We start from the raw sequence: 57,671 nt of genomic DNA, 5'->3' as shown, positions 1-57,671 counted from the left end.
GCGGCAATTCAGGCCTTTACTTCGCTCTATGTCGCTTTACTATCATCGCCCCTAGATTTTAGGGAGACTTGATTGTATCAGGTTCAGATTTTACATTGGCTTGGCCTTTAAGCGGTGAGTGACCTTTAGAAAGTATCTGTATTTTTATGACTGTCATCATCGATCTTTCGGTGGAAGAAGGGATACTTACTGTCAGGGGTAACACATTGCAAATGTCTCCCAAATAGGAGTGATGACTTGATCTCCTAGTCTGGTTAAATTCTCTCAAGCGTCTTCGCTGTACTGGCAGCTTATATAAGTCTGAGCCGCTATATTCATCCTCTCTGGTTACGTCGAAAATTAAGTATGGTTCATCAGTGGCGATACAAGGATGAAACAAACCTGTCAGGTCATAGTGATCCGCTGTGACAATATCGGGGGCAAATGTCTGTAGTGTAAGTACCAGAGAAAGCAGGCTTAAATAGGGAGCTCCTTAGCTAATAGTTTCGTGCTGATTGAGATACTTAGTAGTGTACTGACAAAGCTGTGAAGTACATAGGCAAGAGGGTTAGATTTCATAAAGTCACCTTACTTTTTCAGTTACCAAACTATTTGGCAGTTGGTATGAATAAAAATAAAGTGCAGGCACGAAAGTGACTGGTCGTTCAACTGATTTTGCTATGATTTAGGGGGGATCCGTAACAGTTACTTCGTATATTAACTCTAATACATTCATTTGGTTACTCATATTTTTAGGCTTTAATATTGAGTTTACCTTGAAAGTTTTTCCACCCAGGTGGGAATTTACCACGGAGCACGTAAGAAAACGCAATCAATTCAGCGATGACATAATAAAGCTCTTTGGGGATTTCTTCATGTAAATCTAGCTGCCCCAGTGTTTTAACCAGTGCAGGGTCTTCGTGGATCATGATGTCTTTTTCTTTGGCTAAGGCAATAATTTCTTCTGCCAGTTCACCAAAACCTTTGCAGACGACTTCTGGTGACTTTCCTGCTTCGTATAAAAGCCCAACGGCTGTTTTTTGTTCCATAAGTTATACCTTTATGTTTACGATAGCGTGCTTATCGTAAAACTGTTTTACCTGTACTGCATCTTCACGCAGTGCGATGTCTCCTACTTGCAAGCCGTGGGCAGCCAGCTTACTTCTCAACGCGTCTAAGTGCGGTTCAGCAAGTTGGCACACACTCGGGCTATCGCCGACAATTTCGCAATCGATGGCTTTATCCATCAACTCAGCTTGGACACTGAGCTGACCAAGTGCCTCATAATCAAAGTTTAGCCTGACAAACCATACTTGCTTTTCTGGCAACCCAGCCTTAGCCGGTTTTTTATATTTTCCAATTTGTAGCTCGCTTTGTCTGCACTCTGGCGGCGTTTTCATTGGTAAAAACAAGTTGATCAGCAGTTGACTTTCACTGTCAAACTTTTGACCTAGCGCCTGAGCTTGATTATTGACTGACATTGCGTTTTGAATAAAACCGAGTTCTTCCACTAAGTTTTGTTGTGCTGATAAATTCACCGCTTGAATAAACTGTTTTGGTTGTTGCAACTTATTACCTGGAAATAAGGTTTCTACCATGCTTGCGACTCGTTGTTCTTGAGTGATATTTTTGGGAAGTTGGCTCTCATGTTGGCTACTTAATTGGGTCCCCAGTAAGGCCACAAGTAACTTATCTAGCGCCTGAGTAAAACTGGTCATCGGTACACTGGTATTAAGTGGTGTTGCTATGCTTGGTAGGCGACTAAACAAGTCTTGACTAACCGCTTCAGGCGTTGCTTTTCCTTCATCCATTAAGCGTGAAAAAGCTTGGTTTACAAGCCGTGTGAGATCAACAGAATCGCCATTTTTAAAGGTCATCTTTTCTGAAATTTTCTCACTGAGCAATGCGGGATCTTTGGGATCTGGTAATTGATTTTGTAATAAAGAGGCTGCTCGTAGCGGTTTATTCAGAATGTGCGCCAAAGGCAGTGACGCGGATACCGTACTTTGAGACTTCTGTGCATGACGCGAAGGTATTACATCAGCTAATTGTGCTTGCGCTGCTAATTTTGTTTGGGTTACCGCCAATAGCTTAGAAGCAATTGGGGCGTCGTTTTTTGGCAGCGCAGCCGCGAGTACTTGTTGGATCAATTGTAAACGCATCTCAAAAGGCATTTTTGCACCGCTGTTTTGATTTGCTGATACAGAATTTGGCGACATGGGCTGTGCTTGATGGCTTGGCATTTTTTTGATCGATACACCGTCATGGATAGGGGGAGCAGCAGGTGGCTTTGGTACGTCTACAGCGGGTGTTACTACTCCTTTTGCAGCTGCACTACTTTGCGGTGATTGGGAGGCAAGTTGACTGACTGGCTTATCAAGCCCTGCGAAATTTTGCTTAATGCCATCAGAGAGCGCCATCAAGGCTTGATTATTTGGTCGCACTGCGGCTGGCGTAATGAGAGGTTGATGTAAATAATTTTTAATAGTCGCGGCGATAGAGGGGATTTGTTGATTAAGTTGAATGTGAGTCTGGGTTGTTGCCTGTGACGCCATACGATTAAAAAATGGGGTCTGTGTTATGGCTTGCAATGCTTGTTTTACGGTTTGTTTTATATCTGCCAAAGAGACATTAAAGAGCGGCTTATCATATTTTAAGGTTTGCTCTTGATATGACTGAGATGCTTCTTTTAGATGAGTTTGGAATGCATGGGTGTCTAACTTTGGAAGGATATTTTTGAGCGATGTGGCCAGTTTTACCTTAGTCGATTTCGAGGCGATGGCGACTTCTATACCATCTTGTTGTGGGCTGAGTTTAGCACCGTGCCATACCTGCTTTTGTAATTGATTTAACTCAGTGGGGGTCGATGTTTGGATGTGTGCAATATCATGTTGATAACGGCCCAGTTTCAATGTGCCTTTACTCTGGGCGAGCTGCACAAAATTGGGTGCTTGCTGGCTGAGTTGGCTCACTAATTGCGCGATGGCTTTTTTTGCAACCGGCATTTGATGTAGCTTATCACCAAACATATTGAATACCTGCATCAATATTTTATCACTTTTTGTACTTAAGCTTGCAACCAATTTGGACTCTTGCTGCAGTAAGCCACCAATACTAGGTGGGATAGGGACATTGACCCCAAGTTTTGGTAAGACAAGCTGTGATTTAGGTGCCAGTTTGATGTGCGCATCGGTTTGTATGGCGCTGTGGTCGCCAAAGCCTTTTAAAACACCGAGTAAGCTGAGTAATGATTGTGCTGATTTTAATGATAATTTAGCTTCGGGGGTCGCGAGTGTTAGCACTGTGCCTGTTGCATCGAGCTTTAATTGGGCTTCAGGTAACTTTAATACTTGATCAACATTGGCTTCACTACTTAAGCGCACAGGCTGCCAACGGCCTTCCAGCGCAACTTCCATTTGAATCGAGTCGGGCTTAATGACAATGTTGCGTGCCAAAAACGTCTTATCAGCTTCTAATTGCGGCTGATTGTTGCTACCTTGTGAAGATATTGTTGTTGGTGACACATTTGCCGGATGTTGTACAGGAATTGTTTGCTTATTCATTATTCTAAATCAAATTTTCGGTAATCGGTCACAAGGTATTATTCGTATTACAATATCACTATGATAGACTTACGCCCACATTTAGGGTCGTGAGAATAACAAATTTTGCTAGAGATTAAGGCTTTAACTTGTATCAAACAAGACCGCTGTTTGTTCGAATCACTTAACTTTTCATTGTTATCTGGTCAAATCATGCAAATAGAAGGCCCAAATGGTGCAGGAAAAACATCGTTGCTTAGAATTATTGCCGGTTTTTCTCAGCCAGATGAAGGTAGAGTTCTGTTTAATAAGAAAAATATCAATGAAGATTATGATGATTTTGCGCAGTCATTGCTCTTCATAGGGCACAAAACTGGTGTTAATCAGCAGCTCACTGCCTATGAAAATGTCATGCACTGGCTCACTGTACACGGTTATAAAAGTACTGAACCGGAAATTTATACCCTCCTTGGTAAGCTAGGTCTTGTCGGCTTAGAAGACGTCCCCGTAAGAACTTTGTCTGCTGGACAGCAACGTCGCGTTGCTTTGGTCCGTTTATGGCTAAATGATGCAAACCTTTGGATTTTAGATGAGCCTTTTACTGCGCTCGATAAGAAGGGCGTAGCCATGTTACAAGCACAGTTTCAGCGACACTTAGAGCTGGGTGGCGCGATTTTGTTAACAACTCACCAAGATCTCACCAACTCGTTTAGTTCTTTGCAAACATTGGTTTTGGAGTATCGCCACTGATGCAAGCAAGCAATTCATACTGGACGCTATTTTGCTCCGTTTATAAAAAAGATGTCACATTGGCATTTCGCCAGCGTGCTGAAATAGTGAATCCACTGCTGTTTTTTCTAATTGTGATCACCTTGTTCCCGCTTGCGATTGGCCCAGAACCAGGGCTATTAGCACGTATAGCTCCGGGGATTATTTGGGTCGCTGCGCTTTTATCAACTATGTTAGGGTTAGATAAGATTTTTCGTGACGACTACATGGATGGCTCATTAGAGCAGTTGATTGCTTCTCCATATCCATTGCCACTGGCCGTATTGGCTAAAGTTGCCGCACATTGGACAACAGCTGGACTGCCAATGGTAGTCATGGCACCTGTGTTCTCGATGTTGATGAATTTAGAGTCACAAGCGCTGGGTGCCACCATATTAACGTTATTAATTGGCACCCCATTATTGAGTTTTATTGGTGCCATTGGGGCGGGCTTGACTGTAGGCTTGCAAAAAGGCGGTATTTTGATGAGTTTGCTCGTTTTACCGCTTTATATCCCAGTACTTATTTTTGCAACGTCCGCTATTGATACTAGCATCATGTCTTTAGCATATAGTGGGCAGCTTGCAATCCTTGGTGCGATGCTAGCCGTCGCTTTAGTCGCCGCACCAATTGCTATATCGTCAGCTTTAAGAGTGAGTGTAAGTTAAAATGTGGAAGTGGTTACATCCTTATGCCAAAGCGGAGCGTGCTTACCAATTGTGTAACACTTTGCTTCCGTACTTTGTTGTGGTGTCCGTGCTATGTATTGTGGTTGGATGGGTGTGGGGGCTTGCGTACGCCCCAGCAGACTACCAACAAAAGGATAGTTACCGGATCATCTTTATTCATGTGCCTTCGGCGATTTTGTCGATGGGGGCATACTCTTCTATGGCCATTGCTGCCATCATCGCATTGGTTTGGCAGTTACGAAATGCCGAGTTGGCTGTCATTGCAATTGCGCCAGTAGGGGCGGCGATGACTGCGATTGCGCTTATTACCGGATCTGCATGGGGCAAGCCAATGTGGGGCGCTTGGTGGGTGTGGGACGCCAGACTTACTTCAGAGCTCATCTTATTATTTTTGTATCTTGGTGTGCTTTCGCTATTCCATGCTTTTGAAGATAAAAAAGCAGGCGGTAAAGCAGCATGTATTTTAGCGATTGTAGGGGTGGTCAATCTACCGATTATTCATTTTTCTGTAGAGTGGTGGAATACGCTTCATCAAGGAGGCGCAATTACTAAATTTAATACATCAGCAATCGATCCCTCTATGTTGTGGCCCTTGCTAATTAATATACTTGGGTTTGCGGCTTTAGTCGGAACTCTTACATTAATCCGCCTCAAGAATGAAATCATGCAGGTCGAGCAACATCGTCCTTGGGTCCGTCAATTAGTTAGTCGAGGTTGATTATGCAGTTTGAATCATTAAGCGACTTTATCGCCATGGGTGGTTATGGATTTTATGTTTGGCTCTCTTTTGGTAGCTGTGCCGTCATCATATTGGGCCTGTTATTTGGCTCGCTGTACGAAGGCAAACAACTAAAACAACAAGTAAAGTCTCAAATGGCCAGAGAAGAACGTATTAAAAAGGCCAAAGAAATGGAGGCACAGGTATGAACCCAAGACGTAAAAAGCGTTTGTTTACTGTCCTAGCCGTGATTTTCGGTATTGGTTCAGCGGTTGGTTTGACTTTGTATGCGTTGCAAGAAAATATCAACTTATTCTACACACCGAGCGAGTTAGTGAACGGTAAAGGGCCAGAATTAGAGAAACCAACAATAGGGCAAAAGCTGCGTATTGGTGGAATGGTTGTACCTGGATCTGTAGTACGCAATGAGACTTCGCTTGATGTGGAGTTTCAGCTCATAGATACGGGACCATTGGTCACTATCCGTTATCAGGGCATTTTGCCGGATTTGTTCCGTGAAGGGCAGGGGATCGTCGCTCAGGGGACATTAATTGAGCCAAACGTGATAGAGGCTTTTGAAGTCTTGGCAAAACACGATGAAGAATATATGCCTTCTGAAGTGGCTGAGGCCGTTAAGGGGATCAAGCACGAAAAACCAAAATACAACTTAAATAGCGAGAACTAGTATGATCCCAGAAATAGGCTATTTCGCGCTAGTTTTAGCTATGGCGCTTAGTTTACTCCTGTGTATTTTCCCATTATGGGGGGCTTATACCGGTAATTTGAGATTGATGCGTGCCGCTCCTTCTCTAGCGTTAGGACAGTGTTTATTTGTTTTATTTTCATTTGGAATTCTTATTTATATTACGTTGACAGATGATTTTACTGTTGCGTATGTGGCACACCATTCAAGTAGTACCTTACCTTGGTACTATAAAGTGACGTCTACTTGGGGCGGCCATGAAGGTGCAATTTTACTCTGGCTGGTCATGCAATCTAGCTGGACTGCTCTGGTTGCTTTAATGTCAAAATCATTGCCTTGGGTGCTCAGAGCACGTGTACTTGGGGTACTTGGATTTCTTGGCGTTGGCTTTATGCTATATACCTTGTGGATGTCGAGTCCGTTTGAGCGCTTGCTACCATACTTCCCAGTTGAAGGGCGTGATTTAAATCCACTGTTGCAAGATCCGGGGATGATCATACATCCACCCTTGCTGTATATGGGCTATGTCGGGTTGTCGGTGTCATTTTCTTTTGCCATTGCGGCACTTTTAACAGGTAAGTTAGACAATACTTGGGCGAAGTGGTCTCGTCCTTGGACTATGGTTGCTTGGGCATTTTTAACTTTGGGGATCACCATAGGTAGTTGGTGGGCTTACGCTGAGCTTGGCTGGGGCGGCTGGTGGTTTTGGGATCCGGTAGAAAACGCATCTTTGATGCCTTGGTTAGTTGCAACAGCGCTACTGCACTCTCTGGCTGTGACTGAAAAACGCGGCGTGTTTAAATCTTGGACTGTTTTACTCGCAATCGCTGCATTCAGTTTATGCTTGTTAGGCACCTTTATTGTCCGCTCCGGTATCATTGTCTCTGTACATGCATTTGCTACAGACCCCGATCGGGGTTTGTATATACTTTCGTTCTTAGCGGTTGTGGTTGGCGGCAGCTTAGCCTTGTATGCCGCACGCGTTTCACAAGTTCATAGCGAAGGTCGTTATCGCTTTGCCTCTCGTGAAGTGGCTTTATGGCTCAATAATATTTTCTTAGTGGTTGCGACCTTAATTGTATTGTTAGGAACGTTACTGCCTATGATCCATAAAGAGCTCGGTCTTGGGTCGATTTCTATTGGTGTCCCTTTCTTTAATCAAATGTTTGCCATTTTAATCGTGCCTTTTGCATTGTTGTTAGGGATTGCCCCAATGTTGCGCTGGAAGCAAAACAAATTATCTCCATTAGCAAAAAAATGGTTGATCAATGTTGCGCTTAGCCTTGTGGCGACGGCTGCATGGTTGTTTTCTAGCTATGAGCAAGTCTCTGCCTTGACCTTTATGGCAACGGCATTGGCAGTTTGGATAATGTTTTCTACAGTATCGGATTTACTGCAAAAAGTCTCCTTACAGGCTTCGATATCTGAAGGTTTTAAGCGTTTAGGTTTGAGCTACTGGGCCATGGTATTAGGGCATGTGGGACTTGCATTTGTCATTGCCAGTGTCACATTGACTTCTGCCTATTCGGTAGAGCGTGCCGTTGCCATGAAACCTGGAGATATTGCGACGTTAAATGAGTACCAGTACCGGTTTGACGGGGTCAAAGAGATCCGAGGGCCAAATTATAGCGGTCATGCAGGTGTCGTAACGGTGCTTAAAGATGATGAGTTGGTTACAGAGCTTTATGCGGAAAAGCGCTTGTACGACATTGGTATGCAGTTTATGACTGAAGCAGCCATTGACGATGGGTTCTTCCGAGATTTGTACTTGGCACTGGGCGAGCAGATGAGTCAAGGGGCTTGGTCATTACGGATTTATCATAAGCCTTATGTACGTTGGATGTGGCTTGGCGGGATTTTAATTTCGTTGGCAGGTTTTATTGTACTGGCAGATAAACGCTATCGTCGTCGTGTTAAAAAAGGAGCTCAGGCGTAATTATGAATCGTAAAATACTGGGCTTTTTGCCATTTTTAATTTTCGTCCTACTTTGCGTGTTTTTATATCAAGGTTTATTTGGTAACCCAAGGGAATTGCAAACCGGACGACTTGGGCAAACTATGCCAAGTTTCAATTTGCCCGATTTAATGGATGAAAATAAGCGCTGGACTGAGAAAGATTTATTAGGAGAAGTGTATTTAATGAATGTGTGGGGTACGTGGTGCCCCACGTGTATCGCTGAACTTGGTTATTTGACTAAGCTACGAGAGCAAGGTGTTAAAATAGTAGGTTTGTACTATGACCAAGCCTATGACCCTGATTTTGGCGATTACTTTGATATCAATGCGCTCAGAGAGGAAGTTGATACCATGTTAGGTCGAGCGGGTAACCCTTATCAATTTAATATTCTTGATTTAGAGCGTAGCCTTGCTTTAGACCTTGGGGTGTCAGGGGCGCCAGAGACATTTTTAGTTGATAAAAAGGGAACTATTTTACTGCATCACACAGGGGACATTAATCAGCGAGTGTGGCGGAGTAAGTTTTTACCTGCACTAGAGGAGCTGCAACGATGAAGATCAGAGTCGTATTTTTATTGGTGATGGTGCTGTTATTGAGTGCCGCTGTCGTCAATGCAGCTGAAGATAAATATGAATTTAAAAATGCTGAACAAGCCCAAACGTTTAAGGAGTTAACGTTGGAGCTACGTTGCCCCAAGTGCCAAAACCAAAATATTGCTGACTCCGATGCAGTTGTTGCAAAAGATTTACGTGATAAGGTTTTGACGCTAGTGCACGAGGGGAACTCAAAGCAAGAAGTGATTGACTATATGATTGATAGGTATGGTTACTTTGTGCATTACCAGCCGCCTGTGACACCTGCCACGATTATTCTGTGGGTACTGCCAGTAATTATCGTTGTATTGGGCTTTGGATTTATCGTCTTTAGACAAAAAAAGGCGGCCAAAAAGCAATCTTGGAGTGCAGAAGATGACAAGCGTCTAGAGCAATTAATTGCACAGTATCAGCGTAAGGAGCGTCATCAATGATGGAGTTAACTCATATGTGGGGGATGTTTGTACTACTGGCATTATTGAGTTGTTTATTCGTAGTGACCCCCTTTCTGCGCAAAGAAAAAGTGGTTGCTGTTGATCATGATGCCAATGCACAACGTATTGAAATTTATCATCAAAGGTTAGATGAACTTAAAATTGAACTCGAAAACCAGCGTATCGCACAAAGTGATTTTGAAGAGTCTGTTATTGAACTGAAACGACGTCTTCTCAATGAGTTATCGCCGGAGCAAACGTTAGATACTCGTGGTAACAATGTTGTGTTAGGCGCTACGGGGATTGCGTTTACCTTGGTTGTGAGTAGTGTGTTTTACTATTTTACGGGTAGTCATCAACAAATTGCCAGTTGGCAAAAAGCAGTGGAAAAGCTACCTGAATATGGTGAACGGGCAGTGTTGCAAATGGGCACCCCGTTGTCTGCAAATGAACTACAGGCGTTTGCGTTGGGACTGCGTACTAAACTGGCAAACAGTGGAGATGATGCCGTTGCGTGGATGTTGCTCGGACGTGTTGCTATGTCGTTGAATGACTACGAAATGGCAATGCAAGCATTCGATAAAGCGTTGGTCATGCAGCCAAATAATCATAATGTTCTGGTCAACTATAGCCAAGCATTACTCATTGAAGGCTCTGAGCAGAGTATTAATCGCGCAGCACAAATGCTATCGCGTGTGTTGAGTAAAGATCCACAGAATATTGATGCAATCTCATTGTTAGCACTGATTGCTTATGAACGAGAGGATTGGCTAGAAGCGAAATCTGCATTTGAGGTGTTACTGTCAACCGTGCAGCCCAATGACCCGCGTTATGCCATGATAAAACAGCGTATTGATGAGATAGCAGACAAGTTAGGAGAGACGGAGCCGGTGAGTGCTGGAGCTGGGCCTCAATTAAGTGTGAAGGTGCGTATTGACGATAAGCTTGTGAGCCAATTGCCAGACAACGCAACTTTGTTTGTGTTCGCAAAAGCAGCAAACGGACCAAGAATGCCACTTGCAGTGCAAAAACTTACAGTTTTTAACTTGCCTTTAGTTGTCACTTTGAATGATAGTATGGCAATGTTGCCAGATCTGAAGTTATCTAATTTTAATGAAGTTGTGATAACGGCGCGTATTTCGGTTGATGACTCGGTGATGACACAAGCTGGCGAGCTTGAAGGTAACTCCGATGTGATTACATTGAATAAGGATATGCGTCAACAGGTTAATGTCACTATAAGTCGTGTTATAACCAGCACAGGAAGCTAAATGTATAAAAAAATTGTCAGTGCAGCACTTGCGTTAATGCTTGTTGGCTGTGCGCAGGTCCCCGAGGAAAAGCAAGACCCTCGTGATCCATTACAATCCATGAATAGGCCCATTTATGATTTTAATATGGATGTACTAGATGCCTATATTTTGCGCCCAGCGGCAAAGGGTTACGTTGCAATTACACCTGCACCAGTGCGCAGTAGTCTTGTTAACTTTACCACTAACATTGCCGCACCTACGGACGCAGTCAATGCTGCGTTGCAGGGAAAGCCGGGTGATGCCGGAGTCAATGTCGCTCGTTTTTTAATTAACTCTACAGTGGGTATCTTGGGGTTTTTTGATGTAGCGAAAAAAGTTGGCTTGGAACACAAAGACGAGGATTTCGGTCAAACGTTAGGTGTTTGGGGTGTGGGTGATGGTGCATATTTAATGTTGCCTGCTATGGGGCCGTCGACGGCTAGAAACCTTACCGGAGATTTAGTTGACAATATCGTGTTACCTGAAATTGCTTTAACGACACCACAAACTCTCATTGTGTTCGCATTGCGAGCGGTTGAGGCGCGAGCTTCGTTGATGTCACAAGAAAAGTTGTTAAATGAATCACTGGATCCATATACGTTTTTAAAAGACGTCTATTTCCAAAGGCAACTTTACGAGTTGCACGATGGCAACCCACCAATGGAAGAAGAGCCAGAAGACTTTGATGATGATTTCTTAGAAAATCTTTAATAAAAAAGCCAGCACACGCTGGCTTTTTAATGTTCATTATGGAGCTATTCCTTTTAGTATCAATGTCTGATTCGGATCTCTGCTCGTGAGGCTTTTGGTTTCATAGTGCCACTGCTCTGGATCAAGATTACAAGTTGCAAACATTGTCGGGTGTATATACTCCGTTTTAGCAAAACAACTTAATAAAACACTATTTACCCAAGCTGTATCCTGAGCCTTATCTGGGCGTTTTATCATTTTATTTTTTAAATTATGTAGCATACTTAAACGTTGCTCCTTGGTGAGGGAGTAAACTGTATTTTGACAAGGAGATATGGAGATTATGTCAGGGGAAATATTTAATCTTAGTGCAGCTTCTAAACGGCAATGTCCATCTAGGATAATATAGGCATCAAAAAATCGTACGTAAATAACCAAAATCGGCGGTAAGAGGCCTTGTTGAGCGCATTTGGTATACCACTTAACCCGCGCTTTTGAGGTCATGGTGCTGCGCAGTGTGAATAACTCACAGCTTCCATTGCTGCTTTCCCAGTCAATCCAGTGGCTATGTTTATTGAATATGGTGTTTTTATTTATGTACAAAGGGGGTAAACGAAGTTGTTGGTTTGTTCCTAGAAGCTCATATGATCCGCATCTAACTTGATATGGAGCCAAATACCAATCTGTTTGATCGAAAACATGTGTTGTTTCCGTTAGCTTTTTACCAAAATATGAGCACCAACCCCTTAGCCTTGAAATATTATCTTTTTTTATTGTTGCTTGTATGTCTTGTGATGTAATAGCGGGAAGTAGATTAATCGTATCGTGACTTGGAATTAGCCAGCAGCCTTCATCAGCATTGACCAAATTACCTAAGAATAGGGTTTTATCTTTAAATTGGCAGCGTATTTGCTTTTGTCTGTTTGATTGGAAAGAAAATAGCGATTTTTTTAGGAGCTTGGGGGCTTTAATTTTTACCCCCATCCATGTGCCAGTATCTGATTGAATATGTTCTAATTTCATTTCCTTACGCCAATGTAGAAAGTAACTAAATTGGCGTGCAGTCTATTATATTTTTACTAGTATGTTCAATTAATAGGTACTATGAATTAAAACTTCCAGTTCATATTGAGCCACACCGTCCGACCCGCTTCATTGACCTTAGCGGTTTGATCATAACCACTCACCATTGCTCCTGAGCGGCTCAAATGTTCCGCGTATGTTTTGTCAAAGACATTGTCGAGACCTAAATTAAAGACAAGGTCTTCAGACTGAGAGTACGAGGTATTGAGGGCTAATGTGCCAAAGCCATGGCTTTGCGAAACATCTTGTCCTGCGATATTACCTTGACCAATGGCTACTCGATGCTGACCTTGAACTATTCGCCATAATCCGCCAAATTGCCATTTGTCTTTGGTATAGCTAAGCGCAAAGCGAATTTGTAAAGGCGGTTGCTGAGCAAGGGCTATATTGTCGGTGCGATTTTCGCCTTTGACATAGTTTATACTCGCTGTTGCCATGAGGTTTTTGTTGACGTTGTAGCGGCTCTCTGCCTCAAACCCATAGGTTTGTGCATCGATATTGCGAGTCACTCTACTGGCCATGCCCATTTTTTCATATAGGTTATCAGTGAGTAGATAATTATCAATCCGGTTGAAAAATACGGACACTGAGTTAGTAAAAGCACTCGACTGACCAAGCCATCCAATATCTAACTGATTAGTTGTTTCATGATCAACGAGAAATGCACTTGGGCTATCGACAGCGCCACGACCGCCGCCCATTACTTCCCAATAATCTGGGAAACGCTCTGTGCGGCCTAAACCAATATAGTAACTGCTATTTTCTGATTGTGCTTGATAACGTGTAAAACCACTGATAAGTGTATCATCACGTGTCAGGTCTGCTGTTGGGTTAGGCACAACTTTCATCATCACAGTGCGAGTTTGGCGTCTATCTGTGGCTTGCCAATCGTCAACCCTTAAGCCACTAACCCACTGGCTGTTTTGACTTAGACTATATTCAATTTCGGCAAATAGACCGGTTTGTTCGAATTCAGCGGTTTCTTGGCGAGTCAATGACTCGACGGGGATATTTTCTAGATCTCGGCCAATTCGAATACGGTGGCGGTTTTGTTGATGATCTAATCCGTAGGCCAGAGCTATTGTGTCATTGAGCTCTGAACTGAGTAAGACTTTACCACCGAAAGTTCTTCTGTCTGGGTTAGAGGATACAGGCGTTTTCATCATCATATTTGGCATAAATTGGCGTAAGCTATGATTGTCCATGATGTGATCTATGTTGTTGAAAAAAATGTTGGCTTCAATGCTATCAACAAAGCCTTCTAATTCACTTTTTGACATCTGTAACGCAACTTGTGTGCGATCAAACAGGCTGCCATCCATCATTCTATCGGCATAGGCTACTTCACCATCACTGCGACCAAGGCTGATACTATACAAAGTATTGTGATCTGGGGTGTAGGCAAATTGTGTATCTAGATTCCATTTGTCATACGCTGAATGAATACGGGCCCCTTCTCCATCTTGATAGTCGTCAGCTGTGCTATAACTGGCTGCAATTCTGGCAAAATAATCTTCTGTGCCTGTTTTTATATCACTGTTTATAACGCGTTTTCCAAAGTCACCTAGTGTGGTGTTAACGAAACCCGTTGTACCACGCTCGAGCAGGCGCTCTGATTCTCGCTCAAATACCACCGTTGCGGCGCTATTACCCGGGCCGTATAAGACCGTTTGCGGTCCTTTGATAACGGTTAAGGTATCGTACGTTTGCGGTGTAATATACGCCGTAGGAGGATCCATTCGACCACCACAACCACCCAATGTAACACCACCGTCGGTGATGATGTTGATACGAGATCCTGCCATCCCCCTAAATACAGGATCACTACTTGCGCCCCCTTTTTTGACGAGTGAGAAGCCTGCGATGCTAGAAAGAAGATCTGCCCCATCCTGTGCGGGTAACGGTTGTCTAGTCGCTTTGGGATCGGTTTTAATATCGAGTGGGCTATGCATAGGAGCAATGACTTCGATATGCTCCATCGTTTGCTCGGATTGTGCTTGTCCTTGCCAAGCAAAGGATGCTGTTATCGCTGTGCAGATCAGACGCTTCTTCATGGTTGTCCTCAGAGTGATGTATCAACGTAACTTTTAGTGAGTCAGTTGATTTAATTATCAATAGTTTATTCTGAGGTGTATTTTACTGATGCAGGGACAAGTTGGGATGTGACAAAATGTCGCACTGTGATAAGAAGTAGAAAAAATTTGATGTAACGCAAAATTTGTCTGTATCAAAAGTGGTGATTTGCATTATCACCACTTGGGTATTAAAGAATTAAATGCCCATCGCTTCGACTTGTTGATCGCACCATTGTAAGGCTTCTGAGTATAGTTCGGGGAGTGATTGAGCTTGCAAATTCAATTGCTCAGTGAGTTTTGACGCGTCAGCCCAGTTGGCTTGCTCATATGCCATAACGAGATTTAAATATTGCGCCAGAATACCTTCACCTTGCAATAATGCATCCTTGATATCTATGGTCAAAGGTAGCTTTTGCATCACGCTTTGCATGGTTTCATCTAAGATTGCGTCCATCAACGACATCATGCCAGTTAAAAAAGCCATACCTGTATCACGCATTTCATTATGTTTAATTGAGATAAGTTCACAAAATCTCGCGCGTGTTAGCGACAGTCGAATAAGTTCCATGGGCTTTTCTGAAGCAACTTGTGACGCAAAGAGTAAAGAGAGAAATTTTTTCAGTTCTTGATTACCCAGCACAACCAGCGCTTGTTTGATTGTGGATATTTCTGCCCTGCGTTTAAAAGCTGCTGAGTTAGAATAGCGTAGCAATTTATAGCTAAGGTTTACATCGCGCTCGAAGACTTGTGTAATTCGTTTAAGATCCACATCAACACTCGATGTTTCATATAACAGCTCTGCTAACGCCATTTCTGATGGTGGAAGTGCTTTTGTCTGAACCATTTCAGGTTTGGCGAAGAAAAACCCTTGAAAGAGTGTAAATCCAAGATCAAGCGCAAGCTGGTACTGCTCATGGGTTTCTACTTTTTCGGCAACGAGTTCAATATTTTTATGCGGTGCAATGGCTTCTTTAAGCTCATGGATCTCATCAACGCTAGTTACCAACATATCCACTTTGATTTGATCAATATAAGGGTAGAAATGACGCCACACTTTCTGATGTTTATAGTCATCTAAAACCAGTTTGTAGCCTTTTTCTTTGAGATCTTGTACTGCAGCTAACAATCGCTTCCCAGGTTGAACCGTTTCTAAAATCTCTACTATCAACTGATCACGCCCCATCATAGTCGGGTACCCTTTAAGAATAGTTTCAAGGGTAAAGTTGATATAGGCAGGTTTGCTGTCAGTGAGATCTTCTAATCCGAAGTTAAATTGACTACCTTCGATTAATTTTGATGTGGCTTCAACGTCATCGATATTGGGAAATACGTTGTCGACGCCATCGCGAAACAGCAGCTCATAACCAACGACTTCTTTGTTGATGTTTAAAATAGGTTGCCTAGCGGCATAAAAATACATGGAACGAGACACCCAATCGTTACTTCACTTCACTTCAATATAAGGCAATCTACAACGTATTTCATTATAAAATTTACACTTTCTTAGTATTTTCGTACTAAAGGGTAATATTTTAGAGTGTGAAATGTGCAACAGCAGCTATTTAAGCAGACTTACTTGGGGGTGAGAGGGAGCCATGATATAGTGCGCCTTTGTTTTTGGCTTTTGTTCCAATATCAGTTAAGAAGTTAGTTTACTGTTATTCGGAGAGAAGCTCTTTTTAACGGAGGTCATTTTGGAAATTGGCACGATGATATCGCTGGCTTTGTATTTTGTTGCAATGTTAGCAATTGGCCTTTATGCCTATCGTAAATCTACCGATGATGTATCAGGTTACATGTTAGGGGGTCGTAATTTACCACCCAGTGTAGCTGCACTATCAGCAGGTGCATCCGACATGAGTGGTTGGATCTTAATGGGATTGCCAGGTGCAATGTTCCTAACAGGGTTCAGCAGCACGTGGATAGCGGTTGGTTTGGTAATTGGTGCGTTCTTGAACTATCTACTTGTTGCACCAAGACTACGTGTCTACACCGAGGTTGCCAATGACGCAATCACGATTCCAGATTATTTTGCAAATCGCTTTGAAGACAATAGTAACGCACTGCGTATTGTATCTGCGATTGTTATCATTGTTTTCTTCACCTTGTACACTTCATCAGGCGTTGTTGCAGGCGGTAAGTTATTTGAAAACTCGTTTGGCATGAGCTACGAAACGGGCTTGTATGTGACAACCGGTGTGGTTGTACTTTACACGCTGTTTGGTGGGTTCTTAGCTGTGAGCCTCACAGATTTTGTACAAGGCTGTATTATGTTTATTGCGCTTGTACTAGTGCCTTTGGTGACATTCAGTTTACTAGAGCAGCCGTTAATTGCGACGCTGAATGAATTAAATCCAGATATGCTGACGTGGGTTGGCGCTGGTGGCGTAATTGGTATTATTTCTGCGATGTCTTGGGGTCTAGGATATTTTGGTCAGCCTCACATCATTGTTCGCTTTATGTCTGTGCGCAGTGTTAAAGATATGCCAACAGCCAGAAATATTGGTATGAGCTGGATGATTGTGGCAACCGTTGGCGCTATCACTACGGGCTTGTTTGGCGCGGCTTATGCGCATGAGAATAGCATCGTTGTTAAAGATGCTGAAACCATCTTTTTGGTTCTGTCTGAGTTGCTATTCCATCCATTGATTGCAGGCTTCTTACTGGCGGCAATTTTAGCGGCGATTATGAGCACGATTTCTTCACAGTTATTGGTGAGTTCGAGCTCTTTGACTGAAGATTTCTACAAAGTGTTTATTAAGCCAAATGCGACAGACAAAGAGCTAGTCATGGTCGGTCGTATCAGTGTCGCGGCAGTGTCAGTGTTAGCTATTTATCTCGCGCATGATAGAGAAAGCACTATCTTAAGCTTAGTGAGCAACGCGTGGGCAGGCTTTGGTGCGGCATTTGGTCCGCTGGTACTGTTTAGCTTATTCTGGAAGCGTATGAACTTCTCAGGCGCGCTTGCTGGTATGGTTGTTGGTGCTGTGACTGTGCTTGTGTGGATCTATGCACCATTCACCATTGCAGGACAAAGCCCGAGTGGATTCATTTACGAAATCGTACCTGGCTTCATTGCAGCATCCATTGCGATTGTGGCAGTGAGCTCAATGACGGCACCGCCTTCAAAAACGATAGAAGCGAAATTTGACGAAATGAATCGCGGTCTGTAAACACGCTGTAGCGATAAAAGTAAAAGGTGAGCTTTGGCTCACCTTTTTTGTTTTCTGAGTACACTCAAAGTCGCGTGCCAAATTCATACACGCAATGCTGGCTCACGTGATGTTTCTCAATCGGTTTTAGTCGTATTAATTCAATTTCACTGACTTGATCTCGAGTGACTAGTTGATGTATTTCAAAGTATCGGCTCCAGCTAATGCCTTTGTAAGGTCTTAGCTCCATATATGGATATTGCACATAGTGCCAAGTACCTTTTAATAATCCTTTGTTTTCTTCAGCAATATTCTCACCAGAGAGCTCATAGGCCCCATTTTTATGGAGCTTGAGCTTAAATTCGCTGTTACATGAGGCTGTTTTAAAATGCTGTGCTAAGTCTGCTTTTAGGAGCGGACTATTCTGTTTATCTTTTGGAAAGGGATAAATTGCAATGGCATTTTTGGTGTACCAGTGGTTACCTTCTTTAAGTGCTTGAATATCTGATATCTTAAAACCACTTTTGTCGGCCGTTTGCTTGGCGGTTTCTACTGCATTTGGGTCTTGCAGCATGAGCGAATGAAGCATTGTATTTTGGGAAATGCTGGTTGGGAAATCGAGAGTATTGGTCTCAACGTTGAAACCGTTTTTTTCAAATGCTTGTTCTAATTGAATACGAGATTTATCTGGGATGTATTTAGCGTAAATGTGAACGGTTGTTGTATTGGCACATCCAGCTAAAAATAAGATGAATATGCAAAGAAGGTACTTTCGGAATATTATTATCATTATGTCTTTCCATGTTTGGGTGTGTCGTTATTTCAATCACAGATTGACAGGGTTGAAAATAATGAATTGAACGCTTGAATTGAAAAGTAGCCGTGCAGCTAAGTTGCGCACGGCTCGGTATGAGTTAGTCTTGCACAGAACGAAGTAGGGCATTAACACCGACTTTTTCGCGTGTTTGCTTGTCCACTTTTTTCACGATGATAGCGGCATAAAGACTGTGGGTGCCGTCTTTACTAGGTAGTGAACCTGGCACTACCACAGAGCCTGCTGGGACTCGACCATAATGAATTTCACCGGTTTCTCTGTCATAAATACGCGTGCTTTGCGAAATGTACACACCCATTGAGATAACAGCGCCTTCTTCAACGATTACACCTTCAACAATCTCTGAACGTGCACCGATAAAACAGTTGTCTTCAATGATGGTTGGGTTAGCTTGCAAAGGCTCTAGGACACCGCCAATGCCAACACCACCAGATAAGTGAACATTTTTACCAATTTGTGCACATGATCCCACAGTTGCCCATGTATCGACCATTGTACCTTCGTCAACGTAAGCACCAATATTAACGTAAGAAGGCATAAGTACGACGTTTTTCCCGACAAAACTACCTTGACGTGCGACTGCATTTGGTACGACACGCATGCCGCCTTGCTGGAATTGCTCTGGTGTATAATCACTAAACTTAAGTGGTACTTTGTCGTAAAATTGGTTTACGCCATCGTTCATTGGCTGGTTATCACGAATTCTAAAAGACAGTAATACTGCTTTTTTAAGCCATTGGTGAACAACCCACTCACCGCTTACTTTTTCTGCTACACGTGCAGCACCTTTATCTAGTAACTCTAAAGAGTCAACAATTGCATTTTTAACTTCGGGTGCAACAGAAGATGGTGTGATGCTATCGCGGTTTTCCCACGCTTGTTCAATAATACTTTTTAAATCCGACATGGTTTCCTCTTTTATTCAGATTCGGCGTTTAATTTTTTCATCAGTGAATGATGTAAAGCGGTTTTTTCATCATCACTCAATGCTAAATAATGTTCATTTGAGACTACGAAAAAGTCTTCTGCACGCTCTCCAACTGTGGTGATCCGTGCGGCGTGGATATGAAGGTTATGCACCTGCAATACTTCCGCAATCTTAGTTAATAGGCCCTGAATATCAACGGCTTGAATTTCGACTAGGTTTCTATCGTCACGTGCATGTGGGCGGACAATCACTTTTGGTTTGATATTAAAATCTTTAAATCGCTGTGAGCGGTTTTTCTTCAAGCGTATTTTTTTCTTCGGATCGATCAAGATGCTATCGAGTCCTCTGCGCAAGTTCTTCGCGCGGCTCCCGCTGATGGCATCGCCATTGACTTCTAAAATCACGAAACTAAAAACCACGTAACCATCTTTAGTTGTCATGACTTGAGCATGCTGGATCTGTGCTTTTTTACTGCCAATCACAGACACAAGTTTGGCAAATAAGCTGGCTTCATAAGGGGCATAAACAAATACTTGCGTACCGCCATGCATTGGCTTTTCGGATACGGCAACGCCCGATTTAGTTTCTTTTTCTAGTGAAAGTAGATACTCACTTTGCCATGAGATTTGCTCTTCACTGAAACCTGTAAAATAGTTTGCTTTAAATCGTGACCAAAGTGCGATGACATTGGTTTCTTCAAAGCCGAGTTCAACTAACCTCTGCATCGCTTGGGCCTTTTTATCACGGATCTGATCACGCATATCCATGGGGTGCTCCAAGCCCAGTCTTAAAGCACGTTGTGCATGCAAATAAAGCTCGCGTAATAGGGTGTTTTTCCAATCATTCCATAAATTGTCATTGGTCGCGCGGATATCTGCCACGGTTAAGCAGTAAAGATAATCGAGCTGACGTTCGTTTTTCACTTTAGAGGCAAACTCATTAATGACATCTGGGTCATTGATGTCTTTACGCTGAGCGGTTACAGACATAAGTAAATGATGCTCAACTAACCAGGCAACGAGCTTTGCATCGGAGGGGGTCAGTTTGTGCATGCTAGCAAAGGCGTTGGCATCAACAGCGCCTAGCTCTGAGTGGTCACCACCTCGGCCTTTAGCAATATCATGGAAGATCCCAGCTAAATACAATAACTCGGGTTTATCCATGCGCGTCACTATCTCTGCGCAAATTGGAAAATCTTTATTGAGTTGCTTATCGCGGTATTTATGGATGTTATTAATCAGCTTGTGCGTATGTTCATCTACGGTATAAGCATGAAATAAATCAAATTGCATTTGGCCGAATATACTACGCCACTGTGGCAAGTAGGCTGCGATAATGCCGTGTTTGTGCATTAAAGTGAACGCTCTCCCCATGCCATTTGGGTGCTTTAGCAATCGCATAAATGCGTCACGACATGCAGCATAGTCTTGCAAGTCTCCGAGCAATCGTCTGCGTACTTGCCTAACCGAACGTATGGTATTTGGATCTATATCGGTGATGTCAGTATTGTCAGCGATATGTTCAAAAAGAACGATTAGGTTCTCTCGTAAAAAGAATGCGGAGGGATCTTTTACCCGTATTTTGTTGCCGATACGTTCAAAATGCGCATCTAAAGGCGTGACAAGATGTGCATCATGATCAGGCAAGATACTTTGTTCAAAATAGGCGAGCAGCATTTGGTTCATCTCACGAACACGACTCATGATCCTAAATAAACGTTTCATCATACGCTCGACCGAAGGCTTGCCTTCCGAACCAAAGCCAAGCAATTCAGCGGCATGCGGCTGATAATCGAACAATAATCTATTTTCACTGCGCCCAGCTGCAAGGTGCAGCGCAAATCGAATATTCCATAAATTTTCCAAGCACTCCATCAGTTCTTGGTACTCTTCATGGGTTAAATAGCCATGGCCGATCAGTTCTTCTAATGTTTCCGCATGGAAGTGTTTTTTAGCAACCCAAAAAATAGTTTGTAAGTCTCTTAAACCCCCTGGGTTTTCTTTGATATTTGGCTCGAGGTTATAGGCAGTACCATGGCACTTTTTACGTCTGAGCTTTTGTTCTTTCACTTTAGCGATAAAAAAATCATCGGATCGCCAGATAGGGGTCTTAACGATATGACTTTTCAATCGTTCAAACTCGATAAGGTTACCGCAAATGAGCCGACTTTCGAGCAAACTTGTCGTGAAGTGCACATCTTTGCGTTTTTGTTCTAGCACTTGCTCATGTGTGCGGACACTATGACCGATATCTAAGTTTAAATCCCATAAATACGTGACAAATGTCTCAAGCGCATTACGTAACTCGTTACTGGGTTCACCATCGGTCAACAACAAAAAGTCGATGTCAGAAAATGGGTGAAGCTCACCGCGTCCATATCCACCGATACCGATCAACGCCAATTGTGGAAATTCTGATAATCCGGTTTGAACAAATAACTTTTTTAGCAATGTATCGATGAACTCAGAACGTGCTTTGATCAGCAACCTGACCGGCTGTTTTGAAAATTGATTGTTGAGCCACTTGTAAAAGTAGTTCATACAGCCTTTGTAATCATTAAGTTGTTCAGCTTGTTCAAGTAACAACTTTACTTTATTTGGTAACGCCACGAGAGATCCTTGGAACACAAGATGGAATCAGTTTACTTGTATATTGGGATGACTTGAAGCAGCGAAAGTACGTTTTTTGCGGGTTTTGTTAGATTGATGGGTTAAATGGATATTTTTTACCTAATCCGGTTCCAAACTTGTCTGTAATTTATAATGCTGCTTGCTCATCACAAGCAGCATCAATTGACTTAGGCGTGCTCGATCACACGGTCAATCGTGTCATCTTTACGATGCGTTAGGATTTCAACGCCATTGTCCGTGACAAGCAGTGTGTGTTCCCATTGTGCTGATAAACTGCGGTCTTTAGTGACAACAGTCCAGTCATCTTTGAGTAACTTACACTGACGTTTACCTGCGTTAACCATAGGCTCAATGGTTAAACACATACCTGCTTTGAGCGTTTCACCAGTCCCCGGTTTGCCATAGTGCATAACTTGAGGTTCTTCGTGGAACTGTGCACCAATACCGTGACCGCAATATTCACGAACGATAGAATAGTTGAAGCCTTCAGCAAACTTTTGTATAGCGGCACCAATATCACCAAGACGTACGCCCGGTTTTACCATTTTAATAGCGAGATAAAGAGACTCTTGCGTGATTTCACTTAAACGTTTGCCCTGAATACTTGGCGTGCCAACGTAAAACATTTTTGACGTATCACCATGGTAGCCATCTTTGATAACGGTGACGTCGATATTGACAATATCACCTTCTTTTAATGGTTTCTCATTGGGAATTCCATGACAGATAACATGGTTAACAGATGTACAAATTGACTTTGGAATCCATGATAGTTGAGTGGTGCAGGTATGCAGCCTTGTACATCCACAATGTAATTATGACAAATTGTATTTAATTCGTCTGTGGTAACCCCAGGCTTCACAAACTCCTCGATCATTTCCAACACTTCAGCCGCTAACCTACCGGCAACACGCATTTTTTCGATTTCTTCAGGGGTTTTAATCACTGCACTCATTGAGACTCCAAGTCATAATTTTTACAAAGCAATGACGAGCAAATTTTGGTCTCATCATTGAGTTAATTTATTTTATATGGTATAAAGCGCGCCGTCTTTTTACAAATAAATCTTCCAGATTTGATCTTGAGGTTGTTTGTACTTAAGGCACGCAAAATTTAATTTTAACACACACACATATCGACACATACACTTGGGTGCATGTTTGTATCTAAAAAGATACGCAATAAGCATGTTGGTGCTATGGGATATGTGGAGGCCTAACCCTACTAAATAGAGGAAAATACAATGGCAAACGTTTCAATGCGCGATATGCTTCAAGCTGGTGTTCACTTCGGTCACCAAGCACGTTACTGGAACCCTAAGATGAAGCCGTTCATCTTCGGTGCACGTAACCGCGTTCACATCATCAACCTAGAAAAGACAGTTCCACTTTTCAACGATGCACTTAAGTTTTTATCAAACGTTGCATCTAACAAAGGTAAAATCCTTTTCGTTGGTACTAAGCGTGCAGCTGGTGAAGCAGTTAAAGAAGCAGCTATCTCAAGTGAGCAGTTCTACGTAAATCACCGTTGGTTAGGTGGTATGTTGACTAACTGGAAAACAGTTCGTCAATCAATCAAGCGTCTTAAAGACCTTGAAGCACAAAGCCAAGACGGTACTTTCGAGAAGCTTACTAAGAAAGAAGCGCTAATGAAAACGCGTGAAATGGAAAAGCTTGAGAAGAGCCTTGGTGGTATCAAAGATATGGGCGGTCTACCTGACGCTATCTTCGTAATCGATGCTGACCACGAGCACATCGCTATCCGCGAAGCTAACAACCTAGGTATTCCAGTAGTATCTGTTGTTGATACTAACTCAAACCCAGATGGTGTTGACTTCATCATCCCTGGTAACGACGATGCGATCCGTGCAATCCAGCTTTACACTGGCGCTGTTGCAACTGCTATCACTGAAGGTCGTGAAAGCAACATCGTTGCTCAAGCAGAAAACGACGATTTCGTAGAAGCTGAGTAATTAGCTGTCATCAAGTCTTCATCCAATTGTGATGAAGACTTGATATTCTTTACAAGCGGTAATTCGCTTATCAAAAAACCGAATTCAGAATTGAGGATATTCTAATGGCTGTAACTGCTGCCCTAGTTAAAGAACTTCGCGAGCGTACTGGCGCTGGCATGATGGATTGTAAAAAAGCACTAACTGAAACTAACGGTGACATCGATCTAGCGATCGAGAACATGCGTAAAAGTGGTGCTGCTAAAGCTGCTAAGAAAGCGGGTAACATCGCTGCAGAAGGTACAATCCTTATCAAGCAAGGCGAAGGTTTCGCTGCACTTCTTGAAGTTAACTGTCAAACTGACTTCGTTGCTAAAGACGAAAACTTCCTAGGTTTTGCTAACACTGTTCTTGACGACGCTGTTGCTACTAAAGCAACAATTGCTGACCTTCAAGCTAAGTTCGAAGAAACACGTGTTGCTCTAGTTGCTAAAATCGGTGAAAACATCAACGTTCGTCGCGTTGAGTACATCGATGGCGACAAGCTATCTGCATACCGTCACGGCGACCGTATCGGTGTTGTTGTAACTGGTGATGCTGACGAAGAAACACTTAAGCACGTTGCAATGCACGTTGCTGCTTCTAAGCCTGACTACCTGAAGCCAGAAGACGTACCAGCTGACGTTGTTGAAAAAGAAAAAGCGGTTCAAGTTGAAATCGCTATGAACGAAGGCAAGCCTGCTGAAATCGCAGAAAAAATGGTTGTTGGTCGTATGAAGAAGTTCACTGGTGAGATCTCTCTTACTGGTCAAGCTTTCATCATGGAGCCTAAGAAGTCTGTTGGTGAGTACCTTAAAGAGAAAGGCGCTACTGTTTCTTCATTCATTCGCCTAGAAGTAGGTGAAGGTATCGAGAAGAAAGAAGAAGACTTCGCTGCTGAAGTTGCTGCTCAAATCGCAGCTGCAAAAGGCGAATAATCGCAATAGAATAATCTTATTGACATAAAAGTGTTGATTTGCTTTTGCGTCAATGAAGAAAATTCTCTAAAATAACCGCGCATTTATGTCTATCATAAGCGCGGTTATTTTTTGTCTCAATTTTAACTTGGCCCGGAAATTATGACTATCAATCGAAAACCTGTTTTTAGACGCGTTCTTCTTAAATTAAGCGGTGAAGCTTTAATGGGAGATGAAGGCTTTGGTATTGATCCAAAAGTATTGGATCGTATGGCGCAAGAGATCAAAGAGCTTGTAGAACTCGACGTAGAAGTGGGTTTGGTTATCGGCGGCGGTAACTTTTTACGCGGTGGTTCATTAGCAGAAGCGGGTATGAACCGTGTTGTTGGTGATCACATGGGTATGTTAGCGACAGTGATGAATGGTTTGGCAATGCGTGATGCACTTCATAGAGCATTCGTAAATGCCCGTTTGATGTCAGCTATTCCACTTAATGGCGTGTGTGATGCCTATAATTGGGCTGAGGCAATTAGCTTGTTAAAATCAGGCCGTGTTGTTATCTTTTCAGCAGGTACTGGTAACCCATTCTTTACAACTGACTCAGCAGCATGCTTACGCGGTATTGAAATTGAAGCTGATACAGTGATCAAAGCAACCAAAGTAGATGGCGTTTACAGTGATGACCCTGTTAAAAACCCAGACGCTACTTTGTATAGTCAGCTTACGCATGACGAAATTATTGATAAAGAACTCAAAGTAATGGATTTAGCTGCATTCACTTTGGCCCGTGACCACAATATGCCACTGAGCGTATTTAACATGAACAAGCCAGGTGCATTGAAGCGTGTTATCATGGGTGAAGATGAAGGCACCTTGATCACGTCAAAAAAAGCGGCAGAATAAATAGCAATTGAGAATGGGGCTTGAGGCCCCATTCTTATAGAATAACCCAGCCTTTGGCATGTATTGCTGAGGTTGGAACAGTAAAAATAGGATTGCAACTGTGATTAATGATATCCAAAAAGACGCTCAAGAGCGCATGAAAAAAAGTGTGGCAGCATTAGCAAGCCAACTTTCTAAAATTCGTACAGGCCGTGCACACCCAGCACTACTTGATGGTATTTCAGTATCTTACTATGGTGCTGACACGCCTTTAAACCAGGTTGCAAACGTGACTGTAGAAGATTCACGTACATTGGCTATTAATGTTTTCGACAAGTCATTAGCGCAAGCTGTAGAAAAAGCGATCATGGCATCAGATTTAGGTCTTAATCCAATGTCAGCTGGTACCGTTATCCGTGTACCTTTACCTCCACTTACAGAAGAGCGTCGTAAAGACTTAATAAAAATTGTACGTGGTGAAGTTGAAGGTGGTCGTGTTGCAGTTCGTAACATCCGTCGTGATGCGAACGGTGACATTAAATCACTGTTAAAAGATAAAGAGATTTCTGAAGATGAAGCGCGTCAAGCAGAAGATCAAATTCAAAAGATCACTGATGCACATATCAAAGAGATGGATACACAATTAAGTGCAAAAGAAGCAGAGTTAATGGAAATTTAATTCCGATTGCTCTGATTTTTGACCAAAAGCCGCGTTATCGCGGCTTTTTGTTGTCTCAAGCACAGTAAAATGTGCAGCCTAAATTATAGTTTGCTGTATTTACACACATTTTAAAATTTAGTCTGAAAATCAGACGTTTTGTCTTAAGTTTTAAGATAACGAATTTTATTAGGTTTGCAGCGATGACTGCGCTATACTAGGCGGCGTTTTTTTTATTTAAAATAGTACTATGGTTTTAAACGCTGACGCGATTTCTCAACAATCACTACCTAAGCATGTTGCCATAATTATGGATGGCAACGGACGATGGGCTCAAGCCCGTAAGCGTCCGAGAGCTTATGGTCATAAAAAAGGTGTCGACTCTGTTCGCAGCGCTGTACAGTTTTGCTCAAAATTAAGTATTGAGTCTTTGACTCTGTTTGCATTTAGCAGTGAAAACTGGCGTAGACCTGAAGACGAAGTCAGTACCTTGATGGAATTATTCCTTTTTGTCTTAAGTAAAGAAGTAAAAAAGTTACATAAAAATAATGTAAAACTAAACATAATTGGGGATATATCAAAGTTTCCTACAAGTTTGCAGGATAAAGTCCATGATGCCCATGCATTAACTGGACAAAATACTGGGTTGCAGTTAAATATCGCCGCAAACTATGGTGGTCGTTGGGATATTGTCAATGCTGCTCAAACGCTTGCAGAAAAAATACAAAGCGGTGAGTTAGGTGTTACCGATATTACAGAAGATGCGCTGACAAATAATATGTCAATGGCAGATCAAAGCCCGCTTGATTTACTCATTCGTACAGGCGGTGATTATCGGATCAGTAACTTCTTGTTATGGCAAGCTGCTTACGCAGAGTTATATTTCACAGAAACTCTTTGGCCTGATTTTAACGAAGAGGCTTTCTCAGAGGCAATCGCTTGCTATATTTCTAGAGAGAGGCGCTTTGGTTGCACAGGTGAACAAATAAAACAACTACTCGCCGAGAGCAATACAACAAGTTAAAGGTATTCAGTTTGTTAAAACAACGTATTATGACGTCGGCTGTGCTTGCACCGCTGGCGCTGATTTTAGTATTTTACACGCCGCTAAACTTGTTTAGCGTTATTGCAGCATCAATTGTACTGCTAGGTGCCTGGGAGTGGGCCTCGTTAATGGGGATCTCAAAGCCGTTGTATCGTTTGGCGTATGTTGCAGTAACTGGTGTATTTATTGCCACTTTGCACTTCCACTGGCCTATAGAGAGCCTTTGGCAGTCTGGTAAATTGGTAGCAGATGCAAATTATGTCTTTACGCTCGCAGCCGCGTGGTGGATTGTGGCCACTTTACTGGTGACACGTTACCCAAAAATGGCAAAGTCATGGAGTCAGGGTATTGTGATGCCCGCGATTGCAGGCTTTTTAACCCTCATACCTTTATGGCTTGCGCTAAATGTGCTTCGAAGCGCGGATTATCATGCATCAGAGCAATTCGGTTCGATACTTATCATGGTGGTTCTTGGGATTGTATGGAGTGCTGATATCGGTGCGTACTTTGCGGGGAAAAATTTAGGCAAAAGAAAATTAATGCCCAATGTGAGTCCGAATAAAACAATCGAAGGACTCATTGGTGGATTGATCACAGCGGTCGTGTTTGTATTAATTTTTTGCTATTGCTCTGATGTTGAGCATAAACATTGGTTAATGTACGGCTTGTTAACCGTGGTGATTGCATTGTTTTCGGCAATTGGTGATCTGCTTGAGAGCATGTTTAAGCGCGAAGCTGGGTTAAAAGATTCTGGCAGCTGTTTACCAGGACACGGCGGCATATTAGATCGCATTGATAGTTTGACGGCAGCTGCGCCCATGTTTGCCTTGTTTTATGCTTGGACGGTTACACTATGAGTAAAGCTGTAATGCCTGCTCAGCAGGTGGTTATTCTCGGCTCAAGTGGTTCTATCGGTACGTCAACTCTAGATGTTATTAGCCGTAACTCAGCCCGATATAGCGTGTTTGCTTTGGTTGCAGGTAAGAATATTGACACTGTATATCAACAAGTTATTGAGCATAAACCGAAATACGTCGTGATGAACGACGAAGACGCTGCAAACGCGTTAAGCGCACAACTGAGTGGCTTCGCGACAGAAGTTATGAGCGGTACTCGCGCAATGTGTGAAGTCGCATCACATGATGATGTGGATATTGTGATGTCCGCGATTGTTGGTGCAGCGGGTTTGTTGCCAACTTTGGCTGCGGTTGAATCTGGCAAAAAAGTCTTACTTGCCAACAAAGAATCTTTGGTGATGTCCGGTAAATTATTTATGGACAAAGTCAAAAAGCATGGCGCGACTCTGTTGCCGATAGACAGCGAACACAATGCGATTTTTCAATGTATGCCGCGCGAAATGCAACAGGGGACGACAACGGACTTTTCACCGCTAGGTATCCACAAAATATTGCTTACAGGCTCAGGTGGTCCTTTCTTAAATCGTGATATCCATACTTTATCTCAAGTGACAGTCGCGGAAGCTGTAGCACACCCGAACTGGTCTATGGGTCAGAAAATCTCTGTTGATTCAGCCACAATGATGAATAAGGGATTAGAGTTTATTGAGGCAAAGTGGTTGTTTGACTGTCAGGCCGACGATATTGAAGTGGTTATCCATCCACAGAGTATGATCCATTCAATGGTTCAGTATCAAGATGGCTCTGTGATCGCACAAATGGGGCAGCCAGATATGCGCACCCCTATCGCGTATGGTTTGGCTTACCCTGATCGCATTGATGCTGGTGTTCAACCGCTCGACTTTTCCCGCATGAAAGATTTTACATTCACTGAGCCAGATTATAATCGCTATCCAAATCTCCAGTTAGCCATTGAGGCTTGCCGTTTAGGGCAAGCTGCAACAACGACACTGAATGCTGCCAATGAAATATCAGTTGCCGCATTTTTACAGGGAAAAATTGGTTTTATGGATATTTTTAAAGTGAACGAACAAGTACTTTCCAACAGTGCACTAGGTGAGCTAGACACCATGGAAGAAATTATTGATATGGATGCTCAAGCGCGTCGGTTAGCCCAAGAGCTTGTGTTAAGGCAGGTCGGCTAATGTTTGATTTTTTCTGGAATCTGGGTTCTTTTATTGTCGCACTGAGTATATTGGTAGCGGTTCATGAATATGGACATTTTTGGGTTGCCAGAAAAGCCGGCGTAAAGGTTTTACGCTTTTCGATTGGGTTTGGAAAGCCACTGTTTACTTGGTATGACAAGTTGGGCACAGAATACGCGATCTCTGCGATCCCACTTGGTGGTTATGTCAGAATGCTTGACTCACGGGTCGATGACGTGTCAGAGCAAGATAAACTCCTGACGCTTAATAGTAAATCAGTTTATGCGCGTATGGCGGTTGCTGCGGCAGGGCCGATAGCTAACTTTTTATTTGCTATTCTCGCGTTAGCCATAATGTATATTGTTGGCGTTCAAAACGTTAAACCCGTCGTTGGTTCAATTGCATCAGATTCAATCGCTTTTCATGCGGGTATGCAACCTGGTGACCAGATAACCCGGATTGGTGATGATGAAGTGGCGTCTTGGCAAGAAGTTAACTTTGCAGTCATGTCTGGTTTAGGTGAGCAAAGGTTAGACGTTAAGGTGACAGATGAGCGTGGGCAAATTGCCATAAGAACGCTGGATGTTGAAGGGTGGAAGCTAGATAAACGCGATGTTGCACCTTTGACATCTATTGGTATTACACCGTATAGGCCTGATATTACGACTGAATTAGCCCTTGTTGCTGACGGCTCTGCAGCAGCACGCGCCAACGTTCAAGCAGGCGATAAGATCGTGTCATTTAACCAACAGAACATCTCGAGTTGGACACAATTTGTAGAGCTAGTTCAACTTGCACCCAACAAGCAAAGTGTCATTACAGTGTTGAGAAATGGCAGTACAATCACCTTGAATATCACACCAGATGCAAGAGAGACATCGCAAGGGACGACGATAGGTTACTTGGGCGTTGTGCCGAAACAGAAAAGTTGGCCGCCAGGGTACATTGAGACTAGACAGTACGGTGTATTCGATAGTATCTTGCTTGGCGTTCAGAAAACCTATGCCCTTACCATGTTGAGCTTCGAGATGATAGGTAATCTGATCACGGGGCAAGTATCTGTAAAAAATATCAGTGGACCTGTTGGTATTGCCGTTGGGGCCGGAGACAGTGTTAGTTATGGATTAATTGCTTTTTTAAGCTTCTTAGCATTAATTAGCGTCAACTTGGGGGTTTTCAACCTTTTACCGCTGCCCATGTTGGATGGTGGACATTTGATGTATTACTTAATTGAACTAATTCGAAAAAAACCGGTCTCTGAAAAGACACAAGAGTTAGGTTATAAGCTGGGAGCAATGATGTTACTGGCATTGACCTGTTTTGCACTGTTTAATGATGTATCGAGGCTCTAGGCTCTTATAATAAGGGCGATAGCGCACGTGGCGTTTAGTTCGCCGTAAGCTGTAAAGGATAAAGATAAAAAAATGCCTATAAAAAAACATTTAGCTGTAACGAGTTTACTTGGCGCTAGTTTTGCCGCTCTAGGGCAAAACTCCTTTATCGTAGAAGATTTAAAAGTTGAAGGGTTACAACGTGTTGCACTTGGTGCAGCCTTAACTCATATACCAATTAACGTTGGCGATGAAGTTGATAATTACACGGTCTCTAAAACCATCAAAGCGCTTTTTTCGTCAGGGCACTTCGATGATATTTCTGCTTACCGTGATGGCAATCAAATTGTTTTTAAAGTAAAAGAACGACCTACGATTGCTTCTATTGAATTTGATGGCAACAAAGACATCAAAGATGAACAGCTTCAAGAGAGCTTAGACGGTAAAGATATCCGCACTGGTGAAACGCTAGACAGAACGGTCATTGACGGTATTGAAAAAGGCTTAATAGAGTTCTTTCACAGTATCGGTAAATACAACGCTAAAATTGAAGTGAGCATTGTTGAGTTGCCACGAAACCGAGTCAAACTAAAATTTGAGTTTGATGAAGGAGACGCGGCATCTGTTCGTCAAATCAACTTAGTTGGTAACGAACTTTTCTCTGACGAACAGCTATTGCGCCTTGTCGAGTCACAACAAGATTTACCATGGTGGAAGTTCCTTTCAAGCGATCGCTATCAAAAGCAAACAATTGAAGGTGATCTAGAGAAGATTCGAAGTTACTACTTGGATAGGGGCTATCTGAGGTTCAATATTGACTCGACTCAAGTATCGGTGAGCCCAGAGCGTGAGTCTGTTTATGTTACGGCGAATATTTCCGAAGGTGAAAAATATACAGTTAAAGGCTTTGACTTTATCGGTGATTTACTAGGTCGCGAAGACCTTATCAGAAGCGTGATCCCTTTAAAATCTGGTGAACTGTACAATGGCTCTTTGGTGACTTCATCAGAAGAATTTATTAAGAGCTATTTAGCGCGTTTTGGTTATGCCAATGCTGAAGTACGTACTATTCCAGAAATTGACGATGAAAATAAAGAAGTACAGTTAACGTTATCAGTTGACCCTGGTAAGCGTGTTTATGTACGTCGTATTTTGGTGAATGGTAACCAGAGCACCGCTGATCATGTTGTACGAAGAGAGATGACGCAGCTTGAGGGCGCTTGGTTGTCAAACCAAAGCCTTGAGCGTTCTAAACTACAAATTCAACGATTACCTTACATGGAAACGGTTGATTTTGAAGTTAAACCTATCCCTGGTGTTGATGACCAGGTTGATGTTGATTTCAATGTTAAAGAGCAACCAGCAGGTAGTTTCCAAGCCGGTGTGGCATATGGTTCATATGCGGGTCTGCAGTTTAATGTTGGTGTGAGTGAATCAAACTTTTTAGGTTCTGGTAACCAAGTTGCGTTTAACATTAACACGTCAAAAGCGTCAACCCGTTACAGTGTGTCATACACAGATCCATACTTTACGCCAGACGGTATCTCTCAGGGTAGTAGCATCTTCTTTAGTAAATTTGATGGCTCAGAGATCGGCTTGATTGACTACGACTCTCGTAGTTATGGTATTGGTACCCATTTTGGTATTCCAATAAACCCTGTCAACCGCTTGAACTTTAGTTTCCGTTGGGTTGAAGAAGAACTTGACAGAATTGCTGATTACGAACAAACGCGCGTACTTCAATTGACCTTCAAGGATCCAGATGATCCGGCAGGTGGCTATGATTTCACCAAGTATGAATTAGGGTTTGGTTGGTCACGTATTACGGTAAACCGTGGTATGTTCCCGACAGATGGTTCACGTCAAACTGCAAATTTCAACATCACGACGCCTAACTCGGATCTAAACTACTTTAAATTAAGTTATGACTCGCGTTTTTACTGGCCAGTGAGCAACGATCATCGCTGGGTATTCTCAACGAGGGCATCACTTGCATATGGTAACGGCTATGGTGAAGAAAATGGCTTCGATCAAGTGCTGCCATTCCAAGAGTTCTATCGTATTACAGAAATGGAACTAAGAGGCTTTGAGAGAAATACAATCTTACCGCTAGCGGTTCAGCGCGCTCCTCAATCAGTGCCCGGAGCATGTCTACCAGATGGTACCGAATGTGGCGCAATTGGTGGTGATCCTGAGTTTGATGAATTACGACCTCTTGGTCGAATCGGTGGTAATGCCAAAGCCGTATTTGGTGCGGAAATGATTGTACCAACCCCGTTTTTAGATGAAGAAAACACCAGCTCGGTACGAACTAGTTTCTTTATCGATGCTGCAAACGTTTGGGACACTGAGTTTGATGTAGACCGCTACTCAAACTTACCGGAGCATCAATATAATCAACTATCAGATTTCTCTGACCCAAGTCGCTTTAGGGTTTCTACAGGTATGTCTATTCAATGGATTTCACCTATGGGACCAATGTTAATTAGTTTTGCGTATCCACTGAAGAAAGAAGAAGACGATGATACTAAGAACATCAGCTTCAACATCAGTAATACATTCTAAGGAGTTTATTGTGAAAAAGATTTTTAAAACCTCTGCTATGGGTATCCTAGCTGCTCTACTTATGGGTAACTCTATCAACGCATTCGCACATAAAGTGGGTATTGTTGATATGCAGACTGTTTATCAACAATTGCCGCAGATGGCTAAAATTGAGCAAACACTGAAAAGTGAATTTTCGGAGCGTCGTCAAGAACTTGAAAAACTACAAGGTGACATCCGTTTTGAAGCTGAAAAGTTCAAGCGCGAAAGTGCAACCATGAGTGAAGATCAAAAAACAGCACTACGTGACAAAATTCAAGGTATGCAAAAAACACTGGCTGAGAAAGGTCGTCCGCTTGAGCAAGAAATTAAACAGCGTCAAAACCAAGAGCTAGCTAAAGTACAAAAAATGATCTTGGATGCCATTGAAAGTGTTGCTAAAAAAGGAAAGTTTGACGAAGTTAGATTAAAAGAAACGACAATCTACTTCAACCCTGATAAAGTTAGCGATCTGTCGGATGATATTGTTGAAGCAGTTAGCAAAAAGTAATGACTAAACACTATACGTTGTCGCAACTGGCTGATCATTTGGGGGCCGAGATAGAAGGTAACCCGGATCAGCCAATTGTAAAAATTGCCACTTTATTGAATGCGAGTGATCAAGAGATTGCATTCTTGGCAAATAAAAAATATCGCAGCCAGCTTGATTCAACCCAAGCTGGCGCTGTTATATTATCAGCGGATGATGCGGAATTTTTTTCGGGTAACAAATTAATTTGTGATAACCCCTATGTGGCGTATGCCAAACTTGCCCAGTACATGGATACTACTCCCAGTGCTGCCAGCTCAATTCACAGTACAGCCGTTATTGACCAAAGTGTTCACTTGGGTGAAAACGTAAAGATTGCAGCCAATGCGGTTATTGAAGCGGGTGCTGTTATTGGTGACAACGTTGAAATTGGAGCAGGCTGTTTTATCGGTCAGCATGTTCGCATTGGTGCAGGTACGAAGCTTTGGGCAAATGTCACTATTTACCACGAAGTTGAGATTGGCGAGCATTGTTTGTTCCAATCAGGCAGTGTGATTGGCAGTGACGGTTTTGGTTATGCAAATGAATCTGGAGAATGGGTTAAAATTCCACAAATTGGTACGGTTATTATTGGTAACCGAGTGGAAGTTGGCGCATGCACGTCTATCGACCGAGGTGCAATAGACAACACTGTGATCCATGATAATGTGATTCTAGATAACCAAATTCAAATTGCACATAATGTTGAAATTGGATACGGCACAGCCATTGCCGGGTGTTCGGTGTTAGCTGGTAGTGTTAAAATTGGAAAGTACTGTCAACTTGGCGGTATGGTGGCGGTCAATGGTCACAATGAGGTGTGTGACGGCGTCGTTATTACTGGTATGAGTATGGTGACAAAGGGTATCTCTAAGCCAGGTATTTACTCTTCAGGTATGCCTCATACTACCAATAAAGAGTGGCGTAAAAACATTGCACATTTACGTAATCTTTCCGACTTTAAATCACGCATTAAAGCACTCGAGACTCTCACCGAGCAGTTAAACCAGACGGATAAATAAAAGGTACTATTTTGGCCAACGAATTAAACAGCTTTGATATTCAAGAAATCTTGAAGTTACTTCCTCACCGTTACCCTATGCTACTAGTGGATAAGGTGATTGATCATAAGCCTGGTGAATATTTACATGCTGTGAAAAATGTCACAGCAAATGAGCCTATTTTTACAGGGCACTTCCCAGATCAGCCCATTTTTCCAGGGGTTATGATCTTGGAAGCACTTGCTCAAGCAACTGGCCTACTTGGCTTTAAAACGGTCGAGAATCGCAGTGAGAATGAGCTATACTTGTTTGCAGCCATTGACAATGCAAGGTTTAAGCAGCCAGTTGTTCCTGGCGATACGATGCATTTACACGTACAGTTTGTTAAAGAGCGTCGCAACATTTGGAAATTTTCAGGTGAAGCGAAGGTAGACGGCAATGTTGTATGTAGTGCAGAAATAATGTGTGCTAGAAGAGAGTTTTAAGCGTGATCCATCCTACCGCAATTATTGAGCCAGGCGCTAAATTAGGAAACAACGTCTCAGTCGGACCATACAGTTATATCGGTAATGATGTGATTATCGGTGATGATTGTAAGATAGAGTCTCATGTAGTTATTAAAGGGCCAAGTGAAATTGGCTCTGGTAACCACATATTTCAGTTCGCGTCAGTAGGCGAGGCCTGTCAAGATAAAAAGTACAAGGATGAACCGACCAAACTGATTATTGGTGACAACAACGTGATCAGAGAGTGTGCCACAATTCATCGCGGCACCATTCAAGATCAAGGTGTTACCATTATTGGTAGTAACAATTTATTCATGGCATATACCCATGTTGCACACGACGCTGTAATTGGCAATAACGTGATTTTTGCTAACAATGCGAGTGTTGCTGGCCACGTACATGTTGGAGACTGGGTTATCCTTGCAGGTAACTCTGGTGTGCATCAGTTCTGTAAAGTGGGTTCGCATGCGTTTGTTGGCATGTATTCTGGCGTGAATCAAGACGTCCCACCGTTTGTAACAACGACGGGGACTCCTGCAAGACCGGTTGCGATTAATACCGAAGGGTTAAAGCGCCGTGGTTTTGAATCTGATGAAATTATGGCAACGCGTAGAGCATATAAAACACTCTTCCGTAAAGGCCTTAAGTTAGATGAAGCGGTAGCCGCTTTGCAAGATGAAGCAAAGCAGTTTCCTGCAGTTCAGCAGATGCTTGATTTTATCGCGACATCAGAGCGTGGATTGGTACGCTAACAAAATCTAGCTCTTTGCTTTCTATATCGTATTTTTTCGGATAACAAAGAGCGGGTTCTGATATAATAACGCCATACTTAGTATGGCGTTTTTTATTTTCTAGAAGAACAAAAATGGCAAACGAAAAATCAATTACTGTTGGGATTGTCGCAGGTGAGTTATCTGGCGATATTCTTGGTGCAGGTCTCATTAAAGCGTTAAAAAAGCGCTTTCCAAATGCCCAGTTTGTTGGCATCGCGGGCCCCAAAATGCAAGCCGAAGGCTGTAAGAGCTTATTTGATATGGAAGAGCTTGCAGTGATGGGGCTTGTGGAAGTATTAGGCCGACTACCACGATTACTTAAAATTCGAAAAGAGTTGGTCAATTATTTTATTCAAAATCCACCAGATGTCTTTATCGGCGTTGATGCGCCTGATTTTAACTTGCGTGTTGAAAAACCATTGAAAGCGGCGGGTATAAAAACCATTCAATATGTGAGTCCATCCGTTTGGGCTTGGCGGCCAAAGCGCATTCATACCATCGCTGAGGCAACAAACTTGGTTTTATCATTGTTGCCATTCGAAAAGGCGTTTTATGATAAGTATGAAGTGCCATGTACGTTTGTCGGTCATACCCTTGCAGATGAAATTCCATTAGAGTCAGACACCTTAGCAGCCAGAAAAGAGATAGGATTAAAAGAATCAGACACGGTATTGGCGTTGTTGCCCGGCAGTCGTGGCTCTGAGGTTGGCTTATTGAGTGAAACATATTTACAAACTGCAAAGCAATTAGTGGACAAAATCCCTGATCTTAAAATTGTAGTACCTTTGGTCAATGAAAAGCGTCAAAAACAGTTCACGCAAATTTTGAATAAAATTGCGCCAGAACTGAGACCAATCATGTTAGACGGTAAGTCTTCACTGGCGATGACGGCGGCAGATGCCGTGCTGTTGGCGTCAGGTACCGCGACGCTGGAAGCCATGTTGTATAAAAAACCCATGGTGGTAGGTTATCGCCTTAAAACCTTGAGCTATAAAATATTTAGCACATTTTTCACTTTTAATATTAAGCACTTTTCATTGCCTAATTTATTGGCTGATGCGCCTTTGGTTGCTGAGTTCTTGCAAGAAGATTGTAATCCAGATGCATTAACCGATGCACTCTTACCCCTATTAAGAGGGGATAATTCAGCGTTGATAAAACGTTTTTATGAAATACACAAAGATATTCGCTTGAATGCCAGCGAACAGGCAGCCATTGCCGTTGCGGAGGTAATAGATGCAAATTGAGCGCCCAAACGTTAACCATATAGCTGGTGTTGATGAGGTTGGACGAGGCCCTCTAGTGGGGGATGTGGTCACTGCAGCGGTTATTTTGGACCCAGAAAAGCCAATTGAAGGGTTAACTGACTCAAAAAAGTTGTCTGAGAAAAAACGTAATGCTTTGGCGGAAGAAATTAAAGAGAAAGCTCTGTGCTATTGTATTGCACGCGCATCGGTTGAAGAAATCGATGAGCTAAATATTCTGCACGCTACCATGCTGGCAATGAAGCGCGCAGTTGAAGGTTTATCAATTCCTGCTGAATTTGTTTTTGTTGATGGTAATCGTGTGCCTGATATTGCGGTTCCTACACAAGCGGTTGTGAAAGGCGATAGCCTAGTAGCTGAGATCAGTGCGGCCTCAATTTTGGCTAAAGTCACGCGTGATAATGAAATGATTGAATTAGATGAACAGTATCCTGAATTCGGTTTTGCGGGCCACAAGGGGTATCCGACTAAGGCGCACTTCGAAGCTCTTGCACAACATGGCATTACCCCTTATCACCGTAAGAGCTTTAAGCCAGTACAAAAAATTATCGCGGAGCAGTCGTAACTATGCCAACGCCTAATTTTGTACACTTACGTGTGCATAGTGACTTCTCAATGGTCGATGGTTTGGCAAAAACCAAACCGATTGTTGCTAGAGCGCAAGAACTTGAAATGCCTGCGTTTGCCATCACGGATCAAATGAACTTATGTGGTTTAGTGCGGTTTTATGGCGGTGCCCATGGCGCAGGAATAAAACCTATGGTGGGGGCAGATCTGTGGCTGAAAAGCGATGAGTTGCCTGATGAGCCTTGTCGTATTGTGGTGCTGGCGAAAAATAATGAAGGGTATAAAAACCTGACACTACTGATTTCCGAAGCGTTTCTAAGAGGTCATGTATTCCATCGTCCGGTGGTTGATAAGGCATGGTTAGCGCAGTACAAAGAGGGCTTAATATTACTCTCAGGCGCAAAAGATGGCGATGTGGGTAAAGCTCTACTTAAAGGTAACCAGCAACTGGCTTTAGAAACACTGGCCTTCTATGAAGAACATTTTGCGGATCATTATTACCTTGAACTTCACCGTACAGGGCGCGAGCAAGAAGAAGACTATTTACATGCAGCTGTGGCCCTTGCTGCTGAGCGCAATTTACCGGTTGTTGCCACCAATGAAGTGGTATTTTTACATGAAGAAGACTTCGAAGCGCATGAGATCCGTGTTGCTATCCACGATGGATACACGTTAGAAGATAAGAACAGACCGAAACGCTTTTCCAAAGAGCAGTATCTAAAAACACCTGAGCAGATGGCTGAGTTGTTTAGTGACATCCCCGAAGCGCTGGAAAATACGGTGGAAATCGCTAAGCGCTGTAATGTTACGGTCCAGCTCGGTACGTACTTCTTACCAGACTACCCTACGGGTGATTTAAAAATTGATGACTTCTTAGTTAAGGTATCTGAAGATGGCCTTGAAGAACGTCTACAGTTTTTATTCCCAGATGAAGAAGACAGAAAAGTTAAGCGAGTTGAGTACGATGATCGTTTAAGGATTGAATTAGACGTTATCAACCAAATGGGATTCCCAGGCTACTTCTTGATCGTAATGGAATTCATTCAGTGGAGTAAAGATAACAATATCCCAGTTGGTCCTGGTCGAGGTTCTGGTGCGGGTTCATTGGTGGCGTATGCATTGAAGATCACCGATCTTGACCCACTTGAATTCGACCTGCTATTCGAACGATTCTTGAACCCAGAACGTGTCTCGATGCCTGACTTTGACGTCGACTTCTGTATGGATAGACGAGATGAGGTGATTGATCACGTTGCCAAATTGTACGGGCGACAAGCGGTATCTCAGATCATCACCTTTGGTACCATGGCGGCCAAAGCGGTAATTCGTGACGTAGGCCGGGTATTAGGTCACCCATATGGCTTTGTTGATAGAATTTCCAAGCTAGTACCTGGCGATCCAGGTATGACACTTGCCAAAGCTTTTGAAGTCGAGCCAAGGTTACCTGAAGCTTACGACGGTGATGATGAAGTAAAAGAGCTTATCGACAAATGTCGAATTCTAGAGGGGTGTACCCGTAACGCTGGTAAACACGCCGGTGGTGTTGTTATCTCGCCAACCAGCATTACCGACTTTGCAGCCTTATACTGTGACGAAGAGGGTAAGTTTCCAGTTACCCAATTTGATAAAAACGACGTAGAAACGGCCGGTCTAGTAAAGTTTGACTTCTTAGGTCTAAGAACACTGACCATATTGCAGTGGGCGTTGGATATGGCCAACGAGCGTTTGGCACGGGAGCAAAAGCCATTTGTTGATATCAACGCGATTCCACTGGATGACCATGCCAGTTTTGAGGTGTTACTCAGAGCAGAAACCACCGCAGTATTCCAGCTAGAATCCCGTGGTATGAAAGATCTGATCCGCCGACTTAAGCCAGACTGCTTTGAAGATATGATCGCACTGGTTGCTTTATTCCGTCCGGGTCCTCTGCAATCGGGCATGGTAGATAACTTCATCGACCGTAAGCATGGCCGAGAAGAGATCTCTTTCCCAGATGCTCAATATCAGCATGAAAGCTTAGCACCTATCTTAGAGCCGACCTATGGGATCATCCTCTATCAGGAGCAGGTCATGCAGATCGCGCAGGTCCTTGCTGGTTATAGCCTAGGTGGCGCTGACTTGCTTCGTCGTGCGATGGGTAAGAAAAAACCTGAAGAGATGGCAAAGCAACGTTCAACCTTTGAAGAAGGGTCGATCAATAACGGGGTTGATGGCGAACTTGCGATGAAGATCTTCGACCTTGTAGAAAAGTTCGCAGGTTATGGTTTTAACAAATCTCACTCGGCAGCATACGCACTGGTTTCTTATCAAACGCTCTGGATGAAAACGCACTTCCCTGCTGAATTCATGGCGGCGGTAATGTCTGCGGATATGGATAACACCGATAAGATTGTCACCTTGGTTGATGAGTGTGAAAACATGAAGTTGACCTTGTTACCACCGGATGTGAATGCGGGTGTGTATAAGTTTGCAGTGAACTTACAAGGTGAGATTGTTTACGGCATTGGCGCGATTAAAGGGGTCGGTGAAGGTCCTGTCGAGGCGATCCTTGAAGCGCGCGAGCAAGGTGGTGAGTTTAAAGACCTATTTGATTTTTGTGCCCGTGTTGACTTAAAACGTCTTAACCGCCGTGTGATTGAAAAGCTCATTTATGCTGGGGCCCTCGATAAGCTTGGCCCAGAGAAGAAACAAGGTGGACGTGCAACATTATTGGCAAGTTTGAAAGACGCCATGAAATCTGCCGAACAACACCATAAAGCGGAGCAGTTAGGTCAGTCAGACTTATTTGGTTTGCTTGCAGTTGAACCTGAGGAAGTCGCGCAAGCTTTCGTTCAGGCGCCGCCTTTGAGTGACAACGAGTGGCTTGATGGTGAAAAGGAAACGCTGGGTTTATACCTGACCGGACATCCGATAAACCAATATCGCAAAGAACTCAAGCATTATACATCTGGCAAATTGGTAGATTTACAGCCGACCAACAGAGATATGCAATCGACAGCCGCTGGACTGGTTATCAATGCGCGAACTTTGATAAATAAAAAAGGCAACCGCTGGGGTCTTATCACGCTTGATGACAAGAGTGCCCGTATTGATGTGCGTTTCTTTCCTGAACAATTTGAAATGTACGAGAGCTTGCTCCAGGTAAACCAGATCTTGGTGATCTCTGGGCAGGTGAGTTTTGATAACTTCTCCGGTGGTATTACGATGACTGCCAGAGATGTGAATACCATTGGGCAGGCACGGGAGAAACGTGTGAACTCAATGAAGATGCGGCTCAATATGGCGCAAATTGATGCGGGGTTTGGTGAGAACTTAAAACGGGTATTAGAGCCATATAAGTTTGGAACATGTCAGGTGATCATCGAATATCAACGCCCTGATGCAACTGCGGAATTAACACTTGGCACGCAGTGGTGTGTGACACCGAGTGACGAGCTGATGAGGGCATTGAAAAAGTTAACTGGACAAGATGTAGAATTAATTTTTGATTAAACATACATGATTTCAGCTACAAAAAAGGCCACCCAATGGGTGGCCTTTTTAATTTTAACTTTTAATTAGTTACAATAACCAAAAGACATTAGGCGCTGGTATCTTTGCTCAAGCATTTCTTCTTGGCTAAGTTTAGACACGCTATCTAGATCTTTGATGATCTGCGCTTTTAGATTTCTTGCCGCCGTATCGTAATCACGGTGTGCACCGCCTAGAGGCTCAGAAACGATTTCGTTGATTAGGTTGTTATCTTTGATACGCTGTGCAGATACACCCATTGCTTCAGCTGCAAGAGGTGCTTTTTCTGCACTCTTCCAAAGGATTGAAGCACACCCTTCAGGTGTGATAACTGAATAAGTACTATAACGTAGCATGTTAACGCGGTCGCCCACACCAATTGCTAGCGCACCACCTGAACCACCTTCACCGATTACGCTACAAATTGTAGGAACCTTTAATGATGCCATGACTTTTAAGTTCATTGCGATGGCTTCACTTTGACCACGCTCTTCTGCGCCAATTCCAGGGTATGCACCTTGTGTATCGATTAATGTGATCACTGGCATCTTAAAACGTTCAGCCATTTCCATAAGACGCTTAGCTTTACGGTAACCTTCTGGACGTGGCATACCGAAGTTACGCTTGATTTTTTCTGCTGTATCACGACCTTTTTCTTGGCCGATTACCATCACTGGCTTACCGTCTAGTCGTGCAGTACCGCCAATGATTGCTGGGTCGTTTGCAAATGCGCGATCACCTGCAAACTCGTCGAATTCTGTAAACATGCGCTTGATGTAGTCACTTGCATGAGGACGCATTGGGTGACGCGCTAGTTGAAGTAACTGCCAAGGGTTAAGTTCTGAGTAAATTTTTTCAGTAAGCTGTACACTTTTTTCTTTTAACTTACTGATTTCTTCTTCCAGACTTAGGTCCAAAGAACCTGAGCGACTAACAGCTTGTAGCTCTTTAATTTTTTGCTCTAATTCAGCTACTGGAAGTTCAAATTCTAGATAATTTAAGCTCATTTTCTAACCTATCTGATAATTTTTTAAAGTTTGTCTCGGTTTTATGTAGAGAGTACAGATTTAAAATGCCGTGACTCAGTTATTTTCAGCATATTATTTAGCATAGTCTATTTTGCTAAATGGAGCTTAAACTAAGTGTCAATATTGCTTATTTAAGTCAGTTTTTGCAGAAGATGTCGAATTTTAGCGACATTTACCTTCTTCATTTTTTAACTGTTTTTCCTTCGTGAAGGCGCTGTTCTCTGTCATCACATACAATTTTGTGCACATTATACTGCCCCGAGCTGGATCTTGAAAACAGACCAGCAAGATAATGTGACTTTTTAAACATAAGTAGGGATTTACCTAGATTTTAGCACTAATGTCAATTAATTTCGGGTTTGTTTTATCTATGTAAAATTTGCAAATGACTTTTGTGATATATCAATGTCAGGTCACGCTAAGTGATTAAAAATGTTTTATTAATTGGTTTTCGCTTCATTAATGGCAAAATATACTCTTTTTTACTGATTTTAAGTACCAAATTGGTGGACTAATTAATAAAATTGAACAGGATTAAGTTTTGCGCTGAGGATGCTCTATTTCATCAATATCATTTTATCAGCCTAGTGTTCGTTGCAATTTAAGTTGGATAGGGTATAACGCCTGATGAGAGTATGAGGAAAAAATATGGAATCGACAGGCGTATATAAACAATTTGCCAGTGCACTTGAAGCGCAATGCCATGCGCGATTGGGGCAAGGGCTCACCATCGCTTTATCTGGTGGCGTCGATTCAGTTGTATTACTTCATTTATGTCAGCAATACATCACACTCAACGCAGGCATAAAGCTAGAAGCGATTTATGTCAATCATGGCTTATCAGACAATGCACTTAAGTGGCAGGCGTTTTGCGCTCAATTATGCACCAAGCTTAACATCCCTTTTCAAGCAGTCTCAGTGGAGATCCAAGCGCAGACAAGAACCAGTTTAGAAGCTCAGGCCAGAGATGCGCGTTATGCGGCTTTGGATACCCATGCGCTGAAAAACACCACTTTGCTGCTTGGTCAGCATGCTGATGATCAAGTTGAAACTTTTTTTATTCGTTTAAAAAGAGGTTCAGGACTACAGGGGCTTGGTGCAATGCGGGCGACCACTCAACTTGCAAGCGGACGTTATTGTGCAAGGCCACTGATTAATATTGAGCGTAAAGATATTGAAGCGTTTGCACATACTTTTGGTTTGTCTCATATCGAAGATGAGTCCAATCAAAGTGATGTATTCGATCGCAATTTTTTACGTAATCAAGTGATGCCACTGCTCAAAGCGCGGTTTATAGGGTTTGTACCCAGTGTATTGAGGTCTATTTCCTTACTGCAAGCCCAACAAACTTTGATAGACGAAATAACCAATGATGATTTAGCCGCATGCCGATGTGGCAAAGAACTTAACGTATCGCATTTGAAGACGTTATCAGCGCTAAGGCAAGCTAATGTTGTGCGGGCATGGTTGGGTAATAAAGGTGTAAATATGCCTACACAAAAGCAGCTGTTCCAGATCTTACAGCAAACTCTTCATGCAAAAGAAGATGCCCAAGTCCATGTGCAGTTACGGGCAGGAGCGGTCAAATGCTATAACGGGTTGATGTACTGGGTACTCAATAAAACAACATCATTGGGTGAGATACCTATGGCAAACTTGGAAAAAAAGACCCCACTGGGTGATGGCAGAAGTTTGGTCTTTGTAGAAGGAAAGGGGATTCGCAAGCCTTCGAAGAGTGAGTCGATCACTGTCCGGTTTGCTCAACTTAATGAGAAGATCAAGCCATTCGGAAAACCTGGCCGTAATACGGTTAAGCATTGGCTCAAAGCTGCCAAAGTACCCAGCTGGGAGCGGGACACTATTCCGCTTATTTATTACAACGAAACCTTGGTTGCGGTGGCCGGTATATTTATCAATGCCGACTATGCTGCGCAATCAGGAATTAATTGGCAGGTAGAAGATGCAGAGTAACAAACAGATTGGTTCGTCTTTGGCACGCAAAGCACCGATTGCTTTGTTTTTATGTGCGTTGATATTTATATTACTTAGCATAAGCTCGTCTATAAATTGGGCAAATCTTATTTTAGCATTGAGTGTTGGGGTATTATCGGCAGTGTTATTACTTGCTTATTGGCATGGCAAGGGAGGGGTTTACTTCATTTTAGGATTAGCTGCGCCCATGTTGTCCATATTGTTTAGTGTTCTTCCTGATTTTTGGGCGTTGGGCTGGGTTATTAATGGGTTTTTTTGTGGTTTTGCTATTTTGCTGTGGTTATTTCAGCTAAAAAATAGCCAAGGCTAAAAAGCGGTACTTATCATTAGGGGATGATAAGTACCTGTGGGTTTATACTGCGCGTGCGCAATTTCTACCGGCCTCTTTGGCTTTATATAAACCACTGTCTGCCCGTGCAAAAATTTCGTTAGAGCAATCTTGGCTCGAAGCCAGTGTAAAACCAATACTGGTGGTGACAGCATGTTTTGCCAATAAGCTGTTACTATTCACTCGTTCCATAATGCGCTCTGCGATGACTTTATTTGTTGTAAACGCAGGGTCATCAATGAGAATGGCAAATTCATCACCGCCAAATCTAAACACCGCGTCTGTGGCACGAATGCTAGAAGTCAAGATGTTGGCAAATCCTATGAGTACCTCATCGCCTTTTTTGTGCCCGAATGCATCGTTTACTTGTTTAAAATTATCGAGGTCTAATAGCATTAAACTAAAGTTTCGATGCTGCCTACGGCTGCGCTCTAACTTCGTCTCTAGGTATTCATTAAACTGGCTGCGATTATACAGTCCGGTGAGCGTGTCCTTAGTTGCCAGTTGTAGTACGCGGTGATACATCAAAGCATTTCTTAAAGGGTACAAAAGGCAGGCATGCAGTTGCATTAAGCGTGCGCGTATTGTGCCACTAAAACTATATTTGCTGAAATAGACCAACTGTCCTAGGTGCTGACCCTCTAAGTCGAGATCAAATGTGTAAGGCTTGAGTTGGTTATCACTTTGTTGAGTTTGAAACAGTCCTTGATTGGAATGAAACTGCAATCCTGCAAGATCAGTAATGCGCTTAACGTAGGATGCAAAGATATCTAAGATACCGTTTATCTCTAACGTTGTTTGCAGCTTTTCAACGAGCACATTCGGTTGTTCAGGCGCCTGCGTTACGTATTGTTCGGTCGTGAACGGAACGTAATCACCGCGCGAAGGCGTTCGCTGTGCCAAAATATGGACATTTTCCATCTGGTAATTCCCCTAATTACAACATTCCCGAACATATAAGCTAGTTTCGTGCCAAAAAATTAAACTGGCTGAAAAACAGTTGGTTGCTATAGTTAAATTGGGTGAAAAATACACCAAAACATTTCTTTGACACTTAGGGGGCCGTTTGCAGCAAAATTTTGCCGGGTTTATTTCCGATAGAGTAGTCACTGTCTTTATGACCGCGATACATGGTCATTTTACCGATGTTGTTGCGCTGCTACTGTGTGCTGTGATCTTGGTTTGGTCCTTTAAAAGAGTAGGGCTGCCGCCGATATTAGCGTATTTACTTACTGGCTTAGTGGCGGCAGGTTATGGCTTAATGGATAACAGCCATGAAATCCATTTAATTGCTGAAGTTGGAATTGTATTTCTGTTATTTAGTTTAGGTTTGGAATTTTCTATACCAAAACTAATGGCAATGCGCAGTGTGGTATTTGGGCTGGGCAGTACTCAAGTATTGCTATCTATCTTGATAGGTACCTTTTTAGTGTCATTTTTCGGGTTTGGCTGGTCTGAGTCGTTGATCATCGCTTGTATCGTATCGCTCTCATCTACTGCGGTCGTGGTTAAGATCATGAAAGAATCAGGCATGCTGAATTTGCGCAAAGGGCAGCTTTCTATCGGGGTGCTGCTGTTTCAAGACATTGCTGTCGTCCCCATGCTGATTGTATTTCCATTGATGGCCAGTACTGACAATCAATTTTTAGTGGGCGCGCTGGTGTTGGCGCTGGCCAAAGGGGCATTTGTGTGTTTACTACTTTGGGCGATTGGTAAATGGATATTGCCCAAGGTGTTTAATGAAGTTGCGCTGGCCAGAACAGATGAGCTATTTGTATTGACGACTTTGGTTGTGGCGTTGTGCGCTGGTGCGTTGACATACGCATTTGGGCTTTCGATGGCGTTAGGCGCTTTCTTGGCGGGGATGATGCTAGGAGAGAGCCAGTACCGGCATCAATTGGAAGCTGAAATAAGGCCTTTTAGAGATATTCTTATGGGGCTCTTTTTTGTTACCGTCGGCATGCAGCTTGATGTGGCGTATGTGATCAGTGCATTTGGGTATATAGTTGCCGCGATGGCAGTATTGCTTTTGGTTAAAGTGACCATTGTCTACTTGAGTGCGCAAATGATGGGGGAGCGAAAACGCGATGCGCTCGCCTCTGGGATTATGTTATGGCAAATGGGGGAGTTTGGTTTCGTATTGGTGGCGCTTGCTGGCCAGCATCACTTGTTAACCCCTGATACCGCGTCGTTTTTAATTGCCCTTGGCGTGCTATCCATGGCATTTACTCCCTATCTTATGAGCGAAACAGATAGGCTCTTAAAGCTATTTAAGTTAGATGGCGAGCATAAATCTGATTTTACGTATGCTGGATTTAAAGACGATACAGTTAAAGATCATGTGGTTATCTTCGGGTATGCGCGAGTTGGGCAAACCATTGCCCGTTTTTTAAAGCCTGAAGCAATTCCTTACGTAGCAATTGAACGTAACCCTATTATTGTGCAAGAAGCGCAAACCGCTGGTGAGCCCGTCATTTTTGGTCATGCAGGACAAAAAGCCATTTTAAAGTCTGCCTGTGTTAATAAGGCAAGGTTAGTGATAGTGACCATGGATGACTTTGAGCAAAGCCAAATTGTTATTGATGCACTTAAGCATTATGCACCAGAAGTCAAAATTTTGGTCAGAATGCAAGATGACACACACTTGGAAGACTTAAAGCAATTGGGTGTCACAGAAGTAGTACCTGAATCCTTAGAAGCGAGTTTAATGTTGGTGTCCCATGTGCTGTATATGTCTGGCGTGCCGATGAGGCGGATTTTTAAACGTGTGAGTAAGGAGCGACAAAATCGCTACGAGTACTTACATGGCTTCTTCACAGGGAGCAGTGACGAAATGAGTGAATACGGCCACAGTCATTCAAGCTCTAGTTTTGTGACAGATCGCCTAGAATACTTACATGCAGTGGCATTACCTGAAGATGCCTATGCAGTTGAAAAAACCATTTCGCAGCTTCAGTTAGTGCGTCAGAAAGTCGTTGTTAAAGCTTTGAGGCGTGATGGCACCGAAATACCTATGCCGGACGAAGATATTATACTTCAAGCGAGTGATGTGCTGTTGCTCAAGGGCAAACCCAGAAGAGTAGAGCGTGCTGAACAATTTATTTTAGATGGTCTTCCTTAGTCCAATTCTAAAAATGTTTTAATTTCATCTAGGCGTTTAAGACCGTCCTCATAACCAATATTGATTAACTCTTGCGTATAGCTTTTCTCAAACAGTAAGTAACTGGTTAAACTCGATTGTGAGTGCTTTTTCACCCCGATGGTTCTAAGTAACAACTTAACCGCGATGGGCAAATCATCATAAAAATCGAGCGCCAGTTCATTGAAGTTTTGAGATGGGTTAACAATCAAGGTGTCAACGCGTTTGAGCTCTTTATGTTTGTCTCTTGCAGGCAGTAAGCTAATGGTGCGATTTACACGTTCAAGACGTTCTAAATCTGATTGCAAGGTGTCACTAAAAATACTATCCAACAAATGGCCCGCTACTACCGACATACCAGGAAAGTGCGGTTCGTAACCTAGAGGCTGTTGCACTTTGGGTTGCTCCACACCAATGATGAATATTTTACTGGCACCTAGGTGAATGGAAGGACTCAATGGCGACAATTGGTGAATGGAACCGTCACCATAATAATTATGCTTAACTCGTACACTGGGAAACACCATGGGAATAGCACTGGATGCCATCAGGTGGTCAATGTTGATCTGAGTTTGAATGCCTTCGCGCTTGGCTCTTTGCCATGGCTTCGCATCTTTGGCTTGAAAAAAAGCCACCGACTTACCGCTAGAGTAGCTTGAGACCGTCACTGATAAAGCATCGATAAAGCCACGGTGAATATTGCGATCGATCCGTGCAAGGTCCATCACCTCTTCGAGCAATTGACGCAGTGGCGTGTTGTCGAGCAAGCTCGCTGGTGGATGATTTAAGTAGTCTGCTTGAAAGCTGCGCATGACATTGTTAGTTAAATGACCAAAAGCCCCAAATAGACTACTTTTATACACCATGTTGGTGTGAAAGTTTTTCCAGATCCATTCAATTTTTCGAATGGCCAAGTGCATATTTGATGAATAACATGCCAGCCCGGTAGAGTTAATTGCTCCAGCGGAGGTACCGTTTATGATTTTAAAAGGCAGTGGCGCACTGCGCGGTAAGCTCAGTGCGATGGCTTTTAATACCCCTACTTGATAGGCTGCCCTTGCGCCGCCTCCAGTGAGTAACAGTGCAATATGCGGTTTGCCAATTTTACATTGTGCTTTTTTCATATCTGCTCCTTCAAAAATAAGCTGTTAATCACAAAGATAAAAGCTTCGCACTTTCATATACTATACTCAATTACATGCGAAAGTGTATTTTACATCTCTTTTAAATATCAGCCTGTTACGGAATTTTGACAAATTTTAAGACGTAAAAAAGTGTCATAGTTATGTGGTTTTTTGTCGAGATGACGCTTGTTTGTACGTGCGTTCATGTAATTGTCAGCAAACAGATGCGAGTTTGAGATAAACTCTCGTTAATGCGCGTTGACGCAGATGAGATATCTTTTAGTTTGTGTTTTAATTACTAGGTGCTGCTAAGTGTTTTCTTAGTTGCCGAGTTTTTTAAGCGAATTTTACGGAGCCTCCATGTCAGAGCACAGTTCAGCAGAACCAAGGACAAATAAAAAGCCTTCTAACAGTCAGTTACTTCTTGCGGCAATTGCAGTGGTTGCCTTGATCATCGTGGCTGTATTTGTATTAGCGAACAAAGAAAATAAACCCGCAGACAATACAAAATTTCGACAGGATGTCGTGGTGCCTGAAGAAACCCCTAAAACCGTTGTGAACACCGCACGTCAAAAAGCTGAAGAAACGAAAAAAGCAGAAATCACGGCAAATGTGGACCCTGAGCCAGTACCTGAAGTGATTGAAGAGCCTGTCGCCAATGTTACTGAGCCAGAATCAAGACCCGCAGAACCTGTGGAGCCTGTACTCCCCAGTCTTGATGACAGTGATACCAGTGTTCGCGAGTCAGTGGCGAGTTATTTGAGCAAACAAGCGATGGAGCTATTAGTCACTGAAGATATGGTTAGACGCAGTGTTGTATTTATCGATAATCTTGCGCAGGGTAAAGTGGCTAAAAAGCACTATCCTGTGAGCAAACCTGCTGATAATTTCATGGTGATAGAAGATGATTTAATCATCACAGATCCAAATAGCTTTGAGCGCTATACGCCGTACGTCAATATGCTTAACTCAATGAGTACAGCTCAGCTTGTCCGCTTATATGAGCAATATAAACCTCTCATAAGCGAAGCGTATGAAGAAATCGGCTATAACGGCAACGAGTTTGATTACACGCTTCAAGAAGCGTTGGGTGAATTACTAGAAACTCCTATTCCTGAGTCAAATTTACCGCTTATCCAAGAGTCCGTGACTTACAAGTACGCGTATGCCGAGTGGGAGCAGCTTTCGGATGCGCAAAAACTGTTTTTACGTATGGGTCCTGAAAACATGAAAAAAGCGAAGAAACGCTTACAAGCTTTTCAGCGTGCAATTGCCAACTAGTACAAATTTAATACTTAAATAATCAAAAGCTTGCTTACTTGCTTAAACAAACAGCAAACAAGCAAGCTTTTTTAGTTTTCGCTTGCATCCCAGTAAGAAAATCGCCATAATTCATCCCGCGCCAAACAAGGCCCTCAATGGTAGTCTTATTGGTCCTCTCGCAACAATAGTTCGTGAACCTGGTCAGGTCCGGAAGGAAGCAGCCACAGCGGATGACTTGTGTGCCGGGATGTGGCTGGTAAGACTACCACCCAAATCTCCTCATTTGTTGTTTGAAGTGTAAGTCACTACAAACTCCAACATGTTTGTTTTTTAATTTACATTTCTTATTTTTATCTCAAAATTTATTATAAACACGCTATCTACCAAACAAACTCAGTTCAAACTAGATCTTAATTTTTATATCCATTAATCCCTATTGTTCAAATCCATACCCATACCTCAGCCAGAACCATTTATATCACCAGCGTTTAATTTGGCATCTTAACATAATCGTATTCTAAGGGAGCTAGGCTCAAGTTTGCTCTGCGTATGATATGCATCACTACTGGTGGCACTTGATATTTGATGAAATTCACCAAATGAACTGAGCCATAACATTGACAATAACGAGCGTTCAACGGGCGGTCGACGCATATATTTGTCGGGTATTTTAGCTGCCATAACGACCAATCCGGTAGACCCAATTCTTCCTATATTTAGCTAGTGTCGTAGCTTATAGTGGTATTTCGGTTTATAAATTTGAACAAGTAATATGCAGTGATGACACCACTCAAAATCAAGTTGGCAGAGGTTAAATAAGTCAGTAGTATGCTGATAGGTTTGGGACAATTAGTATTATTCAATGGATTTTAATCAGTTAAATTTCAAATATAGTTGGCGACCATATCAAGAAAGGGTACTCAATGCAGTTAATGAGCACCTTGATGATAGTAAGACTACACATTGTCGCAGCACCCGGTGCGGGAAAAACCACTTTAGGGATAGAGGTTTTTAAAAGGCTTAGACATAAAGCGCTTATATTATCACCTACAAGAGTTATTCGTGACCAATGGATAGACAGATTAAGAGACTTCACCAACTGCGACAACCCTTTTCTCTTAGAATGACTAGTAACCATTTAGATACACCAAAAGCATTTACGTCAATAACTTATCAAGCTTTGCATGCCAAGATTCAAGATATTGATGAACTGGAAGACGAAACAGAAGAAGAAGCAAGTTGCCCAAACAAACAGGAGTTAGCTGCTTTTATTTCTCACCTTGAAAGCTCGAATATCAAAGTTTTGATTTTGGATGAGGCGCATCATTTAAGGCAGGAATGGTGGAAAGCTTTGACAACCGTTTGCGAAGCGATACCTGATATGGTGATTGTCTCATTGACTGCAACACCACCATATGATGCTCAGGGTCATGAGTGGATAAAGTACGAACAACTATGTGGTCCAATTGATGAGGAAAATTTCGGTTCCTGAGCTAGTTAAAGCAGAAACGTTGTGTGCCCATCAAGATTATATTTGGGCTGTAGATGTGACTGCTGATGAAAAAGCAAAGATGTATGAATTTGATGGGCGTGTTAAACAGCTATGCGCTCACTTGCTTTGCAATGAGGCTTTTCTAGAAATTTGTCAGGGTCATAAGTGGCTTACAGAACCTGAACAGCACGCACATGAAATAGTAAAGCAACCGCATGTTCTAATTGCTATTTTGTCTTTACTAAAACATAAAAAAATTCAAATTCCCCGCGCATCGCTCATGTTACTAGATTTGGAGCACGGTGATATCCCAAGGTTAAGCCGATACTGGTGGCAAAAGTTAGTTGAAGGCATGCTATTTTCTAGCTCTTATGATTTGAATGAGTCACAACACTTGTTTGTTAAAGATCTAAAAAAGCAATTGAGGGCTTCTGAATTATTATACAAACGTGAGTTAATGCTGGAGCATTCAAAGCGTTTTGAGCGTTCTCTGTCGCTTAGCGTCGCTAAGATAAAAGGTTGTCTCGATATTCATCGAGTAGAGCTAAAGAAAAGGAAAGCAAGTTTACGGCAGGTGATCTTAACTGACTACATCCGAGATGAAGCAATATCTTCTGATAGAAACATAGGTGAGGTGAATTTAGGGAGTTGGCCTGTTTTTGAAAAGTTAGCCCACCAGTCTGAGATTAAACATGACATTGCGATGTTAACTGGTCGCCTATCGATTATACACGAAAGCAAGTTGGAACTAATTAAGAATGAAGACAGTGGTGATAAGCTGACCTTAGTGCCTTTGGCGCATTTATCAGGTTATGCAGAAGTGAGAGGGCCTCTCAATCAGTTGACAGTGGTCTTTACCAAATTACTGTGTGAAGGCCAAATCAAAACCTTAGTCGGAACGCGTGCTTTACTGGGAGAAGGTTGGGATGCCCCTGTGGTAAATTCATTGATTTTGGCTAGTTCTGTCGGATCTTTCATGCTCACTAATCAGATGAGAGGTCGAGCAATCAGGCTTGACAAAAAAAACAAAGAAAAAGTGAGTAGTGTTTGGCACTTGGTGGCATTGGATAAAGAAAGTCATTTTGGCCTAATTGACTACGCCAATCTCAAAAAGCGTTTTTTTACTTTTGTTGGTTTAGCGGAAAAAGGGAAATCCATAGAAAGTGGGTTTGAAAGACTGGATTCAAAACTCGCTTCATATTTAGAAAGCACAGAGTCGCTGAAGTTTGCAGTTTACGCGAATAATAAACAGATGCTTGCTCGATTTAAAAGTATTGATAGGCTTTCATCTAAATGGAAAGAGGCGCTCATAGTTGATAAAAGCGGAAGAACGCTCCCTTCTGTAGAAGTCCCTAAACTGAAAAGTTTTAAGGCTTTCCATTTAAAAAACACTTTCAAGTATTTAATTCAAGAGCTGTTACTTGGCACGTTCAGTGTTTTGACTGCAAGTGCCTCACTATTTAAAAAGTCTCATTCGACGAAAATAACGCTTTGGTTTTTAGCCGGAGGATTGGGCTATGTTTTTGTTAAAAACCTACCGAAAACAATCAAGGCAGTACGTATAGCACTATTACATTTACCAATTGATGGTTCACTAAAGCAAATCGGCAAAGCGCTCTTAGAGGCACTTTCAAAAACAAAACATCTGACTACACCGATGCGGTTGTTAGATGTAAAAACGTCTCAAGGTCCTGATGGAAGTTTGAATATTGCGTTAACGGGTGGCACATTTTATGAATCTTCGCTTTTTGCTGACAATATTGCAGAAGTCTTAGCATCAATTGATAACCCAAGGTATTTGGTAGTGCGTGAGGGGCACTTTTTGGGAATGGCCCGTAAAGATTATCACGCGGTGCCTACTATTATGGGGGTAAAAAAAAGATTCTGCTGAAGTTTTCATCGCGGCATGGAGTAAGCATGTTGGTTCTGCTGATCTTATTTATACCAGAAATAGTCAGGGTAGGGAGGCTCTGTTGAAAGCGAAAATGAGGGCTTTTTCATCCACATTTGACAAAGATATAAAGCGCATTGATAAATGGCAATAATTGCTGAAAAAACAAAGAGGAAAGCAAGTCGTCGGGTATTGCAACAACGATTAACACCCATGACCCTTTAGCTGATTATCTAAATAAGAGAGAGCCTCTGGCTGAGGTTCTTGATAGGTTAATGATATTAGAGGCAAATTTAGATAATCCTGATAAGCGATTGCTCGTGAAAGAAGGGGGGAGTGAAATTATAGAGTTAGGAAATAACCCTGCAAGTGATAGTTTCAATAAACCCGTTGCTAAGTTTGTTTATCAAGATGATTTGTTGGTGTTGTACACAGCAATTTCATATTCGTCAGGTATGAAAAAAGAAAACTCCGTATACTTGATATATGATGAAAATAACGTCGCTGTAGATTATAAAGAGTAGCTTAAGTGCAGGGTAGATAATAACTCCATCGTTAAGTTAAAAAAAGTGGCTATATTAGCCACTTTTTTGGTTGTTCTGTTTTAGGAAACATGATGGTGTAAAGTGCTTTAGTAGGCAACAAACCAGTATTCAGTGAATACTGCGTGCGTTTACATATCAAACGTCGTAAGTAGTTAGGTGAAATTAATCATGTATTTTGCAGAGTAATTTTCAAGTATGTAATGTACATGCTCAGTTCACGTTCAAAAAGGATGGGATGAAAAACTGTCTACAAAGTTAGCTTTATAAAATTAACGCGGACTCGTCAAGCTTGGCTCCGCATGGTGCAGTTTTTTTGGTATAGCTTGGGAACTATATGGGCTTTATTAAAAAACACGTTTATTACTTGTTCTGATGGCTACACTAAATTCATTCAGCCTTTAAACCTTTTGCTTAATTTTGTCGTCTAAACAACGATTTTAATGATTTTAAAAGGAAAACGATGAGCCAATTAATAACTCAAACTATATCATCGGTATTGGCTATTTCATTAATGGCAGTGTTGGCTTCTTGCAAAAGTCATGATGCAACTAATTTTGAATCTAATACGAAGAATGAACTCATTGAACTTATTAATGAAAATGCTGGGCAGGTCGTCTCAATTTCAGTCGTAGACTCAGATAAGACTTACCAATATCATTTAGGGACGTTAAGGAATGGCGATAAGCCTAATAGCCAAACAATATACGAAATTGGCTCGTTAACCAAAACTTACACAGGGTTAGCGGTTGCGAAGGCTATTCACGACGGTAAAGTTGAGCTTGATAAAGATATCCGTCATTATCTTAAAAATGACGAATATAAAAACTTAGAACTGTCCAACCAGTCTATAACTTTACGACACCTTTTGACGCATACCAGTGGGCTGCCGGGCAATTTTGCTGCTAGCCGAGAAGATATTGAGCAAGGCAGGTATTTCGAAAAAATATCAAAATATTCTAGAGATGACTACTTTGACGATCTTAAAAACGTAAAACTGAATTCTACACCAGGCGAGGACTATCTATATTCAAGCGTCGGTACCAACTTAGCTGGATACATTCTGGAGTCAGTTTACCAAAAACCGTTTGAATTACTGATTTCTGAAATGATCACAAGCAAGTCTGGAGAGCGCGGCACAAAATTCAGACGTACAAACTCCGAGGTAAGCGAAGTCACAGTCGGATCAGATGGAAATGGCAATCAAATGCCCTTGGCGAGTCCATATTGGTTTGCTGGTGGAGGATTAACTTCAAACGTTGAGTCCGTTACGCGCTATATTCAACATCAATTTTCTTCAGAGCCTGAGGTGGCTATTTCTCATCAACTTTTAGAGGAGAGTTGGACGGGTCATGGCAAGGCATTTTATTGGTATACCGCTAAAGATGACTCAAATGAACTCATGCTCTATCAAAGCGGCGGTTCAATGGGCACATCTAGTTGGCTGGTCATTTACCCGAAGAAAAAGGTGGGTATTTTTGTTGTAACCAATGTGGCAGAGGAAAATACTCAACCAAAGTTAGAAGCGATTTCAAATAAGGTTTTTAATTATTTAATAGATTATAACAAAGCTTTAAAGTCGGCTCTTTAATCGTTGGCTCGATTCCGCTTTACTGTGTATAACAGCTAATAAATATTCATCGCTCAAAGTCACCGCCAAAAATATATTTGACGGTGATTTGAAAGGGGTTCTAGCTTTAAATTATCTGAATGGCTTTAGGCTTCTAGCTGTTCGACTCTAGGTGAAAACTCAAAAACGTCTGAATAGCAATTGCTTTCCTCTAAACCTAAAGCGTTGAGCTGATCAATGGTGCCATAAACCATTTTAGGTGAGCCACATAAATAGGCCTGTGTTTCTTTAAGATCGGTATGGTCTTGTTGTATGACTTCGTAGAGAAAGCCTGTTCTTCCTGTCCAACCCGGCTGAGCTGACTCTAAAATCGTATTGAAATTCACGTTTTTGTGCGCAGTCGCCCAATTATGAAACTGTTCTAAAAGAAAAAAGTCATCAATATGACGATTAGACCAGTAAATATTGATACTCGCATCAGGGTTTCGATGCAAAATCTCTTCCGTTATACACTTAATCTTGGATATGCCAGAGCCCGCGGCGACAAACAAGTGAGGCTGGTCAAGGCTTGTTTGTAAAAATGCGTTGCCCATGGCAAGCATGATCTTAACTGGTTGGTTATTGGCTTTAGCGGCAAACAAGCAGTCAACCACTTTGCCTGAAAAGTCACTCGCAACTTGAATAATTAAACACACTTTATTAGGTTTACCAGCATCCAAACGGCTGGAAATCGTATATGAAAGCCATAATGGTTGGCCATCATTATTAACATCCAGTTCGAGCTTCAAATATTGCCCAGACTTATAGCTCAATACGGTTTCCTCTGGAGCCAATAGCTCAATTTCAAAGGTATGCTTATTGAGTGACTCGATCTTGGCTACACATACGTCATAATGTGCGGCAGGGGACGTTTTAACTTCATTTTTCATTTTATAAACTTACACTTAATCGTATGGATTATTTAATTGACACTAGTTTAGGTGAGTTTATCGATGAGAGAAAATGATATATTATAAACAATCTATTAATTTTACTCATAATTAAAAATGTTAGAACGTATCCACCTTCGTATCATTCATGCTGTCCACCAGCAAGGATCTCTCACTGCTGCGGCAAAAGAGCTTTGTGTAACACAATCGGCATTAAGCCATACCATGCGTAAACTGGAAGACAATCTCGGTACTGCCGTTTGGGTACGTGACGGAAGAAGCTTAAGGTTAACTCAAGCAGGCCATTACTTACTTAATATCGCAAATCGTGCGCTTCCGTTATTAAGTGGTGCTGAAGAAAGACTAAAGCAAATCGCGATGGGCGAGCGTGGCACACTGCGGATAGGTATGGAATGCCATCCGTGTTATCAATGGCTATTAAAAGTGGTATCGCCTTTTTTAGAAACTTGGCCAGGTGTAGACGTAGATGTTAAACAAAAATTTCAATTCGGCGGAGTAGGGGCTTTGCTAGATTATGAAATAGATTTGTTGGTAACCCCTGATCCTTATTTTAAAAGTGGCTTAGTCTTTGAGCCAGTATTTGATTATGAGCAAGTGCTCGTCGTTCCTAAAGATCATAAATTAACGGCTAAAAAATTTGCCCAAGCAGAAGATCTTAGGGACCA

At 42.4% G+C, this 57,671-nt stretch carries 49 protein-coding genes, 1 other RNA gene and 1 pseudogene (1 of these 51 cut by a window edge); 38 read left to right on the top strand and 13 right to left on the bottom strand.

Annotated features, from left to right (window positions below):
- Positions 1–731: 731 nt before the first annotated feature.
- The gene (locus JF50_RS10905; RefSeq protein ID WP_039609437.1) at positions 732–1,028 is read right to left on the bottom strand and encodes an EscU/YscU/HrcU family type III secretion system export apparatus switch protein; all 297 of its coding nucleotides are present in this window, start codon (positions 1,026–1,028) and stop codon (positions 732–734) included.
- Positions 1,029–1,031: 3 nt separating this feature from the next.
- Positions 1,032–3,542 carry a flagellar hook-length control protein FliK gene (locus tag JF50_RS10900; protein WP_039609436.1) on the bottom strand — a complete coding sequence of 837 codons (2,511 nt, stop codon included), beginning with the start codon at positions 3,540–3,542 and terminating at the stop codon, positions 1,032–1,034.
- A 105-nt stretch (positions 3,543–3,647) separates the two neighbouring features.
- Here JF50_RS10900 and ccmA point away from each other — a divergent pair, with 105 nt between their 5' ends.
- Genes ccmA through JF50_RS10850 form a run of 10 tightly spaced genes read left to right on the top strand, consistent with a single transcriptional unit; the run spans position 3,648 to position 11,386 of the window.
- Positions 3,648–4,271, top strand: a complete 624-nt coding sequence (gene ccmA / locus JF50_RS10895; protein ID WP_080760210.1) for a cytochrome c biogenesis heme-transporting ATPase CcmA — start codon at positions 3,648–3,650, stop codon at positions 4,269–4,271.
- On the top strand, positions 4,271–4,957 hold the full coding sequence (gene ccmB, locus JF50_RS10890) for a heme exporter protein CcmB (protein ID WP_039609435.1): 687 nt from the start codon (positions 4,271–4,273) through the stop codon (positions 4,955–4,957). The genes ccmA and ccmB overlap by 1 nt, the downstream gene beginning before the upstream one ends.
- 1 nt (position 4,958) lies before the next feature.
- Positions 4,959–5,696 carry a heme ABC transporter permease gene (locus tag JF50_RS10885; protein WP_039609434.1) on the top strand — a complete coding sequence of 246 codons (738 nt, stop codon included), beginning with the start codon at positions 4,959–4,961 and terminating at the stop codon, positions 5,694–5,696.
- A 2-nt stretch (positions 5,697–5,698) separates the two neighbouring features.
- Positions 5,699–5,905 carry a heme exporter protein CcmD gene (ccmD, locus tag JF50_RS10880; protein WP_039609433.1) on the top strand — a complete coding sequence of 69 codons (207 nt, stop codon included), beginning with the start codon at positions 5,699–5,701 and terminating at the stop codon, positions 5,903–5,905.
- On the top strand, positions 5,902–6,381 hold the full coding sequence (ccmE, locus tag JF50_RS10875) for a cytochrome c maturation protein CcmE (RefSeq protein WP_039609432.1): 480 nt from the start codon (positions 5,902–5,904) through the stop codon (positions 6,379–6,381). The genes ccmD and ccmE overlap by 4 nt, the downstream gene beginning before the upstream one ends.
- Before the next feature lies 1 nt (position 6,382).
- Positions 6,383–8,335: a heme lyase CcmF/NrfE family subunit gene (locus JF50_RS10870; RefSeq protein ID WP_039609431.1), complete on the top strand. Its 1,953-nt coding sequence runs from the start codon at positions 6,383–6,385 to the stop codon at positions 8,333–8,335.
- 2 nt (positions 8,336–8,337) lie between these two features.
- The gene (locus JF50_RS10865) at positions 8,338–8,910 is read left to right on the top strand and encodes a redoxin family protein (RefSeq protein ID WP_039609430.1); all 573 of its coding nucleotides are present in this window, start codon (positions 8,338–8,340) and stop codon (positions 8,908–8,910) included.
- Between the two features lie 26 nt (positions 8,911–8,936).
- On the top strand, positions 8,937–9,383 hold the full coding sequence (locus tag JF50_RS10860) for a cytochrome c-type biogenesis protein (protein ID WP_419177507.1): 447 nt from the start codon (positions 8,937–8,939) through the stop codon (positions 9,381–9,383).
- Positions 9,380–10,654, top strand: coding sequence for a c-type cytochrome biogenesis protein CcmI (ccmI, locus tag JF50_RS10855; RefSeq protein ID WP_039609428.1), 1,275 nt, complete (start codon positions 9,380–9,382; stop codon positions 10,652–10,654). Before JF50_RS10860 ends, ccmI begins: the two co-directional genes overlap by 4 nt.
- Positions 10,655–11,386 carry a VacJ family lipoprotein gene (locus tag JF50_RS10850; protein ID WP_039609427.1) on the top strand — a complete coding sequence of 244 codons (732 nt, stop codon included), beginning with the start codon at positions 10,655–10,657 and terminating at the stop codon, positions 11,384–11,386. It begins immediately after the preceding gene.
- A 36-nt stretch (positions 11,387–11,422) separates the two neighbouring features.
- Here the strand turns inward: JF50_RS10850 and JF50_RS10845 are convergent, their stop codons facing one another.
- The 3 genes from JF50_RS10845 to JF50_RS10835 form a co-directional block, all read right to left on the bottom strand.
- Complete coding sequence (locus tag JF50_RS10845; protein ID WP_039609426.1) at positions 11,423–12,388, bottom strand: ParB/RepB/Spo0J family partition protein; 966 nt, start codon at positions 12,386–12,388, stop codon at positions 11,423–11,425.
- A gap of 86 nt (positions 12,389–12,474) precedes the next feature.
- Positions 12,475–14,502: a TonB-dependent copper receptor gene (locus JF50_RS10840; protein ID WP_039609425.1), complete on the bottom strand. Its 2,028-nt coding sequence runs from the start codon at positions 14,500–14,502 to the stop codon at positions 12,475–12,477.
- A gap of 217 nt (positions 14,503–14,719) precedes the next feature.
- The gene (locus JF50_RS10835) at positions 14,720–15,943 is read right to left on the bottom strand and encodes an EAL and HDOD domain-containing protein (RefSeq protein ID WP_039609424.1); all 1,224 of its coding nucleotides are present in this window, start codon (positions 15,941–15,943) and stop codon (positions 14,720–14,722) included.
- Positions 15,944–16,217: 274 nt separating this feature from the next.
- On the opposite strand from JF50_RS10835, the gene putP reads away from it, so the two are divergent.
- Positions 16,218–17,696: a sodium/proline symporter PutP gene (gene putP / locus JF50_RS10830; protein WP_039609423.1), complete on the top strand. Its 1,479-nt coding sequence runs from the start codon at positions 16,218–16,220 to the stop codon at positions 17,694–17,696.
- 64 nt (positions 17,697–17,760) lie between these two features.
- Here the strand turns inward: putP and JF50_RS10825 are convergent, their stop codons facing one another.
- From JF50_RS10825 to map, 4 genes and pseudogenes are all read right to left on the bottom strand, one after another.
- The gene (locus JF50_RS10825; protein ID WP_039609422.1) at positions 17,761–18,465 is read right to left on the bottom strand and encodes a hypothetical protein; all 705 of its coding nucleotides are present in this window, start codon (positions 18,463–18,465) and stop codon (positions 17,761–17,763) included.
- Between the two features lie 124 nt (positions 18,466–18,589).
- Positions 18,590–19,417, bottom strand: coding sequence for a 2,3,4,5-tetrahydropyridine-2,6-dicarboxylate N-succinyltransferase (gene dapD, locus JF50_RS10820; RefSeq protein WP_039609421.1), 828 nt, complete (start codon positions 19,415–19,417; stop codon positions 18,590–18,592).
- 11 nt (positions 19,418–19,428) lie between these two features.
- A complete protein-coding gene (gene glnD / locus JF50_RS10815) occupies positions 19,429–22,047 on the bottom strand; it encodes a [protein-PII] uridylyltransferase (protein ID WP_039609420.1) in 2,619 nt (872 codons plus the stop codon).
- A gap of 188 nt (positions 22,048–22,235) precedes the next feature.
- A pseudogene (gene map, locus JF50_RS10810) lies at positions 22,236–23,023 on the bottom strand (type I methionyl aminopeptidase).
- Between the two features lie 288 nt (positions 23,024–23,311).
- Here map and rpsB point away from each other — a divergent pair.
- From rpsB to dnaE, 16 genes are all read left to right on the top strand, one after another.
- A complete protein-coding gene (gene rpsB / locus JF50_RS10805; RefSeq protein WP_039609419.1) occupies positions 23,312–24,040 on the top strand; it encodes a 30S ribosomal protein S2 in 729 nt (242 codons plus the stop codon).
- Between the two features lie 104 nt (positions 24,041–24,144).
- Complete coding sequence (tsf, locus tag JF50_RS10800; RefSeq protein ID WP_039609418.1) at positions 24,145–24,996, top strand: translation elongation factor Ts; 852 nt, start codon at positions 24,145–24,147, stop codon at positions 24,994–24,996.
- Between the two features lie 141 nt (positions 24,997–25,137).
- Positions 25,138–25,878 carry a UMP kinase gene (pyrH, locus tag JF50_RS10795; protein WP_039609417.1) on the top strand — a complete coding sequence of 247 codons (741 nt, stop codon included), beginning with the start codon at positions 25,138–25,140 and terminating at the stop codon, positions 25,876–25,878.
- A gap of 100 nt (positions 25,879–25,978) precedes the next feature.
- The gene (frr, locus tag JF50_RS10790) at positions 25,979–26,536 is read left to right on the top strand and encodes a ribosome recycling factor (RefSeq protein WP_039609416.1); all 558 of its coding nucleotides are present in this window, start codon (positions 25,979–25,981) and stop codon (positions 26,534–26,536) included.
- 229 nt (positions 26,537–26,765) lie between these two features.
- A complete protein-coding gene (locus JF50_RS10785; protein WP_039609415.1) occupies positions 26,766–27,539 on the top strand; it encodes an isoprenyl transferase in 774 nt (257 codons plus the stop codon).
- A gap of 11 nt (positions 27,540–27,550) precedes the next feature.
- Positions 27,551–28,417, top strand: a complete 867-nt coding sequence (locus tag JF50_RS10780; protein WP_039609414.1) for a phosphatidate cytidylyltransferase — start codon at positions 27,551–27,553, stop codon at positions 28,415–28,417.
- A gap of 11 nt (positions 28,418–28,428) precedes the next feature.
- Positions 28,429–29,622: a 1-deoxy-D-xylulose-5-phosphate reductoisomerase gene (ispC, locus tag JF50_RS10775; protein WP_039609591.1), complete on the top strand. Its 1,194-nt coding sequence runs from the start codon at positions 28,429–28,431 to the stop codon at positions 29,620–29,622.
- The gene (gene rseP, locus JF50_RS10770; RefSeq protein WP_039609413.1) at positions 29,622–30,974 is read left to right on the top strand and encodes a sigma E protease regulator RseP; all 1,353 of its coding nucleotides are present in this window, start codon (positions 29,622–29,624) and stop codon (positions 30,972–30,974) included. Before ispC ends, rseP begins: the two co-directional genes overlap by 1 nt.
- Before the next feature lie 72 nt (positions 30,975–31,046).
- Entirely contained in the window at positions 31,047–33,518 is a 2,472-nt protein-coding gene (bamA, locus tag JF50_RS10765) for an outer membrane protein assembly factor BamA (RefSeq protein WP_039609412.1), read from the top strand.
- Between the two features lie 10 nt (positions 33,519–33,528).
- Positions 33,529–34,047, top strand: coding sequence for an OmpH family outer membrane protein (locus JF50_RS10760; protein WP_039609411.1), 519 nt, complete (start codon positions 33,529–33,531; stop codon positions 34,045–34,047).
- Positions 34,047–35,087, top strand: coding sequence for a UDP-3-O-(3-hydroxymyristoyl)glucosamine N-acyltransferase (gene lpxD, locus JF50_RS10755; RefSeq protein ID WP_039609410.1), 1,041 nt, complete (start codon positions 34,047–34,049; stop codon positions 35,085–35,087). Before JF50_RS10760 ends, lpxD begins: the two co-directional genes overlap by 1 nt.
- Before the next feature lie 11 nt (positions 35,088–35,098).
- Positions 35,099–35,551 carry a 3-hydroxyacyl-ACP dehydratase FabZ gene (fabZ, locus tag JF50_RS10750; protein ID WP_039609409.1) on the top strand — a complete coding sequence of 151 codons (453 nt, stop codon included), beginning with the start codon at positions 35,099–35,101 and terminating at the stop codon, positions 35,549–35,551.
- A gap of 2 nt (positions 35,552–35,553) precedes the next feature.
- Complete coding sequence (lpxA, locus tag JF50_RS10745) at positions 35,554–36,324, top strand: acyl-ACP--UDP-N-acetylglucosamine O-acyltransferase (protein WP_039609408.1); 771 nt, start codon at positions 35,554–35,556, stop codon at positions 36,322–36,324.
- A 113-nt stretch (positions 36,325–36,437) separates the two neighbouring features.
- Complete coding sequence (gene lpxB, locus JF50_RS10740; RefSeq protein ID WP_039609407.1) at positions 36,438–37,592, top strand: lipid-A-disaccharide synthase; 1,155 nt, start codon at positions 36,438–36,440, stop codon at positions 37,590–37,592.
- Entirely contained in the window at positions 37,582–38,175 is a 594-nt protein-coding gene (gene rnhB / locus JF50_RS10735) for a ribonuclease HII (protein WP_039609406.1), read from the top strand. Before lpxB ends, rnhB begins: the two co-directional genes overlap by 11 nt.
- 2 nt (positions 38,176–38,177) lie before the next feature.
- Positions 38,178–41,669: a DNA polymerase III subunit alpha gene (gene dnaE / locus JF50_RS10730; protein WP_039609405.1), complete on the top strand. Its 3,492-nt coding sequence runs from the start codon at positions 38,178–38,180 to the stop codon at positions 41,667–41,669.
- 65 nt (positions 41,670–41,734) lie between these two features.
- Here dnaE and accA read toward each other — a convergent pair whose 3' ends face one another.
- Complete coding sequence (accA, locus tag JF50_RS10725; protein WP_039609404.1) at positions 41,735–42,694, bottom strand: acetyl-CoA carboxylase carboxyl transferase subunit alpha; 960 nt, start codon at positions 42,692–42,694, stop codon at positions 41,735–41,737.
- A 669-nt stretch (positions 42,695–43,363) separates the two neighbouring features.
- Here accA and tilS point away from each other — a divergent pair.
- Together tilS and JF50_RS10715 are read left to right on the top strand one after the other, a co-directional pair.
- Entirely contained in the window at positions 43,364–44,686 is a 1,323-nt protein-coding gene (gene tilS / locus JF50_RS10720; RefSeq protein ID WP_039609403.1) for a tRNA lysidine(34) synthetase TilS, read from the top strand.
- A complete protein-coding gene (locus JF50_RS10715) occupies positions 44,676–45,017 on the top strand; it encodes a hypothetical protein (RefSeq protein ID WP_039609402.1) in 342 nt (113 codons plus the stop codon). Before tilS ends, JF50_RS10715 begins: the two co-directional genes overlap by 11 nt.
- Positions 45,018–45,059: 42 nt before the next feature.
- Here JF50_RS10715 and JF50_RS10710 read toward each other — a convergent pair whose 3' ends face one another.
- Positions 45,060–45,956, bottom strand: a complete 897-nt coding sequence (locus tag JF50_RS10710; RefSeq protein WP_039609401.1) for a GGDEF domain-containing protein — start codon at positions 45,954–45,956, stop codon at positions 45,060–45,062.
- Between the two features lie 196 nt (positions 45,957–46,152).
- On the opposite strand from JF50_RS10710, the gene JF50_RS10705 reads away from it, so the two are divergent.
- Positions 46,153–48,156, top strand: coding sequence for a cation:proton antiporter (locus JF50_RS10705; RefSeq protein WP_039609590.1), 2,004 nt, complete (start codon positions 46,153–46,155; stop codon positions 48,154–48,156).
- Here the strand turns inward: JF50_RS10705 and JF50_RS10700 are convergent.
- Complete coding sequence (locus JF50_RS10700; protein ID WP_039609400.1) at positions 48,153–49,298, bottom strand: patatin-like phospholipase family protein; 1,146 nt, start codon at positions 49,296–49,298, stop codon at positions 48,153–48,155. The two genes, JF50_RS10705 and JF50_RS10700, sit on opposite strands and share 4 nt — an antisense overlap.
- A 360-nt stretch (positions 49,299–49,658) precedes the next feature.
- Between JF50_RS10700 and JF50_RS10695 the strand changes: the two genes are divergently transcribed.
- From JF50_RS10695 to JF50_RS10680, 7 genes are all read left to right on the top strand, one after another.
- Positions 49,659–50,579: a DUF3014 domain-containing protein gene (locus tag JF50_RS10695; protein ID WP_039609399.1), complete on the top strand. Its 921-nt coding sequence runs from the start codon at positions 49,659–49,661 to the stop codon at positions 50,577–50,579.
- A 147-nt stretch (positions 50,580–50,726) separates the two neighbouring features.
- Positions 50,727–50,823: signal recognition particle sRNA small type (ffs, locus tag JF50_RS26720), an RNA gene on the top strand.
- A gap of 661 nt (positions 50,824–51,484) precedes the next feature.
- Positions 51,485–51,688 carry a DEAD/DEAH box helicase family protein gene (locus JF50_RS27780; RefSeq protein ID WP_200890396.1) on the top strand — a complete coding sequence of 68 codons (204 nt, stop codon included), beginning with the start codon at positions 51,485–51,487 and terminating at the stop codon, positions 51,686–51,688.
- Positions 51,631–52,053, top strand: coding sequence for a DEAD/DEAH box helicase family protein (locus tag JF50_RS27330; RefSeq protein WP_268747817.1), 423 nt, complete (start codon positions 51,631–51,633; stop codon positions 52,051–52,053). Before JF50_RS27780 ends, JF50_RS27330 begins: the two co-directional genes overlap by 58 nt.
- Positions 52,031–53,944, top strand: a complete 1,914-nt coding sequence (locus JF50_RS10690; RefSeq protein ID WP_200890394.1) for a type III restriction endonuclease subunit R — start codon at positions 52,031–52,033, stop codon at positions 53,942–53,944. The genes JF50_RS27330 and JF50_RS10690 overlap by 23 nt, the downstream gene beginning before the upstream one ends.
- Positions 53,945–54,219: 275 nt before the next feature.
- Entirely contained in the window at positions 54,220–54,468 is a 249-nt protein-coding gene (locus JF50_RS10685) for a hypothetical protein (RefSeq protein ID WP_039609398.1), read from the top strand.
- Positions 54,469–54,949: 481 nt separating this feature from the next.
- Positions 54,950–56,077 (top strand): serine hydrolase domain-containing protein, encoded by a 1,128-nt coding sequence (locus JF50_RS10680; protein ID WP_052262243.1) that lies wholly within the window; start codon positions 54,950–54,952, stop codon positions 56,075–56,077.
- 125 nt (positions 56,078–56,202) lie between these two features.
- On the opposite strand, the gene JF50_RS10675 is transcribed toward JF50_RS10680, so the two are convergent.
- Positions 56,203–56,985: a flavodoxin gene (locus JF50_RS10675; RefSeq protein ID WP_052262242.1), complete on the bottom strand. Its 783-nt coding sequence runs from the start codon at positions 56,983–56,985 to the stop codon at positions 56,203–56,205.
- A 117-nt stretch (positions 56,986–57,102) separates the two neighbouring features.
- Between JF50_RS10675 and JF50_RS10670 the strand changes: the two genes are divergently transcribed.
- Positions 57,103–57,671: the 5' portion of a LysR family transcriptional regulator gene (locus JF50_RS10670; protein WP_039609397.1), read on the top strand. Its footprint extends 337 nt past the window's final position; 569 of the gene's 906 nt are visible here — the first part of the coding sequence; it begins with the start codon at positions 57,103–57,105; its stop codon lies off the right edge, out of view.

Origin of the sequence: Pseudoalteromonas luteoviolacea, from assembly GCF_000814765.1 — a bacterium.
Taxonomy (GTDB): domain Bacteria; phylum Pseudomonadota; class Gammaproteobacteria; order Enterobacterales; family Alteromonadaceae; genus Pseudoalteromonas; species Pseudoalteromonas luteoviolacea_H.
Note: the sequence above shows the minus strand (reverse complement) of the source record. Positions and strands in the feature narration are given on the sequence as shown.

Excerpts from the sequence above, each read along its gene's own strand:
- JF50_RS10905 (WP_039609437.1), bottom strand. The coding sequence starts at position 1,028 with ATGGAACAAAAAACAGCCGTTGGGCTTTTATACGAAGCAGGAAAGTCA.
- JF50_RS10900 (WP_039609436.1), bottom strand. The coding sequence starts at position 3,542 with ATGAATAAGCAAACAATTCCTGTACAACATCCGGCAAATGTGTCACCA.
- ccmB (WP_039609435.1), top strand. The coding sequence starts at position 4,271 with ATGCAAGCAAGCAATTCATACTGGACGCTATTTTGCTCCGTTTATAAA.
- JF50_RS10885 (WP_039609434.1), top strand. The coding sequence starts at position 4,959 with ATGTGGAAGTGGTTACATCCTTATGCCAAAGCGGAGCGTGCTTACCAA.
- ccmD (WP_039609433.1), top strand. The coding sequence starts at position 5,699 with ATGCAGTTTGAATCATTAAGCGACTTTATCGCCATGGGTGGTTATGGA.
- ccmE (WP_039609432.1), top strand. The coding sequence starts at position 5,902 with ATGAACCCAAGACGTAAAAAGCGTTTGTTTACTGTCCTAGCCGTGATT.
- JF50_RS10870 (WP_039609431.1), top strand. The coding sequence starts at position 6,383 with ATGATCCCAGAAATAGGCTATTTCGCGCTAGTTTTAGCTATGGCGCTT.
- JF50_RS10865 (WP_039609430.1), top strand. The coding sequence starts at position 8,338 with ATGAATCGTAAAATACTGGGCTTTTTGCCATTTTTAATTTTCGTCCTA.
- JF50_RS10860 (WP_419177507.1), top strand. The coding sequence starts at position 8,937 with ATGGTGCTGTTATTGAGTGCCGCTGTCGTCAATGCAGCTGAAGATAAA.
- ccmI (WP_039609428.1), top strand. The coding sequence starts at position 9,380 with ATGATGGAGTTAACTCATATGTGGGGGATGTTTGTACTACTGGCATTA.
- JF50_RS10850 (WP_039609427.1), top strand. The coding sequence starts at position 10,655 with ATGTATAAAAAAATTGTCAGTGCAGCACTTGCGTTAATGCTTGTTGGC.
- JF50_RS10845 (WP_039609426.1), bottom strand. The coding sequence starts at position 12,388 with ATGAAATTAGAACATATTCAATCAGATACTGGCACATGGATGGGGGTA.
- JF50_RS10840 (WP_039609425.1), bottom strand. The coding sequence starts at position 14,502 with ATGAAGAAGCGTCTGATCTGCACAGCGATAACAGCATCCTTTGCTTGG.
- JF50_RS10835 (WP_039609424.1), bottom strand. The coding sequence starts at position 15,943 with ATGTATTTTTATGCCGCTAGGCAACCTATTTTAAACATCAACAAAGAA.
- JF50_RS10825 (WP_039609422.1), bottom strand. The coding sequence starts at position 18,465 with ATGATAATAATATTCCGAAAGTACCTTCTTTGCATATTCATCTTATTT.
- dapD (WP_039609421.1), bottom strand. The coding sequence starts at position 19,417 with ATGTCGGATTTAAAAAGTATTATTGAACAAGCGTGGGAAAACCGCGAT.
- rpsB (WP_039609419.1), top strand. The coding sequence starts at position 23,312 with ATGGCAAACGTTTCAATGCGCGATATGCTTCAAGCTGGTGTTCACTTC.
- tsf (WP_039609418.1), top strand. The coding sequence starts at position 24,145 with ATGGCTGTAACTGCTGCCCTAGTTAAAGAACTTCGCGAGCGTACTGGC.
- pyrH (WP_039609417.1), top strand. The coding sequence starts at position 25,138 with ATGACTATCAATCGAAAACCTGTTTTTAGACGCGTTCTTCTTAAATTA.
- JF50_RS10785 (WP_039609415.1), top strand. The coding sequence starts at position 26,766 with ATGGTTTTAAACGCTGACGCGATTTCTCAACAATCACTACCTAAGCAT.
- ispC (WP_039609591.1), top strand. The coding sequence starts at position 28,429 with ATGCCTGCTCAGCAGGTGGTTATTCTCGGCTCAAGTGGTTCTATCGGT.
- rseP (WP_039609413.1), top strand. The coding sequence starts at position 29,622 with ATGTTTGATTTTTTCTGGAATCTGGGTTCTTTTATTGTCGCACTGAGT.
- bamA (WP_039609412.1), top strand. The coding sequence starts at position 31,047 with ATGCCTATAAAAAAACATTTAGCTGTAACGAGTTTACTTGGCGCTAGT.
- lpxD (WP_039609410.1), top strand. The coding sequence starts at position 34,047 with ATGACTAAACACTATACGTTGTCGCAACTGGCTGATCATTTGGGGGCC.
- lpxB (WP_039609407.1), top strand. The coding sequence starts at position 36,438 with ATGGCAAACGAAAAATCAATTACTGTTGGGATTGTCGCAGGTGAGTTA.
- rnhB (WP_039609406.1), top strand. The coding sequence starts at position 37,582 with ATGCAAATTGAGCGCCCAAACGTTAACCATATAGCTGGTGTTGATGAG.
- dnaE (WP_039609405.1), top strand. The coding sequence starts at position 38,178 with ATGCCAACGCCTAATTTTGTACACTTACGTGTGCATAGTGACTTCTCA.
- accA (WP_039609404.1), bottom strand. The coding sequence starts at position 42,694 with ATGAGCTTAAATTATCTAGAATTTGAACTTCCAGTAGCTGAATTAGAG.
- tilS (WP_039609403.1), top strand. The coding sequence starts at position 43,364 with ATGGAATCGACAGGCGTATATAAACAATTTGCCAGTGCACTTGAAGCG.
- JF50_RS10715 (WP_039609402.1), top strand. The coding sequence starts at position 44,676 with ATGCAGAGTAACAAACAGATTGGTTCGTCTTTGGCACGCAAAGCACCG.
- JF50_RS10710 (WP_039609401.1), bottom strand. The coding sequence starts at position 45,956 with ATGGAAAATGTCCATATTTTGGCACAGCGAACGCCTTCGCGCGGTGAT.
- JF50_RS10705 (WP_039609590.1), top strand. The coding sequence starts at position 46,153 with ATGACCGCGATACATGGTCATTTTACCGATGTTGTTGCGCTGCTACTG.
- JF50_RS10700 (WP_039609400.1), bottom strand. The coding sequence starts at position 49,298 with ATGAAAAAAGCACAATGTAAAATTGGCAAACCGCATATTGCACTGTTA.
- JF50_RS10695 (WP_039609399.1), top strand. The coding sequence starts at position 49,659 with ATGTCAGAGCACAGTTCAGCAGAACCAAGGACAAATAAAAAGCCTTCT.
- JF50_RS27780 (WP_200890396.1), top strand. The coding sequence starts at position 51,485 with ATGCAGTTAATGAGCACCTTGATGATAGTAAGACTACACATTGTCGCA.
- JF50_RS27330 (WP_268747817.1), top strand. The coding sequence starts at position 51,631 with ATGGATAGACAGATTAAGAGACTTCACCAACTGCGACAACCCTTTTCT.
- JF50_RS10690 (WP_200890394.1), top strand. The coding sequence starts at position 52,031 with ATGAGGAAAATTTCGGTTCCTGAGCTAGTTAAAGCAGAAACGTTGTGT.
- JF50_RS10685 (WP_039609398.1), top strand. The coding sequence starts at position 54,220 with ATGATATTAGAGGCAAATTTAGATAATCCTGATAAGCGATTGCTCGTG.
- JF50_RS10680 (WP_052262243.1), top strand. The coding sequence starts at position 54,950 with ATGAGCCAATTAATAACTCAAACTATATCATCGGTATTGGCTATTTCA.
- JF50_RS10675 (WP_052262242.1), bottom strand. The coding sequence starts at position 56,985 with ATGAAAAATGAAGTTAAAACGTCCCCTGCCGCACATTATGACGTATGT.